This window comes from Streptomyces sp. NPDC004065 (genome assembly GCF_044903565.1).
Taxonomy (GTDB): domain Bacteria; phylum Actinomycetota; class Actinomycetes; order Streptomycetales; family Streptomycetaceae; genus Streptomyces.
Genome location: NZ_JBJDQT010000004.1, coordinates 19,482 through 76,623, shown reverse-complemented (window position 1 = coordinate 76,623; position 57,142 = coordinate 19,482). Strand labels below are relative to the sequence as shown.

The 57,142-nt window shown below is 74.3% G+C and carries 47 protein-coding genes and 1 pseudogene (1 of these 48 running past the window's edge); 30 read left to right on the top strand and 18 right to left on the bottom strand.

Annotated features, from left to right (window positions below; genetic code table 11):
- The 3 genes from ACI2LW_RS07725 to ACI2LW_RS07715 form a co-directional block, all read left to right on the top strand.
- Nucleotides 1-934 carry the 3' portion of an FAD-binding protein gene (locus tag ACI2LW_RS07725; RefSeq protein ID WP_404730257.1) on the top strand. It extends 308 nt beyond the left edge of the window, so the window shows 934 of its 1,242 coding nt (coding positions 309-1,242); its start codon lies beyond the left edge, outside the window; its stop codon occupies nt 932-934.
- 180 nt (nt 935-1,114) lie between these two features.
- Entirely contained in the window at nt 1,115-1,693 is a 579-nt protein-coding gene (locus ACI2LW_RS07720) for a TetR/AcrR family transcriptional regulator (RefSeq protein WP_404730256.1), read from the top strand.
- Nucleotides 1,694-1,850: 157 nt separating this feature from the next.
- Nucleotides 1,851-2,657: a recombinase family protein gene (locus ACI2LW_RS07715; RefSeq protein WP_404730255.1), complete on the top strand. Its 807-nt coding sequence runs from the start codon at nt 1,851-1,853 to the stop codon at nt 2,655-2,657.
- 84 nt (nt 2,658-2,741) lie between these two features.
- On the opposite strand, the gene ACI2LW_RS07710 is transcribed toward ACI2LW_RS07715, so the two are convergent.
- Entirely contained in the window at nt 2,742-3,257 is a 516-nt protein-coding gene (locus tag ACI2LW_RS07710; RefSeq protein ID WP_404730254.1) for a hypothetical protein, read from the bottom strand.
- 321 nt (nt 3,258-3,578) lie between these two features.
- Here ACI2LW_RS07710 and ACI2LW_RS07705 point away from each other — a divergent pair, with 321 nt between their 5' ends.
- The gene (locus ACI2LW_RS07705; RefSeq protein WP_404730253.1) at nt 3,579-4,823 is read left to right on the top strand and encodes an IS256 family transposase; all 1,245 of its coding nucleotides are present in this window, start codon (nt 3,579-3,581) and stop codon (nt 4,821-4,823) included.
- Nucleotides 4,824-4,985: 162 nt separating this feature from the next.
- Nucleotides 4,986-5,432, top strand: a complete 447-nt coding sequence (locus tag ACI2LW_RS07700; RefSeq protein ID WP_404730252.1) for a hypothetical protein — start codon at nt 4,986-4,988, stop codon at nt 5,430-5,432.
- 78 nt (nt 5,433-5,510) lie between these two features.
- On the opposite strand, the gene ACI2LW_RS07695 is transcribed toward ACI2LW_RS07700, so the two are convergent.
- The gene (locus ACI2LW_RS07695) at nt 5,511-5,783 is read right to left on the bottom strand and encodes a hypothetical protein (RefSeq protein WP_404730251.1); all 273 of its coding nucleotides are present in this window, start codon (nt 5,781-5,783) and stop codon (nt 5,511-5,513) included.
- Between the two features lie 455 nt (nt 5,784-6,238).
- Between ACI2LW_RS07695 and ACI2LW_RS07690 the strand changes: the two genes are divergently transcribed.
- A complete protein-coding gene (locus ACI2LW_RS07690) occupies nt 6,239-6,472 on the top strand; it encodes a GntR family transcriptional regulator (protein ID WP_404730250.1) in 234 nt (77 codons plus the stop codon).
- Between the two features lie 75 nt (nt 6,473-6,547).
- Here the strand turns inward: ACI2LW_RS07690 and ACI2LW_RS07685 are convergent, their stop codons facing one another.
- Both ACI2LW_RS07685 and ACI2LW_RS07680 read right to left on the bottom strand, forming a co-directional pair.
- Nucleotides 6,548-6,880 carry a VOC family protein gene (locus ACI2LW_RS07685; protein ID WP_404730249.1) on the bottom strand — a complete coding sequence of 111 codons (333 nt, stop codon included), beginning with the start codon at nt 6,878-6,880 and terminating at the stop codon, nt 6,548-6,550.
- Between the two features lie 317 nt (nt 6,881-7,197).
- Nucleotides 7,198-8,493 carry a hypothetical protein gene (locus ACI2LW_RS07680; protein ID WP_404730248.1) on the bottom strand — a complete coding sequence of 432 codons (1,296 nt, stop codon included), beginning with the start codon at nt 8,491-8,493 and terminating at the stop codon, nt 7,198-7,200.
- Nucleotides 8,494-8,612: 119 nt separating this feature from the next.
- On the opposite strand from ACI2LW_RS07680, the gene mmuM reads away from it, so the two are divergent.
- Nucleotides 8,613-9,545 (top strand): homocysteine S-methyltransferase, encoded by a 933-nt coding sequence (gene mmuM, locus ACI2LW_RS07675; protein ID WP_404730247.1) that lies wholly within the window; start codon nt 8,613-8,615, stop codon nt 9,543-9,545.
- A 528-nt stretch (nt 9,546-10,073) separates the two neighbouring features.
- Here mmuM and ACI2LW_RS07670 read toward each other — a convergent pair.
- A complete protein-coding gene (locus tag ACI2LW_RS07670) occupies nt 10,074-11,735 on the bottom strand; it encodes a carboxylesterase/lipase family protein (protein ID WP_404730246.1) in 1,662 nt (553 codons plus the stop codon).
- Between the two features lie 775 nt (nt 11,736-12,510).
- Here ACI2LW_RS07670 and ACI2LW_RS07665 point away from each other — a divergent pair.
- Entirely contained in the window at nt 12,511-13,524 is a 1,014-nt protein-coding gene (locus ACI2LW_RS07665) for a hydroxyacid dehydrogenase (protein ID WP_404730245.1), read from the top strand.
- Nucleotides 13,525-13,552: 28 nt separating this feature from the next.
- On the opposite strand, the gene ACI2LW_RS07660 is transcribed toward ACI2LW_RS07665, so the two are convergent.
- Nucleotides 13,553-14,404 carry an oxaloacetate decarboxylase gene (locus tag ACI2LW_RS07660; protein WP_404730244.1) on the bottom strand — a complete coding sequence of 284 codons (852 nt, stop codon included), beginning with the start codon at nt 14,402-14,404 and terminating at the stop codon, nt 13,553-13,555.
- A gap of 178 nt (nt 14,405-14,582) precedes the next feature.
- Nucleotides 14,583-15,237, bottom strand: a pseudogene (locus ACI2LW_RS07655) (ThuA domain-containing protein).
- A gap of 159 nt (nt 15,238-15,396) precedes the next feature.
- Here ACI2LW_RS07655 and ACI2LW_RS07650 point away from each other — a divergent pair.
- On the top strand, nt 15,397-16,026 hold the full coding sequence (locus ACI2LW_RS07650; protein WP_404730243.1) for a VOC family protein: 630 nt from the start codon (nt 15,397-15,399) through the stop codon (nt 16,024-16,026).
- Between the two features lie 123 nt (nt 16,027-16,149).
- Nucleotides 16,150-16,557, top strand: coding sequence for a VOC family protein (locus ACI2LW_RS07645; RefSeq protein WP_404730242.1), 408 nt, complete (start codon nt 16,150-16,152; stop codon nt 16,555-16,557).
- On the opposite strand, the gene ACI2LW_RS07640 is transcribed toward ACI2LW_RS07645, so the two are convergent.
- Both ACI2LW_RS07640 and ACI2LW_RS07635 read right to left on the bottom strand, forming a co-directional pair.
- Complete coding sequence (locus tag ACI2LW_RS07640) at nt 16,534-17,226, bottom strand: helix-turn-helix domain-containing protein (RefSeq protein ID WP_404730241.1); 693 nt, start codon at nt 17,224-17,226, stop codon at nt 16,534-16,536. The two genes, ACI2LW_RS07645 and ACI2LW_RS07640, sit on opposite strands and share 24 nt — an antisense overlap.
- A gap of 50 nt (nt 17,227-17,276) precedes the next feature.
- Nucleotides 17,277-18,437 carry a YihY/virulence factor BrkB family protein gene (locus ACI2LW_RS07635; protein WP_404730240.1) on the bottom strand — a complete coding sequence of 387 codons (1,161 nt, stop codon included), beginning with the start codon at nt 18,435-18,437 and terminating at the stop codon, nt 17,277-17,279.
- Nucleotides 18,438-18,690: 253 nt separating this feature from the next.
- Here ACI2LW_RS07635 and ACI2LW_RS07630 point away from each other — a divergent pair, with 253 nt between their 5' ends.
- The 14 genes from ACI2LW_RS07630 (at nt 18,691) to ACI2LW_RS07565 (ending at nt 34,226) form a co-directional block, all read left to right on the top strand.
- Nucleotides 18,691-20,325, top strand: coding sequence for an acyl-CoA dehydrogenase family protein (locus ACI2LW_RS07630; RefSeq protein WP_404730239.1), 1,635 nt, complete (start codon nt 18,691-18,693; stop codon nt 20,323-20,325).
- Between the two features lie 538 nt (nt 20,326-20,863).
- Nucleotides 20,864-22,153 carry a GAF domain-containing protein gene (locus tag ACI2LW_RS07625; protein ID WP_404730238.1) on the top strand — a complete coding sequence of 430 codons (1,290 nt, stop codon included), beginning with the start codon at nt 20,864-20,866 and terminating at the stop codon, nt 22,151-22,153.
- A gap of 477 nt (nt 22,154-22,630) precedes the next feature.
- Nucleotides 22,631-23,989 (top strand): hypothetical protein, encoded by a 1,359-nt coding sequence (locus ACI2LW_RS07620; RefSeq protein ID WP_404730237.1) that lies wholly within the window; start codon nt 22,631-22,633, stop codon nt 23,987-23,989.
- Nucleotides 23,990-24,198: 209 nt separating this feature from the next.
- On the top strand, nt 24,199-24,771 hold the full coding sequence (locus tag ACI2LW_RS07615; RefSeq protein WP_404730236.1) for a GNAT family N-acetyltransferase: 573 nt from the start codon (nt 24,199-24,201) through the stop codon (nt 24,769-24,771).
- 338 nt (nt 24,772-25,109) lie between these two features.
- Nucleotides 25,110-26,807: a nitrite/sulfite reductase gene (locus ACI2LW_RS07610; RefSeq protein WP_404730235.1), complete on the top strand. Its 1,698-nt coding sequence runs from the start codon at nt 25,110-25,112 to the stop codon at nt 26,805-26,807.
- A complete protein-coding gene (locus ACI2LW_RS07605; RefSeq protein WP_404730234.1) occupies nt 26,804-26,986 on the top strand; it encodes a hypothetical protein in 183 nt (60 codons plus the stop codon). Before ACI2LW_RS07610 ends, ACI2LW_RS07605 begins: the two co-directional genes overlap by 4 nt.
- The gene (locus ACI2LW_RS07600; protein WP_404730233.1) at nt 26,983-27,693 is read left to right on the top strand and encodes a phosphoadenylyl-sulfate reductase; all 711 of its coding nucleotides are present in this window, start codon (nt 26,983-26,985) and stop codon (nt 27,691-27,693) included. Before ACI2LW_RS07605 ends, ACI2LW_RS07600 begins: the two co-directional genes overlap by 4 nt.
- 41 nt (nt 27,694-27,734) lie before the next feature.
- Nucleotides 27,735-28,271, top strand: coding sequence for an adenylyl-sulfate kinase (cysC, locus tag ACI2LW_RS07595; RefSeq protein ID WP_404730232.1), 537 nt, complete (start codon nt 27,735-27,737; stop codon nt 28,269-28,271).
- A complete protein-coding gene (gene cysD / locus ACI2LW_RS07590; RefSeq protein WP_404730231.1) occupies nt 28,268-29,212 on the top strand; it encodes a sulfate adenylyltransferase subunit CysD in 945 nt (314 codons plus the stop codon). Before cysC ends, cysD begins: the two co-directional genes overlap by 4 nt.
- Before the next feature lie 2 nt (nt 29,213-29,214).
- Nucleotides 29,215-30,549, top strand: a complete 1,335-nt coding sequence (locus ACI2LW_RS07585; RefSeq protein WP_404730230.1) for a sulfate adenylyltransferase subunit 1 — start codon at nt 29,215-29,217, stop codon at nt 30,547-30,549.
- A 100-nt stretch (nt 30,550-30,649) separates the two neighbouring features.
- Nucleotides 30,650-31,762 carry an aliphatic sulfonate ABC transporter substrate-binding protein gene (locus ACI2LW_RS07580; protein ID WP_404730229.1) on the top strand — a complete coding sequence of 371 codons (1,113 nt, stop codon included), beginning with the start codon at nt 30,650-30,652 and terminating at the stop codon, nt 31,760-31,762.
- Nucleotides 31,763-31,798: 36 nt separating this feature from the next.
- Nucleotides 31,799-32,578 (top strand): ABC transporter ATP-binding protein, encoded by a 780-nt coding sequence (locus tag ACI2LW_RS07575; protein WP_404730228.1) that lies wholly within the window; start codon nt 31,799-31,801, stop codon nt 32,576-32,578.
- On the top strand, nt 32,565-33,479 hold the full coding sequence (locus ACI2LW_RS07570; protein ID WP_404730227.1) for an ABC transporter permease: 915 nt from the start codon (nt 32,565-32,567) through the stop codon (nt 33,477-33,479). The genes ACI2LW_RS07575 and ACI2LW_RS07570 overlap by 14 nt, the downstream gene beginning before the upstream one ends.
- A gap of 6 nt (nt 33,480-33,485) precedes the next feature.
- A complete protein-coding gene (locus ACI2LW_RS07565) occupies nt 33,486-34,226 on the top strand; it encodes a sirohydrochlorin chelatase (protein ID WP_404730226.1) in 741 nt (246 codons plus the stop codon).
- A 279-nt stretch (nt 34,227-34,505) separates the two neighbouring features.
- Here the strand turns inward: ACI2LW_RS07565 and ACI2LW_RS07560 are convergent, their stop codons facing one another.
- Both ACI2LW_RS07560 and ACI2LW_RS07555 read right to left on the bottom strand, forming a co-directional pair.
- On the bottom strand, nt 34,506-35,123 hold the full coding sequence (locus ACI2LW_RS07560; RefSeq protein WP_404730225.1) for a DsbA family protein: 618 nt from the start codon (nt 35,121-35,123) through the stop codon (nt 34,506-34,508).
- Nucleotides 35,124-35,258: 135 nt separating this feature from the next.
- Nucleotides 35,259-35,801, bottom strand: coding sequence for a DUF1697 domain-containing protein (locus tag ACI2LW_RS07555; RefSeq protein ID WP_404730224.1), 543 nt, complete (start codon nt 35,799-35,801; stop codon nt 35,259-35,261).
- A 240-nt stretch (nt 35,802-36,041) separates the two neighbouring features.
- Between ACI2LW_RS07555 and ACI2LW_RS07550 the strand changes: the two genes are divergently transcribed.
- Nucleotides 36,042-38,300 (top strand): MMPL family transporter, encoded by a 2,259-nt coding sequence (locus ACI2LW_RS07550; RefSeq protein ID WP_404730223.1) that lies wholly within the window; start codon nt 36,042-36,044, stop codon nt 38,298-38,300.
- A gap of 301 nt (nt 38,301-38,601) precedes the next feature.
- A complete protein-coding gene (locus ACI2LW_RS07545; RefSeq protein WP_404730222.1) occupies nt 38,602-39,465 on the top strand; it encodes a phosphotransferase enzyme family protein in 864 nt (287 codons plus the stop codon).
- Between the two features lie 1,007 nt (nt 39,466-40,472).
- On the opposite strand, the gene ACI2LW_RS07540 is transcribed toward ACI2LW_RS07545, so the two are convergent.
- Both ACI2LW_RS07540 and ACI2LW_RS07535 read right to left on the bottom strand, forming a co-directional pair.
- Nucleotides 40,473-41,195 carry a 3'-5' exonuclease gene (locus ACI2LW_RS07540; RefSeq protein ID WP_404730221.1) on the bottom strand — a complete coding sequence of 241 codons (723 nt, stop codon included), beginning with the start codon at nt 41,193-41,195 and terminating at the stop codon, nt 40,473-40,475.
- Nucleotides 41,196-41,268: 73 nt separating this feature from the next.
- Nucleotides 41,269-42,507: an SAV2148 family HEPN domain-containing protein gene (locus ACI2LW_RS07535; protein ID WP_404730220.1), complete on the bottom strand. Its 1,239-nt coding sequence runs from the start codon at nt 42,505-42,507 to the stop codon at nt 41,269-41,271.
- A 379-nt stretch (nt 42,508-42,886) separates the two neighbouring features.
- On the opposite strand from ACI2LW_RS07535, the gene glgX reads away from it, so the two are divergent.
- The 3 genes from glgX to ACI2LW_RS07520 all read left to right on the top strand — a co-directional run bounded on the left by glgX (nt 42,887) and on the right by ACI2LW_RS07520 (nt 49,163).
- The gene (gene glgX / locus ACI2LW_RS07530) at nt 42,887-45,040 is read left to right on the top strand and encodes a glycogen debranching protein GlgX (protein ID WP_404730219.1); all 2,154 of its coding nucleotides are present in this window, start codon (nt 42,887-42,889) and stop codon (nt 45,038-45,040) included.
- A gap of 333 nt (nt 45,041-45,373) precedes the next feature.
- Complete coding sequence (treY, locus tag ACI2LW_RS07525) at nt 45,374-47,761, top strand: malto-oligosyltrehalose synthase (protein ID WP_404730218.1); 2,388 nt, start codon at nt 45,374-45,376, stop codon at nt 47,759-47,761.
- A 151-nt stretch (nt 47,762-47,912) separates the two neighbouring features.
- Nucleotides 47,913-49,163: a M14 family zinc carboxypeptidase gene (locus ACI2LW_RS07520; RefSeq protein WP_404730217.1), complete on the top strand. Its 1,251-nt coding sequence runs from the start codon at nt 47,913-47,915 to the stop codon at nt 49,161-49,163.
- Between the two features lie 327 nt (nt 49,164-49,490).
- On the opposite strand, the gene ACI2LW_RS07515 is transcribed toward ACI2LW_RS07520, so the two are convergent.
- The 3 genes from ACI2LW_RS07515 to ACI2LW_RS07505 all read right to left on the bottom strand — a co-directional run bounded on the left by ACI2LW_RS07515 (nt 49,491) and on the right by ACI2LW_RS07505 (nt 52,006).
- Entirely contained in the window at nt 49,491-49,916 is a 426-nt protein-coding gene (locus ACI2LW_RS07515; protein WP_404730216.1) for an SSI family serine proteinase inhibitor, read from the bottom strand.
- Nucleotides 49,913-51,268 (bottom strand): M14 family zinc carboxypeptidase, encoded by a 1,356-nt coding sequence (locus tag ACI2LW_RS07510; RefSeq protein ID WP_404730405.1) that lies wholly within the window; start codon nt 51,266-51,268, stop codon nt 49,913-49,915. The genes ACI2LW_RS07515 and ACI2LW_RS07510 overlap by 4 nt, the downstream gene beginning before the upstream one ends.
- 183 nt (nt 51,269-51,451) lie before the next feature.
- Entirely contained in the window at nt 51,452-52,006 is a 555-nt protein-coding gene (locus ACI2LW_RS07505; protein WP_404730215.1) for an FHA domain-containing protein, read from the bottom strand.
- Between the two features lie 174 nt (nt 52,007-52,180).
- Between ACI2LW_RS07505 and treZ the strand changes: the two genes are divergently transcribed.
- Nucleotides 52,181-53,935, top strand: a complete 1,755-nt coding sequence (gene treZ / locus ACI2LW_RS07500) for a malto-oligosyltrehalose trehalohydrolase (protein WP_404730214.1) — start codon at nt 52,181-52,183, stop codon at nt 53,933-53,935.
- 587 nt (nt 53,936-54,522) lie between these two features.
- On the opposite strand, the gene ACI2LW_RS07495 is transcribed toward treZ, so the two are convergent.
- Together ACI2LW_RS07495 and ACI2LW_RS07490 are read right to left on the bottom strand one after the other, a co-directional pair.
- The gene (locus ACI2LW_RS07495; protein ID WP_404730213.1) at nt 54,523-55,533 is read right to left on the bottom strand and encodes an aminoglycoside phosphotransferase family protein; all 1,011 of its coding nucleotides are present in this window, start codon (nt 55,531-55,533) and stop codon (nt 54,523-54,525) included.
- A gap of 42 nt (nt 55,534-55,575) precedes the next feature.
- On the bottom strand, nt 55,576-56,703 hold the full coding sequence (locus tag ACI2LW_RS07490) for an aminopeptidase P family protein (protein ID WP_404730212.1): 1,128 nt from the start codon (nt 56,701-56,703) through the stop codon (nt 55,576-55,578).
- Nucleotides 56,704-57,142 lie beyond the last annotated feature (439 nt).

The window sequence follows — 57,142 nt, the reverse complement described above, 5'->3', positions numbered from 1 at the left end:
CTCGCTGCCGCACATCTCGGTGGCCGGGTCGGTGGCGACCGGCACCCACGGCTCCGGGGTGGCCAACGGGCCGCTCGGCTCGGCCGTGCGCGAGGTGGAGCTGGTCACGGCGGACGGCTCCGCGGTGACGCTGCGGCGGGGCGAGGAGCGCTTCGGCGGCGCCGTGACCTCCCTCGGCGCGCTCGGCGTCGTCACCGCGCTCACGCTGGACCTGGAGCCGGACTTCCTGGTGGAGCAGCACCTGTTTACCGAACTGCCGCTGGACGGACTGGACTTCGAGGCGGTGGCGGGCGCGGCGTACAGCGTCAGCCTGTTCACCGACTGGCGCGATCCGGGGTTCCGCCAGGTGTGGCTGAAACGGCGCACCGACCAGCCGCTGTCCCCCTTCCCCTGGGCGGTGCCCGCCAAGGTGGCGCTGCACCCGGTGCCGGGCATGCCGGCCGGGAACTGCACCCGGCAGTTCGGCGAGCCGGGGCCCTGGCACGAGCGGCTGCCCCACTTCCGGGCGGAGTTCACCCCGAGCAGTGGGGCGGAGCTGCAGTCGGAGTACCTGCTGCCGCGCGCGGACGCCCTCGCGGCGCTGCACGCCGTGGCCGCGATCGCCGGGACGGTCGCCCCGGTGCTCCAGACCTGCGAGGTGCGGACCGTCGCCGCCGACGAGCAGTGGCTCGGCCCGGGCTACGCACGGGACACGGTGGCCCTGCACTTCACCTGGGTCGAGGACGAGACGGCCGTACTGCCGGTGGTACGGCGGCTGGAGGCGGCGCTGGACCCCTTCGGCCCGCGCCCCCACTGGGGCAAGGTGTTCACCGTGCCGCCCGCGGTGCTGCGCGAGCGGTATCCGCGGCTGGCGGACTTCCGCGCGCTCGCGCGCGAGCTGGACCCGGCCGGGAAGTTCACCAACGACTTCGTGCGCGAGCTGCTGGACGGCTGAGGGCGGAGGGGGCGGGCGCGGGCGGCCGGGCCGTCTGTGGCCTGCCCGTCGCCGGAGAGGACGGAGCGACCGCGGCGGGAGGGCGAAGCGGCCGTCGGCGGGGAGGGCGGAGCGGCCGTCGGCGGGGAGGGCGGAGCGGCTAGGCTGCCTCCCGCAGTCCCCAGGTCAGGAGGTGTGCCCGTGGCCCGGGCCGGTCTCAGTGTCGACCGTCTGGTCGCAGCCGCCGCCGAACTCGCCGACGAGGTGGGGTTCGAGAACGTCAGCCTCTCGGCGCTGGCTCGGCGCTTCGGGGTGAAGGACGCGAGCCTGTACTCGCACGTCAGGAACCTCCAGGAGCTGCGCACCCGGCTCGCCCTGCTGGCCGGCGGCGAGATGACCGACCTGATCGCCGACGCCGTGGCCGGGCGGGCCGGCAAGGACGCCCTGGCCGCGTTCGCCGGCGCCTACCGGGAGTACGCCCACCGGCATCCGGGCCGGTACGCGGCCACCCAGAGCCGGGTGGACCCCGCCCTGGCGGCCGGCTCCCCCGTGCTGCGGCGCACCGCCGAGCTCACCTACGGGATGCTGCGCGGCTACGGCCTCGAGGAGCCGGACCTCACCGACGCCGTACGCCTGCTGCGCAGCACCTTCCACGGCTACTGCGTCCTGGAGGCGGGAGGCGGCTTCAACGCGCCGCGGGACGTGCGGCGGTCCTGGGACAAGGCCGTCGAGGCCCTGCACACGGCCCTCATCCACTGGCCCCGCGAGACGCCTGCCTGAGCCCCGGCCCGCGCGGGGGCCGGGCGTTCCGGAGGCCGGACCCGCGCGGCGGGCCGGGTCTCACCCCGCCCGTTCCGCCGCGCTCCGCTCCACGCAGAACTCGTTGCCCTCGGGGTCTCCGAACACTCCTTAGACCACGTTCTGAGGAGTGGCCCCAGTGGCAACAAACGCCCAGGTCAGCGCCGGTCAGTCGCCGACTCCCTTCATGGGAGGCATGAACGCCCCCGACACCTTCCGCCCCGCGCTCCGGGGTCTGTCCGCCGTCCGCCTCAGCGTCCTCACCGACGAAACGACGTCGCCGGAACGTCAGCGCGCTGCAAACGAAGAAGCCGCCGCGTCCCTGGGTATCGACCTGGGCGACCGTGAAGCCGTAGACCTGGGCGTGTCTGCCAGCAAGACCACACCATTTGAGCGCCCGGAATTGGGGGCGTGGCTGACTCAGCGGGTGGACGAATTCGACGCGCTTGTGTTCTGGCGCTTCGACCGTGCTATTAGGTCAATGGCCGACATGAACGCCCTTGTTGAATGGGCGCGCACCAATCGCAAAATGATCGTGTTCGCTGAGGGTCCCGGCGGGCGGCTTGTGCTGGACTTCCGCAACAGCGTTGACCTGATCACGCAACTGATCTTGCAAATTTTCGCGTTCGCCGCAGAGTTCGAAGCCCAGTCCATCCGTGAACGTGTTACCGGTGCTCAGGCGGCAATGCGCCTCATGCCGCTTCGTTGGCGCGGAAGCCGTCCGCCGTACGGATACATGCCCGCTGAGCTTGAAGGCGGCGGGTGGACGCTGACGCCCGACACGGAAACCGTGGAAGGGTGCGGACCAGCGCCGGTAACCGTCATTGAACAGATCGTGAAGGAACTGCACGACGGCAAGACAGTTTCCGCCATTGCCGAGAAGCTGAACGCCGAAGGTGTGCCGTCGCCCCGCGATTACTGGGCGCACCACCACGAAGCCCCGTAGGTACCTGGGATTGATCCCGGGGCGTCTACGGGGCTTTTGTGTATTCGGGCGGCTTCCCGAAAGCCTGAGGCTGAGGCTACGTCGTTAGCGAATCTGTTTTGTCAGGACGTCACGCGCCCCAGCCACAAAAGCTGATCGTGCCGCATCCAAGCGAGTGAAGTGCCTACCGAAGTCTCTGTCTTCTGAGTTGACTACTCCATCAGGCCGGACCATGTCACGGCGCGAGTTAATGGTGTCCACGAAGCATTCGGCTAGCTCCTTTGCCTTGACGTCCATATCTGGCGGTCCCACGATTGCGACCACCGTTCGCGCTTCTAGGGCAGCGGAGAGAATTTCAAGGGCGACAGTGTCATTCAAATACTCATCCCCTGATGATAGGTGCACCCGAATAATCTCCATCCCCCGTCGGCAGGCGTCGAGTAGCGCGGCGTACGCCGTCTGCCTTTCTTGCCGTAGCCAATGCCTGTGTTCCGCGCCCTCCTGGTCCCGCACCTGTTTGCGTGTAGCGCGTGCGGCGACCATGGCGCCTCCGAGGGAGCCAAACAGCGTCCCTGCGATCCCCAGTGCTGCCGCGATTACGGCGGCGTTGCCTTCGTCCATGCACGCATAGTGCAACAGGGTCGAGAGTCGTGGAGGCTGAACGTACAACCTGAGCGGAACTGGGCACCGTTGTTGTCTTCCTGCGCTCTAGACGGACGGGAGCCACACACATCAGAATCAGCGCATGAATGCAGTCGTTGCGGCACTACTCGGTACCCTTCTGGATCGCGTCCCATGAAGTGGTGTAGCCGGGCAGGCTCCCGGAACGCGCGGGTGTCTGCCCGGGGCGTGCATCCGCTGGCCTTGCATGCTCCCTGAACAAGGGCAGGCCATCGCGCAAGTCTCCTTGGTGAACGGGCAGTTCGACCGGAGGAGCACGCGATGGCCTTGTCCCAGTCTGAACTGATGCGGCTGCTTGAGTCACTACGTCGGGCCGACGGAGTTGAAGCAATCAGGGTGGCGTGCGAGCGCATCCTGCAGGAGCTGATCGAGGCCGAAGCCACCGATGTGATCGGTGCCGCGCCGCGCGAGCACGCCGAGACGCGCACGACCTGGCGCAACGGACACCGGGAGAGGCTGCTGACCACGCAGGCCGGCGACCTGGACCTGAAGATCCCGAAGGTGCGCAGCGGGTCATTTTTCCCGTCTCTGCTGGAACGCCGGCGGCGGATCGACCGGGCGTTGTTCGCCGTGGTGATGGAGGCATACGTGCACGGTGTCTCGACCCGCTCGGTCGATGACCTGGTCAAAGCACTCGGTGCGGATAGCGGGATCTCCAAGTCCGAGGTCTCCCGCATCTGCGGTGAGCTGGACGAGAAACTGACCGCGTTCAAGGAACGGCCGCTGGACCACACCGTCTTCCCCTACGTCTTCCTGGACGCCACCTACTGCAAGGCCCGGGTCAACCACCGGATCGCATCGCAGGCCGTGGTCATCGCCACCGGGATCTCCGCCACCGGGCACCGCGAGATCCTCGGGCTGATGGTCGGCGACAGCGAATCGAAGCCGTTTTGGACGAAGTTCCTGCGCTCACTGCGGGCCCGCGGCCTGGAGAACGTCCAGCTGGTCATCTCCGACAGCCACAGCGGTCTGGTGACCGCGATCCGCACCGTTTTCCTCGGCGCGGCCTGGCAAAGGTGCCGGGTTCACTTCGTCCGGGACGTGTTTTCGGTGATCGAGCGGGGCTCCGGGGAGATGGTCGCCGCCACCATCCGCACCATTTTCGCGCAGACCACCGGCGAGCAGGTGCGCACCCAGCTGAACGTGGTCGCCGACATGCTCGGACGACAGTTCCCGCAGGTCAAGACGATGCTGCTGGATGCGGCGACGGACATCACCGCGTTCGCCGACTTCCCGCCGGCGCACTGGAAGAAGATCTGGTCGACCAACCCACTGGAACGGCTGAACAGGGAGATCAAACGACGGGCCGACGTCGTCCAGGTCTTCCCCAACCCCGCCGCCCTGGACCGGCTCGCCGCCGCGGTCCTGGCCGAGCTCCACGACGAGTGGCAGGTCTTCGACCGCCGCTACCTCTCCGAAGCCTCCATGGCCGAGCTCTTCACCACCAAGCCAACCGAACCCGAACCGCAGATCACCCCACAAGCGGAACCGAAACAGCTGCCGTGACTACACCACCCCGCGGGACATGACCCCCTTCTGGGATCACTGGCAACAATCGGCGCTGCCGTCGTGGCGGGCTGGGCGCAGCGTGAAGGGGCGCGAATAGCTGCGAGGTCCCAGTACGTGAAAGATCGACATGAGCCCCGACGTGCCGAGTACAAGGCTTTCATGAGGGTAGCGACCGACCTGAATGAGCGGATTCTTACGGCCGAAGGGTATCGGGATAGCACGCTGGATGAAGAGATAGCGCTGCGGAAACATGTTCACGAACGGTGGATTGATCTAAGCCTTGCCGGTCCGGATTCTGTGATCAAGGCCGGTGCGCAACTCCGGGATTGCGTCTTTCAAGTGCTCGCGCAAATGGCGTATTCGCGTCGTCTTGTTGAGCGGCTGCACAGTGTGAATCACGAAGACGAAGAGGCTGAAGAGCGAGCCCTAGGCGTGTACGAAGAATCACTGCACGCTCTTGATGCGCTCGCGGAATTGCTCATTGAAGAGGTGGGTAAGTTCGCTGAGGCTGCTAGCGCGGCCCTTGACGACGACGGCACGGCTCCCCGAAGCCTGCCGCGAGGAAAGCGCACTGCGCGACGCCGTGAGGACCGTGGGGTGCGCTGACTACACGAGAAGCCCCCTACAGACACCCGGCATGTCCTGGGCGCTGTAGGGGGCTTCTGTGCGTAATGGCGGAGCCGTTTAGTTGTCCGCTGCCGCGAGTCGTTCGCCGCGTAGCTCAGCGACGTTCAGCGCGTCACGCAGGCACTCGGCCGTGCGTCGCAACATGAACCACGATTCGTCGGCGGTCAGTTGCGGGCCGTCGAGCATGGCGCGTACGAGCCCCAGGACGACGGCGCCCGACTCAATCAGTTGGTTCTCGATTGCGTCGCTGAGTTCGGCCACCAGTCCGCCCGGCTGGCAGTAGCCGGTTTTCCCGTCGGTCCCCGGAGGCATACGGCGAAGGTCGCTCATGCCGCACGCCCCTGGGGGCCGTACGGGTAGTCAATGCCGAACGTTGCGAGCGTTGCCGCTGTGCGCCGTTCCCGCTGAAGCGCCCGTTCGCGTTCCCGTTCATGCGCGATCAGGAAGGGACGCACAAAAGGGAGTCGGTCAGCGTCGATCACGTCGAGCGGACGGGGCGACCTGGGGGCAGGCAGCGGACGGCGTACCGGTGCGGGTGCAGTCGGAACGGGGGCAGGTGTCGCGCGGCGCCTTCCACGGGACGGCAGGAAGAGCGCGAGAAGCGCAAGGATAAGGTTTCGCATAGCCGAAGCTCCGTTCTTCGGTCAGCCCCTGGGATGAGCCCTTGCCCGGCTCACCTGGGGGCCTTTCTGTGTCCGGCGGGTGCCGGATCACCCACGTTACGCGACCTTGCTATAGCTCGCTATCCCTAGCCGTATTTCGCCGCAGCGCGGAGCATTGATCATGTGGAACTGGACCCGACCCGCGCGAAGTGGACTCAGATTGCCGCCGAGATCGAGCGGCGCATTGACGCGGGCGTGTACCCAGTGGGCACGAAGCTTCCCGGCATCCTGGCCTTGTGCGCTGAGTTCGGCGTCGCCCAGGTGACCGCGCGGAAGGCGCTTGCCGACCTACGCGAGCGCGGGCTCATCCGCACCGAGAACGGCATCGGGTCGTTCGTCGCGGACGGCGACAACTAGCGGTTGCCGTACGGGAGTTGACGGGTTGGGTGAAGCCGCCACACGGGCGCTGAGCTGGGGGTATGCTCAGAACTGCTAGTTGTGAGTGTTCGGGTCGGCGAGGACGGCCCAGCCCGTCCCGTCCGCCCTGCGCCGGTCGTCGACCAGGGTCGCGCCGAGCGCGAGCAGCCGCTCCACCTCCGCGTCGCGGGTGCGGTCCTGCGGCTGGAGGTCGAGGTGCACGCGGTTCTTCACCGTCTTGCCCTCGGGAACGGTCACGAAGAGCAGACCGGCGCCCTCGATGAGCGCCTCCTCGTCACCCGGCTTGTCGTCTTCGTGCAGGGGCGTCCCCAGGACCTGGGACCAGAACCCGGCCAGCGTGTAGGCGTCGGCGCAGTCGATCGTCACATGGCGGATCAGAGAGGTCATGCCGCGATCATGTCATGCACAGGACGCGCAACCCCGCCTACGGCGTCCGGCCGCCCGGGAGCCCAGCCCCTGAAGCCCGGCGCGGGGCCGGACCGGAGGCGGGCCGGACCGGAGGCGGGCCGGACCGGAGGCGGGCCGGACCGGAGCGGGCCGGGATGGCCGGACCGGGCGACCGGGGATGGGCAGGCCGGGTCGGCCGGGACGCAGCGGGCCGACTCCGGATGCGGTTCGCCGGACGGCCGTTGGCGGCGGCCGACCGCCGCTGACGGCGGGGCCGGCGTGCCGTCCGCGGGTCGGCGGACGGCACGCCGGCCGGGTCAGCGCGGTGGCCGGCCGGGCAGGAAGGGGCGGGAGGAGACCGTGACGGCGAGGGAGACCGCCGCCAGCGCGGTGATCGCCGTGCCGGGGCCCAGCCACTGGGCGGTGCCCCCGGCGATCGCGGCTCCGATGCCCTGCCAGGTCATCCGGCCGGCCGACTCCACGCCCTGCACCTGGCCGCGCACCTCCTCGGGCGTCACCTCGAGCAGCCGTTCCTGCAGGGGGAGGGTGGCCGCGAACCCGGCGCTCGCGGCGCACACCGCGGCCGCCGCCACCGGCAGCGGCGGGTGGACGGCGAACACGAGGTACGGCGCGGCGAGCAGCAGCCGCAGGCCGAACGCCCAGCGGCGGCGGCGCCGGGCGGTGAGCAGGCGCCCGACGGCCAGGTCCCCCAGGAGCATGCCGGCCGACCCGGCGGCCAGCAGCGTGCCCGCGCCGTCATGGGCGTAGGGGATGAACAGCGCCTCGCAGCCGACGATCAGGCCGTTGGGGACCCACAGGTTCAGCAGCAGCACGCGCGAGCCGGAGCGGGACAGCAGCGCGGTGTTGACGGTCCAGGTCCGGCGCAGTCCGGGACGGCGGGCGAGTCGGACCGAGTGCTCGCGCACGGTCGCCGCGACCACCACCAGGGCGCACCCGGTCAGGGTGGCCGCCACCATGAACACCTCCCGCGGGCCCGCCAGGCGCAGCAGCACGGCGCCGGCGGCGAAGCCCAGGACGGCCATGCCGCCCGAGGTGATGTTCATCAGTGACCGCGCGAGCGCGTACGCGGAGGCCGGCACCACCTCGGCGAGCAGCCCCATCCGCGTGCCCGTCCCCAGTGCCTGGAAGAAACCCAGGACCAGCAGCAGTGCGAACCGGGCGGCCAACGGCAGCCCCGGCAGCGCCTGCGCGGCCACACCGGCGAGCGAGACGCACTGGAGGGCGACGAGGGTGCGGCGGGGGCGGCCGCCGTCCGCGACCGACATGAGGGTGAGCGCGCCGAGCACCGTCGCGAAGGTGGCGCCGTACATGCTCACGGCCGTCAGGAACGGCGACCCGGTCCGCTGCTCGACCAGCGTCCCCAGGGCGAATCCGGAGAGCGTGCTCGCGGTTGCCGTGAGGGTGAAGCCGGCGTACAGGCCGGCGAACTCGCGGTTGCGGAGGAGGGCGCGGTAGCCGGCGGGCGGGGGCGCGGGCACGGGTACGGGCGGGGTGGGAGGGTGCGACGGGCTCGGGGCGCCGGGCAGGGCGGGAGCGGTGCGGGGTGGGGTGGCGGGCGCGGGCGGGCCCTCGGGTGTGGAGTGTGCGGGCATGAAAAAAGCCTCCGGACGCTCCCGCCCGGGGCGCCGAAGGCCTGCGCGGGAAGTATAGCCGGTGGCCCCGGGGGCCCGCGGCCGGTCGCGTCGGCGCCCGCTTCGGCTACGTTCGAGTCATGGCCAGCGACTCCTCCCCCGGTCTCGCCGACGCCCTCGCCGCCGGGCCCGTCGTGCTCGACGGGGGCCTGTCCAACCAGCTCGAGTCCGCCGGGCACGACCTGAGTGACGAGCTGTGGTCGGCGCGGCTGCTGGCGGAGTGCCCTCAGGCGGTCGCCGAGGCCCATCTCGCCTACTTCGAGGCCGGCGCGAGTGTCGTGATCACCGCCAGCTACCAGGCGACCTTCGAGGGCTTCGCGCGGCGCGGTACGGGACCGGAGCAAGCCGCCGCGCTCATCGCCTCCAGCGTGGAACTGGCGCGGGAGGCGGCGCGGCGGGCGCGGGCCAGGGGCGTGACGCGCCCGCTGTGGACCGCGGCGTCGGCGGGCCCGTACGGCGCGATGCTCGCCGACGGCTCGGAGTACCGGGGCCGCTACGGACTCACGGTCGGCGAACTGGAGCGCTTCCACCGGCCCCGGCTCGAGGTGCTGGCCGCCGCCCGCCCGGACGTGCTGGCGCTGGAGACGGTCCCGGACGCCGACGAGGCGGAGGCGCTGCTGCGGGCGGTGCGCGGGCTGGGGGTGCCGGCCTGGCTGTCGTACACGGTCGCCGGCGGACGCACCCGCGCGGGGCAGCCGCTGGAGGAGGCGTTCGCCCTGGCCGCCGGCGCGGACGAGGTGATCGCGGTCGGCGTCAACTGCTGTGCGCCCGAGGACGCGGACGCCGCCGTGGCGACCGCGGCCCGGGTGACCGGGAAGCCGGTCGTGGTCTATCCCAACAGCGGCGAGACCTGGGACGCGGCGGCCCGCGCCTGGATTGGCGGCACCACCTTCACGCCCGGCCGGGTCCAACGCTGGCAGGCGCTGGGCGCCCGCCTGATCGGGGGCTGCTGCCGAGTGGGCCCCGAGTCGATCGCGTCGGTCGCCCGCACACTGACACCCGACCGCGCTTGACGCCGCCGGGCGGCCGTTCCGCGCCGTCCCCCGCCCGGACATCCGCCCCGGCTCGGCCCCGGACTTCACGCCGGCGCCCGCGGCTCCGGGGGCGAGCGTCTGCGGCTCCGGGGGCGAGCATCTGCTGCTCCGGGGGTGAGCGTCTGCGGCTCCGGGGGCGAGCATCTGCTGCTCCGCGGTGGTCCGGCGTCCGCGGCTCCGGGGGCTGGCGCCCGTGGCTCCGGGTGGTCCGGCGTCCGGGTGTCCGGGCGCCGGGGGCCGCGCCACCGGCCGGCGCGGCACCACGGACTGGCGCGGCACCGCCGGGACCGCGCCACCGGCCGGGACCGCACCACCGACCGGGCCCGGCCGCCGGGGCCCCCAGGGCCTGGCCGGGGTGAGGCGCACGGTAGCCCCGTTGCCCGCCCCGGCCCGCCCGGTCCGGCCCCGGAGACCACGCCGCATCCGTTCAGCCGGGCGGGACCCGGCTCCCGGCTCCCGGCCCGCGCCCCGATCGGAGCGCCGCAGTCGCGGCGGGGGCGCGTGGCGTCAGGCGCCGCGGATGCCGCCGGTGCGGCGGAGACGGCGTACCACCGCGCGCAGGTCGGCCGCCCGCACGGCCACGCCGTCCGCCGGGGTGCCGGGAGCGGCCTCCGGGGTGCCGGGAGCGGCCTCCGGCACGGGCGCGGGGGCCGGGGCGGGCGCGGGGGCCGGGGCGGCCGTCCACAGGGCGAGTTCGGCGTCCCTCGGCCCGAGGGCGGTGTACGGCGCACCGTCGCCGAGGACCCGTACCGGATGCGTGGCGTCCCAGGGCTCCCAGCCGGGGTCGCCCTCGGTGACGAAGCGCACCCAGGCCCGGTGCATGGTGTCGGCCAGCTCCTGCGGGGCGCCCTCCCCGGCCAGCCGCCGGGAGTCCGGGACGTCACCGGTGTCGAAGACGAAGCCCAGCTCCAGGGCGTGGCAGGCGCCCAGGCCGGGCAGCAGCGAGGGCCAGGCGAACTCGTACACGTACGACGATCCGGGGCGGGCGTCGGCCAGCCGGTGCAGGGGGCGGCGCAGCAGATGGTCGGTGACCAGCTGGCCGACGATCTCGGCGGTGCCGGCCCGCGGATCGAGGGCGCGGTAGCCGCGAACCACCTCGTGCCCGCAGTGGCAGCGGGCCATGGCCCCGGCCAGCGCGACCGCGCCGAGCCGGTCGACCCGCTCCAGCAGGCCGCCGGGCACCAGCCACAGCCGGTACTCCTCGCGGGTCCAGCCCATCAGCAGCCGGGCGTCCCGCGCGGCGTCGCCGTCCACCAGCGCCTGGAGCGGGTCGCGCGGGACGAGGTCGCCGTCGACGACGATGCCGAAGGCGGGCCCGCCGAGGACCGGGCTGCTGAGCCGGCCGACCTCGGCCTGGGTGCGCAGCAGCAGGTCCCGGTCGACGGCGGCGAAGGCCTCCGCGGTGGCGGGCACCTTCAGCCGGGCCGCCATCCGGCGCACCATCCGCCGCACCTTGTCCCGCTCGGAGGCCTCCGGGGGTCCGCTCTGCAGCACGGCCTGCCGGAACAGGCCCTGGGCCTGGGGAGCGGCGATCAGGGCGCCGGTGCTGATCGCCCCGGCCGACTGGCCGCACAGGGTGATCCGGTCCGGGTCGCCGCCGAACGCGCCGATGGACTCGCGCACCCACCGCAGGGCGGCGAGCTGGTCGCGCAGGCCGGCGTTGGCGGGGGCGTCGGGGAACAGGCCGTAGCCCTCCACGCCGAGGCGGTAGTTGACCGAGACGAACACGACGCCGTCCCGGGCGAAGGCGCGCCCGTCGTACACGGGCACGGCCGAGGAGCCGCGGGTGAGCGCACCGCCGTGCAGCCACACCAGGACCGGCAGCCGGGCGCCGGGGCCCGGCTCGGGCGTCCAGACGTTGAGGTTGAGGCACTCGTCACCGGGGACCACCGGGTCGGACAGGTACTTCGCGAACGCCTCCGAGTACGGCGGTTTCGGCGCGGTGGGCCCGAAGGAGCCCGCGTCGCGCACCCCGTCCCAGGGCTCGGGCGGGACCGGCGGACGGAACCGGTGGGGGCCGAAGGGCGGTGCGGCGTACGGGATGCCCCGGAACACCGCCACACCGTGCTCGTACCTGCCGCGTACCGCCCCGTACGGCGTCGCGGCCACGGGCCCCGCCGGCCCGGCAGGCTCCGCCGCTGGCCGGCCTGGGCGCTCCGCGCGACTCATGTGCCCCATCGTGCCCACCAGCCCTTCACACACTCACCCGCCCCAGTACCAACAAAGCGCCCCGTCGTCCCGCGGTATTCCGTGCGGATACCGCGCGGTATCCGCACGGAATACCGGCAGCACACGGGCCGACGGCACACGGGACGCCTGGCGCACGGGCCGACGGCACACGGGCCGGCGGACACCCGTTCGGGGCGCGCCGGACGCCCTTGCCCGGGCGCGCCCGGCCCGTGCACCGCGCGTCCCGGATGCGCCGGCCTGTGCGCCAGGCATCCCGAACGCGCCGGCCCCGCACCCGTCCCGGGCGCCTTCCGCACCCGGCCGTCCGGGCGGGGCGCCCTGCCGGAAGCCGGCCCGGACGGAACGCCCTGCCGAGGGCGCCCCGCCGAGAGCGCCCCTGCCGACGACCCGGGCGGGCGCCACCGCCGACGACCGACACCGAGCCCAGGCGTGACCGCCGACGACCGACACCGAAGCCGGGCGTCACCGCCCGCGCCCGCCCGGACGGCCGCGGTCCCGTCGCCGAGGCACCCACGTCCCCTCACCGGACACCACGGCCCGTCCGTCACCGGACACCCATGGCCCGCCCCGTCGCCCGACGCCCACGTCCCGTCGCCCGACACCCATGCCCCGTCGCCGGACGCCCCCTCGCTCCTGCCCCCTTGCTCCTGGCCCCTGTCCCCTCGCCCCTGGCCCCGGCCCCTGCCCCAACCCCTCGGCGGAACCTACGGTGGAAGCCGCTCGCGTAGAGGCTTCCCACAACCCCGGGAGGGTCATGCCCAGCGCCCAGCCGCCCACGGCGGTGTTCGCCATGGACCCGGTGCACCTGCCGCTGCTCTTCCCGCCGCCCCTGATGGCGCGGCTGCGCCGGACGGCGGCGATCGACCCGGACCTCGTCGTGCGGGACTTCGGCGATCCGGCCGCCGCCGGTCCGTCGGCGGCCGCCGAGGTGCTGGTCACCGGATGGGGCTGCCCCCGGCTGGACGCCGCCGCGCTGGAGGTGCTGCCCCGGCTGCGGGCCGTGCTGCACGCCGCCGGCTCGGTCCGCGCGCTCGTCGGCGAGGCCGTGTGGGAGCGCGGCATCGCGGTGTCCAGCGCGGCGGCCGCGAACGCCGTCCCGGTCGCCGAGTACACGCTCGCGATGATCCTGCTGGCGGGCAAGGACGCCTTCGCCCACCGCGAGCGCTACCGCGCCACCCACGCCCTGCCCCCGGCCGCCGGGACCGCGGCGGCCGGCAACGCGGGCCGCCGGGTGGGGGTCGTCGGCGCCTCGCGGGTGGGCCGCCGGCTGCTGGAGCTGCTGCGGCCGTACGACTTCGAGGTGCTGCTGAGCGACCCGTACGTGGACGCCGCCGAGGCCGCCGCGCTCGGCGCCCGGGCGCTGGACCTGGAGGACCTGCTGCGCCGCAGCGACGTCGTCACCCTGCACGCGCCGGACCTGCCGGGGACCCGGCACCTGCTGGACCGGGCCCGGCTCGCCCTGATCCGGGACGGCGGGGTGCTGATCAACACCGCCCGGGGCGCGCTGGTGGACCACGACGCGCTCACCGCCGAGCTGGTCTCCGGCCGGCTGCACGCGGTCCTCGACGTGACGGAACCCGAGCCGCTGCCCGCCGGCTCGCCGCTGTTCACGCTGCCCAACGTCGTGCTGACCCCGCACATCGCGGGCTCCCTGGGCAATGAGCTCGAACGGCTGGGCCGCACGGCCGTCGGGGAACTGGAGCGGCTGGCCGCCGGACTGCCCCTGGCCCACCGGGTGCGGCGCGCGGACCTGTCCAGGATCGCCTGACCGCGGAAAAGCGCTCGGTACGGGCCTGCTACGCCCGTACCGTCCGGCGGCCCGCCATGTTCCGTTCCAGCAGCCGCGTCGCCGTCCGTACACCGACCCCGTGCACGGGGTCGGTGTCGGGGAGCCTGCCGTCGGTGCGCCCGAGCTCGGTGAGCGCGGAATCGATCGCCTCGTGCGCGGCGAACAGGCAGGGGGTGCTGTAGATGGCGACGTCCACGCCGAGGTCCGACAACTCGCCCAGCGACAGCCGCGGCGACCGGCCTCCGGCGATCTGGTTGAACAGCAGCGGCTTGTCGCCGGCGACCTCGCGCACCCGGCGGATCCACTCCACGCTGCGGATGCCGTCGACCAGGACCACGTCGGCGTCGGTGGCGGCCAGGCTCGCCGCCCGGTGCAGGATGTCGGCCTCCTCGGTGGCGTCCGTGCGGGCCACCACCACCAGATCCTGCCGGGTGGCCAGCACCTTCTCCAGCTTGACCAGGTACTCGTCGAGCGGCAGCACCTGCTTGCCGTCCGCGTGCCCGCAGCGGCGCGGCCGCTTCTGGTCCTCCAGGATCACACCGGAGGCGCCGATGCGCTCCAGTCCCTCCACCACATGGCAGGCGACCTCGGCGTCGACGTAGCCGTCGTCGATGTCGACCAGCAGATGGTGCCCGGGGAAAGCGCCCCGCAGCCGCTGTACGAACGCCACCATGTCCGGCCAGGCGATGAAGCCGATGTCCGGCAGTCCGTAGTACGACGCGGCGAAGCCGAAGCCGGAGACGAACATCCCGTCGTAGTGCCCGGCCGCGATCGACGCCGAGTACATGTCGTACACCCCGATCAGCGGGGTGGTGCCCGGTCCGGCGATCCGTTCGCGCAGCCTGTTGCCGTAACTCAAGGGTCGCTCCTCGGTGGGGGGTCGGACGCACGGCGGCACGGGGACCGCCGTGGCACGAGGGACCGCCGCGACACGACGGCCCTTTGCCGAGACGAAAGGATCTCCGGGTCCGGCGAGAACGCCCCCATGGGAATCCCTTTGCTCACCCCGATGGCGCAAGGGCTTCACCGGAGAAACGTCACTGGTCCGTCCGTCCCACCGCCCACGCGACGCCGCCCCGCAGATGCGCGCGGAAGCCGGGGTCGTCGTAGGCGTGCGAGGCGTGCCCGCGCGCGGTGTAGAAGACCCGGCCGCGGCCCTGCTCGCGGCACCACACCAGGGGATGGTCGGCGCCCATGCCGCCGCCCCGGTACGAGGACTCGTCGGCCCGGGCCAGCACCCTGGCCCGGCCGCGCGGCACGGTGTCGAAGTCGTACCACTCGTCGGTGAGGTGCCGGACCGCGGGCAGGTGCCGGGGTGGCGGGGTGGGCCCGGTCCCCGACCAGCACCCGGCCGGGCTGGTACTCCGGGTGCCGGGTGAAGCGCGCGCCCAGCAGTTCCCCGTAGTACGGCCCGTCGTACTCGGTGCAGGCCGCCGCGTGCACCCCGGCGAAACCGCCGCCCGCCTCCACGTAGGCGGCGAGCCGCGCCCGCCCGGCCGGGGTGAGCACCTCGCCGGAGGTGGAGAGGAAGACGACGGCGGCGTACCGGTCCAGGGGGCCCTCCAGCGCCGCGGGGTCCTCGCTGTGCTCGGCCTCGAAGCCGGCGAAGGAGCGTACGGCGGCGACCGCGGCCGGGATCGAGTCCTGGCGGTAGCCGGTGGTGCGGGTGAACAGGAGCAGGCGGGCCGTCATGCCGGCCGACCCTACGGCGCGCCGGCCTCGCGCGCCGGAGACCGGTGCCGTGCGGTTCGGTGCGGTGCGGTGCGGTGCGGTGCCGTGCCGTGCCGGGCCACAGCCACAGCCACAGCCCACGACCACGGCCACGGCCGCCGCCGCGTAGCCTGGAGCGGGATGAACGCCATTCCCGCGCGCCTGGACCACCTCGTCCTCGCGACCCCCGATCTGGCGGCCACCGTCGCCGACTTCGCCCGGCGCACCGGTGTGACACCGGCGCCCGGGGGCGCCCATGTCGGGCTCGGCACCCGCAACCACCTGGTCTCCCTCGGCGGCGCCCGCTATCTGGAGATCATCGGCCCCGACCCGGAGCAGCCGGCGCCCGAGGGCTCCCGGCCCTTCGCGCTGGAGCGGCTGACCGGGCCCCGGACGGTCACCTGGGCCGTGGCCGTGCGCGACCTGGACCGGGCGGTGGCCACGGCGCGCGCCCGCGGGCACGACCCGGGCGGGATACGGGAGATGAGCCGCCGGCGGCCCGACGGCACCGTGCTGCGGTGGCGGCTGACCGACGGTGCGGGGCATCCGTCCGGCCTGGTGCCGTTCCTCATCGACTGGGGCTCCTCACCGCACCCGGCCGCGTCCGGGCTGCCGGTCACCCCGCTGCTGGCGCTGTCCGCGAGCGCGCCCGACCCGGACGAACTGCGGCCGCTGCTCGCGGCGGTGGACGCGGACCTGGCGCTGACCGAGGGACCGGCCGGCCTCACCTTCACCGTGGACACCCCGCGCGGACCGGTGACCTTCGCATGACCGGTGCCCTTCGCTGACCTGCCCGGGCCGGGCGGGCACGGCACGGTTCCCTCCGCACCGTCCCGCCGTCCCGCCGTCCGATTTCTTCAAGACGTGCCTCCGGGGCGTGCCTACGGTGACGGCATGACTCCACGATTCGACGCCATCGGACTGGTCGTCTCCGACATGACGGCCTCCGTCGCCTTCTACCGCCGGCTCGGGCTGCCCTTCCCCGAGGGCTGCGAGCGGGAGCCGCACGCCGAGGCCGAACTGCCCGGCGGGGCGCGGCTGCTGCTGGACACCGAGGAGACCGTCCGCTCCTTCCACCCGGCCTGGCGGCCGCCGGCCGGCGGGGGCCGGGCCTCGCTCGCCCTGCGCTGCGACGGCCCCGCGGAGGTGGACGCGGTGTACGAGGACCTGGTGGGCGCGGGGTACCACGGAGAGCTCAAGCCCTGGGACGCCTTCTGGGGCCAGCGGTACGCCGTGGTGCACGACCCGGACGGCAACGCGGTCGACCTGTTCGCGCCGCTACCCGGGGCCGCCGCCCAGTAGCGTCCCGAGCGGCATGCCCGTCAGGGCGCGTACGTCCCGCGCCAGGTGGGCCTGGTCGGCGAAGCCCGCCCGGGCCGCCGTCTCGGCGAACGGCAGGCCCTCGCGGGCCAGGGCGAGGGCGCGTTGCAGCCGCAGGACGCGGGCCAGTGTCTTGGGGCCGTAGCCGAAGGCGGTCAGGGAGCGGCGGTGCAGCCGGCGGGCGCCGATGCCGAGCGCGTCGGCGGTCGCCCCGACCGGGCGGCCGGCCTCCAGCGCCGCGACGAGGCGCAGCAGGAGCGGGTCGGGCGGCCCGGCCTCGGCGGCCCGCTCCAGGGCGATCTCCTCGAGCGCCGCGGCCGGGTCCGGGGCCGCCTCCAGGCGTGCGCACAGCCGCCGGACCACGGCCGCGGGCCACAGGTCGCCGAGGTCGACGCGCCGGTCGCGCAGTTCGTGGGCGGGCACGCCCAGGCAGGCCGGCGCGGTGCCGGGGAAGAACCGCAGCCCGGTCCACGGCACGGGCGGGCCCGAGGGGTCGTACGCGCGCGTGTCCGGGCCGGCGACCAGCAGCCGCCCGCCGCTCCACATCAGATCCATGCACCCGTCCGGCAGCACGGGCCGGACCCCGGTGGCATCCGGGGTCTTCCGCCACAGCACCGCGCCGGACAGCCGGGAGCGCCGTTCCACGTACACCCGCCCAGGCTACGCGGGGACGGCGAGGGGGCCCGCCGGGCGTCGGCCGGTCACTTGCCGGTCGAGGAGCCGTTCTGGTCGTTCTTGTGCGGGCCGCGCGCGTTGCCGCTCTTCACATGGGCGCGCAGGCGGGCCGTCACGTCCTCCGGGGGCAGGAAGCGGGACCAGCGCTCGGGGAACTCCGAGGGCATGTCCGGGTCGTCGGGGTCGCTCTCGCGGGCCGCGGCGGCACGGGCGACGTACTCGGCGATCTGCGCCTCGCGCACCCGCTCGTTCGCGGCGCGGGCCGCGGCCGTCGCGGCGGCCGGCCACACCCGGTCGATCGCGGCGTTGACCGCGGCCCCGACGAGCACCGCGAACGCGGACACACCGATCCACAGCAGCACCGCGACGGGCGCGGCCAGCGAGCCGTAGATGGTCGGGCCCTCGACGGTGCTGGTGAGGTAGATGCGCAGCAGGAAGCTGCACACCACCCACATGGCCAGGGCGACCAGGGCGCCGGGCACGTCCTCGATCCACGGCGAGCGCACGGGCACGGACACGTGGTACAGCGTGGTCAGGAACGCCACCGACAGCACGATCACCACCGGCCAGTACAGGATCTGCACGACCGTCGTCGACCAGGGCACGATCCGCACCACCGCGTCCGGGCCCGCCACCATCAGCGGCAGCGCCACCGAGCCGATCAGCAGGGCCACCACGAACAGCCCGAAGGCCAGCAGCCGGGTCCTGACGATGCCGCGCACGCCGTCGAGGCCGTACATCACGGTGATCGTGTCGATGAAGACGTTCACCGCGCGCGAGCCCGACCACAGGGCGAAGACGAAGCCGATCGAGATGACGTCGGGCCGGCCGCCCTTCATCACGTCCCGCAGGATCGGCTGGGTGATCTCCCGGACGCCCTCGTCGGACAGGACGGTGCGGGAGGCGTCGAGGATGTTGCGCTCCAGGCTGGCTATGGTGTGCGCGCCGGTCCAGGTGTCGACGTAGAAGAGCAGTCCGATCAGGCTGAGCAGCAGCGGGGGCACCGACAGCAGGGAGAAGAACGCGGCCTCGGCCGCCAGGCCCAGGATGCGGTACTCCACGCACGAGTTGACGGTGTCCTTCAGCAGCAGCCAGGCCGTGCGGCGTTTGGACACGTTCCGGTAGAGGGCTCGGGCCCGGTGGAGGCGGCCGGACGGCCTGTCGGGGGTCTCACTGGCTGACTGCACGACCCAAAGGTATCCCTGCCCGGGCCCCTCCTTCTCCCCGGCCGGGTGCGGCGACCAGGCAGGACGCCGCCGCCCGGCCGCGCCCGGCCCCGCACGGCCGCGGCGGGCACGCGCACGGCCGTGCGGCGGGGCCGGTTCCCGGGGCGGCCGGTGCCGTGCGGGGCAACCGGTGCCGTACGGCGGGACCGGCCCCCGGGGCGGCCGGTGCCGCGTGCCTGGTGAGCGGAGCGGCACCGCGGGTAGGTTCCGTTCCATGGCAGAGCGCACGCACACCGTGACCAATCAGGCGCCGCCCCTGGTCGGCCACGACGTCTTCACCGCCGACCGCGCCCTGGTCGAGGCCGTCGAGCGGCACGTGGGCGCGGAGCTGCTGGAGGAGGTGCGCGGCGAGCTGGCGGCACTGGGCCGGTCGGCCGGCTCCGCCCAGCTCCAGGAGTGGGGTGCGCTCGCCAACGACAACCCGCCGCGGCTGCACACCCACGACCGCTACGGCCACCGCCTGGACGAGGTGGAGTTCCACCCGGCCTGGCACCGGCTGCTCGGCAAGGGCGTCTCGGCCGGTCTGACCGCGGCGTGGTCGCGTCCGGCGGGGCACGTGCGGCGGGCGGCGGCCTTCCTGGTGTGGACGCAGGTCGAGGCCGGCAACGGCTGCCCGCTGTCGATGACCCACGCGGCGGTGCCGGCCCTGCGCGCCGAACCGGAGCTGGCCGCCGAGTGGGAGCCGCGGCTGACGTCGATGATCTACGACCGCGAACTGCGGCCCGCGCATCTCAAGGCCGGGGCGCTGTTCGGGATGGGCATGACCGAGAAGCAGGGCGGCAGCGACGTGCGCGCCAACACCACCGCCGCGCGGCCGCTGGCCGAGGCGGGGACGTACGAGCTGACCGGGCACAAGTGGTTCTGCTCGGCGCCGATGTCGGACGGCTTCCTGGTGCTGGCGCGGGCGCCCGGCGGGCTCACCTGCTTCCTGGTGCCGCGCGTGCTGCCGGACGGCACGCGGAACGTGTTCCTGATCCAGCGGCTGAAGGACAAGCTCGGCAATCGGTCGAACGCCTCGGCCGAGGTCGAGTTCGACGGGACCTGGGCCCGCCGGGTCGGCGAGGAGGGGCGCGGGGTGCGCACCATCATCGAGATGGTGGCGGCGACCCGGCTGGACTGCGCGCTGGGCTCGGCCGGTCTGATGCGGCAGGCGGTGACGCAGGCCGTGCACCACTGCGCGCACCGCGAGGCCTTCGGCGGGCTGCTCGTCGACAAGCCGCTGATGCGCAACGTCCTGGCGGACCTGGCGCTGGAGTCGGAGGCGGCGACCACGCTCGCGCTGCGGCTCGCGGCGGCCTGCGACGACGGCGGCGAGCAGGAGCGCGCGCTGCTGCGGATCGCGCTGCCGGCCGCCAAGTACTGGGTGACCAAGCGGTGCGCGCCGGTGGTGGTGGAGGCCGCCGAGTGCCTGGGCGGCAACGGGTACGTGGAGGAGTTCCCGCTGCCCCGGCTGGTGCGCGAGTCGCCGCTGAACTCCATCTGGGAGGGCGCGGGCAACGTCCAGGCGCTGGACGTGCTGCGGGCACTGCGGCGGGAGCCGGGCGCCCTGGACGCGTATCTGCGGGAGGTGGGGCGGGCGCGGGGCGCCGACCACCGGCTGGACGGGGCGATCAAGAACCTGCTCACCGAACTCGCCGACCTGGAGGGCGTGGAGGCCCGCGCCCGGCGGCTGGTGGAGCGGCTGGCGCTGGTGCTCCAGGGGGCGCTGCTGGTGCAGTACGCGCCGCCCGAGGTGGCCGACGCCTTCTGCGCCTCCCGGCTGGGCGGGGACTGGGGCGCGGCCTTCGGCACCCTGCCCCGCACCCTGGACCTGCGCGCGGTGGTGGAACGGGCCCGGGTGCACGTCTGACGGGTGCGGGTGCGTGTCTCGTCCGCCCGCCGCCGCTCGCGCACGGACAGCGGTCGCGGTGCGCGGCCGTGGCGGAGGCCGGGTATCCGGGTGCCCCGGGTATCCGGGTGCCCCGGGTATCCGGGTGCCCCGGGTATCCGGGTGTCCCGGGTATCCGGGTGCCCCGGTGTCCCAGGTGCGCCGGCGACCGGAACCGGACTCCCGCGGCCCGCGCGGGACCGGGGCGGGCGACCGGTTTTCCGGTGGATTCAGGCCGCGGCGCGGGGGTGGTGCTGCGCCGACACGGCACCACCCCCGCTTCCTGGCCCTTCGCGGCCACATACGTCGCACGCAGCGACATTGACCAATCCTCAAGCAGTCGGCGGTGGTTCACCAGGGTTGCAGAGGGTTGCAACCTCACCTTCCGCGGTGACCGGACTCGGCCCCTCCGGCGGCGCGGGGCGGCACTATGAACCGGACAGCCGCGACGGCGCCGGGGAGTGGCCGGTGGACCTCGGGGAGACCGGTTGTCCGCGACCCCTGCCGGTGGGAGGAACCAGTGGCGAAGGCGCCGACGGACGTCACGCGGCTCGCCGCCGTCGACACGGCGCGCGCGGCACGGGTGCTCAGCGAGGTGCGTTCGGCGACGCTCGCCGGGCAGCGCGCCCGCCTGGCGCCGCGCCCGGTGATCGGGCGGTCCTGGGAGCGGGTACGGCGCAGCGGTGTGGACCCCGATCGCGGCTTCCGCCCCGCACCGCTGCCCCTGGAGGAGGTCGAACGGCGCCGGGAGGCCTCACCGCTGCGGCACGCGCTGCCGGTGCTGCGCGAGGGACTGCTGTCGGTCGCCGATGTCGCGCAGCACATCATGGTGGTCGCCGACGACGAAGGCCGGGTGCTGTGGCGCGAGGGCAGCGTGCCGGTGCTGCGCAGGGCGGACGAGCTCGGGTTCGAAGTGGGCGCGGACTGGCGGGAGGACGTCGTGGGCACCAACGGCGTCGGCACCCCGGCCGTGGTGCGCCGGCCCGTCCAGGTCTTCGCCTCCGAGCACTTCGTGCGCTCCCACACCTCGTGGACCTGCACCGGCGCCCCGATCACCGACCCGCGCGACGGCAGGCTGCTCGGTGTGGTGGACGTCAGCGGGCCGCTGGAGACCATGCACCCGGCCACCGTCGCCTGGGTGGGCTCGGTGGCCAAACTGGCCGAGGCCAGGCTGCGGGAGCTGCACCTGTCCTCGCTGGAGCGGCTGCGGGCGGTCGCCGCGCCGGTGCTGGCCCGGATCGGCGGCCGGGCCGCGGTGGTGGACCGGGACGGCTGGACGGCGGCCGTGTCCGGCATGCCGTACACACCCCGGATCCCGCTGCCCAAGTCGCCCTCGGCGGGCCGCCGGTGGCTGCCCGCGGTCGGCCTGTGCACGCTGGAACCGCTGGCGGGCGGCTGGCTGCTGCGCGCCGGCGAGGAACCGGCCCCGCACGGGCGGGCGCGGATCGTGCTGGACCTGTCCGGGCCGCGCCGCTGGACGGTCACCGTGTCCGGCGCCGCCGGCTCGTGGACCCACGAACTCAGCCCGAGACACGCCGAGTTGCTCTATCTGCTGGCGGTGCACCGGTCCGGCCGCAGCGCCGCGGGACTGGCCGAGGACCTGTTCGGGGACCCGGACCGCCGGGTGACGGTCCGCGCCGAGATGTCCCGGATACGGCGCTATATGGGAGCCTTCCTGGACCACCGGCCGTACCGCTTCCGCGAGGACGCCGACGTCGAGGTGGCCCTCCCGGACGACCCGCGCGACCTGCTGCCGCACTCCACCGCACCCGCGGTCACGGGCGCCCGCCCACCGGCGGGCACACCGTGACGGCGTGACGCGGCGCGGCACCGTCAGGCGGGCCACTTCGCCATGACGCCGGAGCCGTGCCCGGCCGACCCACGTCGCGGCATCGTCCGGCGCCGGGCGCGACACCGGCCCGCGCGACCCGCGCGAAGTGACCCCGTACACCCGCCGACCGTGACGCACCCCGGCCCGGACCGGCCGCCGCAACCGCTGCCCGACGACCACCGAACCCGGTGCCGAGCCGGCCGGTGCAACCACCGCCCGCCCGGCCGCCGGCCCGGGTCAGGGCCGGTGGCGCGCGTACTCCCGGGGTGGCATCTTCCGCGTATTTGCCGGGTCTTCGTCCTGCGGCGCGCCGGACTGCCGTAGCATCGGTCCGGGTCACCCCATCTGCTCCTCGGTCAACGCGAGGACCACCCGGCGCAGTTGGGCCGTCCCGGCCGGCCCGGTTCGCGGCCGGGACGCGCGGAGGCGAACCGAACCCTGAAAAAGGGGGCTGTTATGGGACACCGCGGCCGGCACCGGCGGCGCAGACGAGGCAGGGCGGTACGAGCCGTCCTGGCCGGAACGGCCCTCGCCCTGACCGCCACCGCCACCCTCATCAGCACCTCGCAGGCCACCGTCGCCGCCAACCCCGGCGCGCTCAGGCCGCTGTCCTCGCCCGCCGAGCTCGCCCGGCTGCGGCTGACCGAACAGCCCGTCCCCCAGCGGTCCCTGGACCGGCTCGCCACGGCGATGGGCCACCCGGTCGGGGTCTCCGCGGTGCTGCACGGCGCCGACCGCGCCCTGCGCGACACGGGCGGCTGTTCCGCCGGCGAGAAGGAGGCGCTGCCCGTCGAGCCCGCGGCCACCCGCGCCTACTGCTGGGACGCCGCCGACGCGGCCACGCGGCGCTGGCAGCCGGCCTCCGTGACCACCTCCGGGGACGCCGCGCCGGACGGCCGCTGGGGCGGGCACCGCGTCATCCTCTCGGGCTGGACCGAGTCCAGCGGCGGCGGGGGCGGGGCGGCCCGGGTGGCCTTCGTGAACGCCGACGACCCGCACCACCTCACCTACAGCTGGGCCCTGCTCGTCGTCCCGGTGGACGGCGGACGCGACTACCGCGCCCTGCGCTCGCACGTGTCGGGCATGACCTGGTACCGCGACAAGCTGCTGGTCACCACCACCGGCGGCGAGCGCGACGCGCTGTACGTGTACGACCTGGACCGCATCCAGCGCGCCACCGTGCACAGCGACGCGATCGGCAGGGTGCCCGGCGGCTGGTCGGCGTACGGCATGCGCTGGGCCCTTCCCGCGGTGGCCTCCTACCGCGCGGCCGACGGAGGCTGCGACCGGACGGGCGGCACGGACGGCTGGGCCGGCCCGGACGACACGGCCGCCTCCTGCCCCACGGGACTGTCCCTGGACCGCACCTCCGCGCCGGCCGCCCTGGTCGCGAGCCAGGCGGGGCCCCGGGGCAGCGGACGGCACACGCGGCTGTGGCGGTACTACTTCAGCTCCGACCCCGCCCGCGCCGGACTGCTCGCCGCCGACTCCTCCGGGACCGTGCTCGCCGGCGAGGCCTGGGAGAGCAAGGCCGACGGGGTCCGGGGCGTGCTCTCCCACGCCACCGGACCGGACTCCCCCGCGGACTGGTACCTGGCGCGCTCCGCCGGCGAGGACGCCGCCCACGGCACCCTCTGGCGGCAGAACGCGCACGGAGCGCGGGCGGCCGACTGCGGCTCCGGGGACACCCACCGCTGCTGGGGCGACGGCACCGGCTCGCTCGCCTACTGGCCGCAGACCGGCGAGCTGTGGTCCCTGTCCGGACGGACCCTGTTCGCGCTGCCGTTGTCCTCGGTGGACCGGTCGCTGCGCTGACCGGCGCCGCCCGACCGGTCACCGCGAGGACTGGGGGCACCGCCCGACCGGTCACCGCCAGGCCCGGCACCACCGGTCCGCGACCGCCCGCCACCACGGCCCCGTGCCCCGCACCGCGCCCCGCCTCGCCCCGCGACCGCCCACCGCCCACCGCCCACCGCCCGGACGCGCGTCGACAGGGAGCCGGTCCGGATGATTCCCTGGCCGGCATGACGCACATCGCCGTGACCACCTGGTCCCTGGAGCAGACCGCCCCGACCGACCTCCTGCCGGCCGCCACCCCCGAGGGCGACGTCCGGATCGTCCGCTCCGAGATGCCCTCGCCCGAGTTCAGCCGGTTCCTGTACGCGTCGGTGGGCGGCGACATCCGCTGGACCGACCGGCTCGGCTGGTCGTACGCGCGCTGGCGGGAGTACCTGGACCGTCCGGGCGTCGAGACGTGGGTGGCGTACGAGCGGGGCACACCGGCGGGGTACGTCGAACTGGACCCGCAGGACGACGGCGTGGTGGAGATCGCCTACTTCGGGCTGATCCCCGCCTTCCGCGGCCGGCGGATCGGCGGGCACCTGCTGGCCCACGGCACCGCCCGCGCCTGGGACCTCGCCGACCGCTGGCCGGGCCTGGCCACCACCAAGCGGGTGTGGCTGCACACCTGCAGCAAGGACGGCGAGCACGCGATGGACAACTACCTGCGGCGCGGCTTCAAGCTGTTCGACACCAAGGTCGAGGAGGAACCGGAGGTTGCCACTCCGGGACCCTGGCCGGGGGCGTACCCGGCCTGACCTGGACCGACGCGGCCGGCGCCGCGCCATGTGAGCCACGACACCCTTGTTCCGCATTCCGGGACAAGGGTGTCCGCATGATGGACGAAGCTGGACTGTGCCGAGATCGCCGTGCCACGCTGCCGTCATGTCTGGAACTGGAATCGCCTTGGTGAGCCGACGGCACGTCGACCACGGCCGCATGTCCAGCGCCATCTGTCCGGCGAGCTGATCCGCCAGCGACGCCGCGTTCCCCCCTGCTTATCCCCTCGCCTGCCGCGCAATGACGCGCAAGCCTGCCCTTGTGCCGGCGCGCAGGTCAGAGCCGCTTTCCGCCTGTCCCGAAGGACGTGTCAACCATGGCCGCCACGCCGCCGAACCCTGCCGCCGCGACTTCCCGCCGCAAGGTGAGCCGTCACCGCGGCGAGGGGCAGTGGGCCGCGGGGCACTTCACCCCGCTCAACGGCAACGAGCAGTTCAAGAAGGACGACGACGGTCTCAATGTGCGGACACGCATTGAGACGATCTACTCCAAGCGCGGCTTCGACTCGATCGACCCCAACGACCTGCGCGGCCGGATGCGCTGGTGGGGCCTGTACACCCAGCGCAAGCCCGGGATCGACGGCGGCAGGACCGGGATCCTGGAGCCGGAGGAGCTGGACGACCGCTACTTCATGCTGCGGGTCCGCATCGACGGCGGCCGGCTCACCACCGCGCAGCTGCGCGTCATCGGGGAGATCTCCCAGGAGTTCGCGCGCGGCACCGCCGACATCACCGACCGGCAGAACGTCCAGTACCACTGGATCCGCATCGAGGACGTGCCCGAGATCTGGAACCGTCTGGAGGCGGTCGGCCTGTCCACGGTGACCGCCTGCGGCGACACCCCGCGCGTGATGATCGGTTCGCCGGTCGCCGGCATCGCCGAGGACGAGATCATCGACGGCACCCCCGCGCTGGAGGAGATCCAGCGCCGGGTGCTGGGCAACAAGGCGTACTCGAACCTGCCGAGGAAGTTCAAGACGGCCATCTCCGGCTCCCCGCTGCTGGACGTGGTCCACGAGATCAACGACGTCGCCTTCGTCGGCGTACGCCACCCCGAGCACGGGCCCGGCTTCGACCTGTGGGTCGGCGGCGGTCTGTCCACCAACCCCAAGCTGGGGGTGCGGCTGGGCGCCTGGGTGCCCATCGAGGACGTCCCGGACGTCTACGAGGGCGTGCTGTCGATCTTCCGCGACTACGGCTACCGCCGGCTGCGCAACCGGGCGCGGCTGAAGTTCCTGGTCGCCGACTGGGGCGCGGAGAAGTTCCGGCAGGTGCTCGAGGACGAGTACGTGGGGCGCAAGCTGATCGACGGGCCCGCCCCCGAGCAGCCGGTGCAGCGGTGGCGCGACCACATCGGTGTGCACCGCCAGAAGGACGGCCGCTACTACGTCGGCTTCGCCCCGCGGGTGGGCCGCGTCGACGGCGCCACGCTCACGAAGATCGCCGAGCTGGCCGAGGCGCACGGCTCCGCCCGGGTGCGGACCACCGTCGAGCAGAAGATGATCATCCTCGATGTCGCGGAGGGCCGGGTCGACTCGCTCGTCGAGGGGCTGGAGGCGCTGGACCTCACCGCCCGGCCGTCCTCCTTCCGGCGCGGCACCATGGCCTGCACCGGCATCGAGTTCTGCAAGCTCGCCATCGTGGAGACCAAGCAGCGCGGTTCGACGCTGATCGACGAACTGGAGCGCCGCCTGCCGGAGTTCGACGAGCCGATCACCATCAACCTCAACGGCTGCCCCAACGCCTGCGCCCGCATCCAGGTCGCGGACATCGGTCTCAAGGGCCAGCTCGTGCTGAACGAGCACGGCGAGCAGGTCGAGGGCTACCAGGTGCACCTGGGCGGCGCGCTCGGCCTGGAGCCGGGGTTCGGCCGCAAGGTGCGCGGCCTGAAGGTCACCGCGGAGGAGCTGCCGGACTACGTGGAGCGGGTGCTGCGGCGCTACCTGGCCGGGCGCGAGGACGGCGAGCGGTTCGCCGCCTGGGCCGCACGCGCCCCGCAGGAGGCCCTGTCGTGAGCGAGCGGGCGGCTCCCTTCTACTGCCCCTACTGCGGCGAGGAGGACCTGCGGCCGGGCGAAGAGGGCCACGGGGCGTGGGAGTGCGGGGCGTGCAACCGGGCCTTCCGGCTGAAGTTCCTCGGGCTGCTGGCCCGGGGCTTCGGCCGAGCCGACGACGGAGGGGACGGACAGGCATGACGACGGCTCAGCAAGAGCGCACGGACGAGGAGTGGAAGGCGCTGGCCGAGCGGGCCGGCCGGGAACTGGAGGACGCCACCGCGCTGGAGATCCTCCAGTGGGCGGCCGCGACCTTCGGCAGGCGGTTCTGCGTGACCTCCTCCATGGAGGACGCGGTGGTCGCCCACCTCGCCTCCCGCGCCCTGCCCGGAGTGGACGTGGTGTTCCTCGACACCGGCTACCACTTCCCGGAGACCATCGGCACCCGCGACGCCGTGGAGGCGGTGATGGACGTCAACGTCATCACCCTCACCCCGCGGCAGACCGTCGCCGAGCAGGACGCCGAGTACGGCCCGAGGCTGCACGACCGCGACCCCGACCTGTGCTGCCGGCTGCGCAAGGTGCGGCCGCTGGAGGAGGGCCTGACGGGCTACCGGGCCTGGGCGACCGGCCTGCGCCGCGACGAGTCCCCCACCCGGGCGAACACCCCCGTGGTCGGCTGGGACGAGCGGCGGCGCAAGGTCAAGATCTCCCCGATCGCCCGCTGGACCCAGGACGACGTGGACGCCTACGTCGCCGAACACGGCGTACTGACCAACCCGTTGCTGATGGACGGCTACGGCTCCATCGGCTGCGCGCCCTGCACCCGCCGGCTGCTCGAGGGCGAGGACGCGCGCGCCGGCCGCTGGGCGGGCAGCGCCAAGACCGAGTGCGGGCTGCACGGATGACGAACCCTCAGGCCGCGACCATCCCAGACCAGGAGAACCACGTGACGACCGGAGCCACCGTCTGGCTCACGGGTCTGCCGAGCGCCGGCAAGACCACCATCGCGCACGAGCTCGCGGGCCGGCTGCGCGAGGAGGGCCACCGCGTCGAGGTGCTCGACGGCGACGAGATCCGCGAGTTCCTCTCCGCGGGCCTCGGCTTCAGCCGCGAGGACCGGCACACCAATGTGCAGCGCATCGGCTTCGTCGCCGAACTGCTCGCCCGCAACGGCGTGCTGGCGCTGGTCCCGGTGATCGCGCCGTACGCCGACAGCCGGGACGCGGTGCGCAAGCGGCACGAGAAGAACGGGACGGCGTACGTGGAGGTGCACGTGGCCACTCCTCTCGAGGTGTGCTCCGTGCGCGATGTGAAGGGCCTGTACGCCAAGCAGGCCGCGGGCGAGCTGACCGGGCTCACCGGCGTCGACGACCCGTACGAGGAGCCGGTCTCGCCGGATCTGCGGATCGAGTCGCAGCACCAGAGCGTGCAGGAGTCCGCGGCGTCGGTGTACGCCCTGCTCAGCGAAAGGGGACTGGCATGACGACCGTCGCCGAGGTCACGTCGGGCGGCGAGGGCACCCGCAGCCCGTACGCGCTCTCCCACCTGGACGCGCTGGAGTCCGAGGCGGTGCACATCTTCCGCGAGGTGGCGGGGGAGTTCGAGAACCCGGTGATCCTGTTCTCCGGCGGCAAGGACTCCATCGTCATGCTGCACCTGGCGCTGAAGGCGTTCGCGCCCGCCGCGGTGCCCTTCGCGCTGCTGCACGTCGACACCGGGCACAACTTCCCCGAGGTGCTGGAGTACCGGGACCGCACGGTCGCCCGGCACGGACTGCGGCTGCACGTGGCCTCGGTCCAGGACTACATCGACCGCGGGGTGCTCAAGGAGCGCCCGGACGGCACCCGCAACCCGCTGCAGACGCTGCCGCTCACCGAGAAGATCCAGAGCGAGCGGTTCGACGCGGTCTTCGGCGGCGGGCGCCGCGACGAGGAGAAGGCGCGGGCCAAGGAGCGGGTGTTCTCGCTGCGCGACGAGTTCTCCCAGTGGGACCCGCGCCGCCAGCGGCCCGAGCTGTGGAACCTCTACAACGGCCGGCACGCCCCCGGCGAGCACGTCCGCGTCTTCCCGCTGTCCAACTGGACCGAGCTGGACGTGTGGCAGTACATCGCCCGCGAGGGCATCGAACTGCCGCAGATCTACTACGCCCACGAGCGCGAGGTGTTCTCCCGCAACGGCATGTGGCTGACCGCCGGCGAGTGGGGCGGCCCGAAGGACGGCGAGAGGGTCGTCAAGCGGCTGGTGCGCTACCGCACCGTGGGTGACATGTCCTGCACCGGAGCGGTCGACTCCGACGCCGACACCATCGAGAAGGTGATCGCCGAGATCGCCGCCTCCCGGCTGACGGAGCGCGGCGCCACCCGCGCCGACGACAAGCTGTCCGAGGCCGCCATGGAGGACCGCAAGCGCGAGGGGTACTTCTAGAGATGAGCACGACCACCACCGAGCAGCCGGCGGCCACCACCCTGCTGCGGTTCGCCACCGCCGGCTCCGTCGACGACGGCAAGTCCACCCTGGTGGGCCGGCTGCTGCACGACTCCAAGTCGGTCCTCGCCGACCAGCTGGAGGCCGTGGAGCGGGCCTCCGCGAGCCGCGGGCAGGACGCGCCGGACCTCGCGCTGCTCACCGACGGGCTGCGCGCCGAGCGCGAGCAGGGCATCACCATCGACGTGGCCTACCGCTACTTCGCCACCCCGCGCCGCCGGTTCATCCTGGCCGACACCCCGGGCCATGTGCAGTACACGCGGAACATGGTCACCGGCGCCTCCACCGCCGAACTGACGGTGATCCTCGTCGACGCCCGCAACGGCGTGGTCGAGCAGACCCGCCGGCACGCCGCGATCGCCGCGCTGCTGCGCGTCCCGCACGTGGTCCTCGCGGTGAACAAGATGGACCTGGCCGGCTACGAGGAGTCCGTGTTCGCCGCGATCGCCGAGGAGTTCACGGCGTACGCGACCGAGCTGGGCGTGCCCGAGGTCACCGCGATCCCGATCTCCGCGCTGGTCGGCGACAACGTGGTGGAGCCGTCCGCGCACATGGACTGGTACGGCGGCCCGACCGTGCTGGAGCACCTGGAGACCGTGCCGGTCAGCCACGACCTGGCGCACTGCCACGCGCGGCTGCCCGTGCAGTACGTGATCCGGCCGCAGACCGCCGAGCACCCCGACTACCGCGGCTACGCGGGCCAGATCGCGGCCGGCACCTTCCGGGTCGGCGAGGAGGTCACGGTGCTGCCCTCGGGCCGTACGACGCGGATCTCCGGGATCGACCTGCTCGGCGAGCCGGTTCAGGCGGCCTGGACGACGCAGTCGGTGACGGTGCTGCTGGAGGACGACATCGACGTCTCGCGCGGCGATCTGATCGTGCCCGCCAAGGACGCGCCCGCCACCACCCAGGACGTGGAGGCGACCGTCTGCCACGTCGCCGACCAGCCGCTCACCGTCGGCCACCGGGTGCTGCTCAAGCACGGCACCCGCACGGTCAAGGCGATCGTGAAGGACATCCCCTCCCGGCTCACCCTGGACGACCTGTCCCTGCACCCGCACCCGGGCCGGCTCGCCGCCAACGACATCGGCCGGGTGAAGATCCGCACCGCCGAGCCGCTGCCGGTGGACTCCTACGCCGACTCGCGCCGCACCGGATCGTTCATCCTGATCGATCCCGGCGACGGCACCACGCTGACCGCGGGCATGGTGGGCGAGTCCTTCGCCTCCCCCGAGCCCGTGAGCGACCCCGCCGACGACGACGGCTGGGACTTCTGAGCATGAGGGCCCGGCGTCCGGGCCGCGACGAAGACCCGCCGACCTCCCGGCCACGGCCTGACGGACCGTGACCGCCGGGCCTCCGAGAGGAACACCTCCCGTGCCTGCCAACCGAGCGCCCCTGCTGAGCCGCCGCCTCGCCGTGGCCGCCGTGCTGCCCCTGCTGGCCCTCGCCGCCTGCGGCTACGGCTCCAAGGCCGACGACTTGGGCGCCGGACAGCAGACCGCCGCCGGCGCCCGGAAGACCGACGGGCTCGACTCCGTCAGGATCGGCTACTTCGGCAATCTGACCCACGCGACCGCGCTGGTGGGCGTGGAGCAGGGCTTCTTCCAGAAGGCGCTCGGCGGAACCCGGGCCGAGTACCAGGTGTTCAACGCCGGCCCGTCCGAGATCGAGGCCCTCAACTCCGGCTCCCTGGACATCGGCTGGATCGGCCCCTCCCCCGCGATCAACGGCTACACCAGGTCGGGCGGCAAGAACCTGCGCATCGTCGGCGGTTCCGCCTCCGGCGGGGTGAAGCTCGTCGTCGACCCGAAGAAGATCAGGACCCCGGCGGACGTCAAGGGCAAGAGGATCGCGACCCCGCAGCTGGGCAACACCCAGGACGTGGCGTTCCTGCACTGGATCGCCGAGCGCGGCTGGAAGGTCGACGCGCTGAGCGGCCGGGGCGACGTGAAGGTGGTCCGCACCGACAACAAGGTCACCCCGGACGCCTACCGGTCCGGTTCCGTCGACGGCGCGTGGGTGCCGGAGCCGACCGCGTCCAAGCTGGTCGCCGAGGGCGCCAAGGTGCTGCTGGACGAGTCCTCGCTGTGGCCGGACCGGAAGTTCGTGATCACGAACATCATCGTGTCGCAGCGGTTCCTCACGGAGCACCCGGCGGCCGTCGAGGCCGTGCTGAAGGCCTCGGTCGACACCAACAAGTGGATCAACGCCCACCCGGACGCGGCGAAGCAGGCCGCCAACCGGCAGCTGCGGGCCGACTCCGGCAAGGCGCTGCCGGCCGAGGTCCTCGACCCGGCGTGGAAGTCCCTCCGGATCACCGACGACCCGCTGGCCGCCACTCTGGCCACCGAGGCGCGGCACGCCGCCGAGGCCGGCCTGCTCAAGGACCCGGAGCCGGCCGGCATCTACGACCTCACCCTGCTCAACAAGGTCCTCCGGGCCGAGGGCCGGCCGGCCGTCGGCGCCGCCGGACTCGGCGCCCAGTAGTTCCCGTACCCGAAGAGTCCCCAGGAGGTGACGACCATGGCCACGACACTCGCCAGGGCCGCCGAGGCCGTAGCGCACGCGGCGCGCCTCGAGGGCGTCTCGAAGTCCTTCGCGGCACCGGGCGGGCGGCAGCTCGTCCTCGACGACATCAGCCTCGACGTCGCCCCGGGCGAGTTCGTCACTCTCCTCGGGGCCTCGGGCTGCGGCAAGTCCACCCTGCTGAACCTGGTGGCGGGCCTGGACCGGCCCACCGCCGGGTCCATCACGACGGACGGCCGCCCGGCGCTGATGTTCCAGGAGCACGCCCTGTTCCCGTGGCTGACCGCGGGCAAGAACATAGAACTGGCCCTCAAGCTGCGGGGGGTGGCGAAGTCCGACCGCCGCGGCCGGGCCGAGGAGCTGCTGGAACTGGTCCGGCTCAGGGGCGCGTACGGCAAGCGCGTGCACGAGCTGTCGGGCGGCATGCGCCAGCGCGTGGCGCTGGCCCGCGCGCTCGCGCAGGAGAGCAACCTGCTGCTGATGGACGAGCCGTTCGCGGCGCTGGACGCCATCACCCGGGACGTCCTGCACGACGAGCTGACCCGGATCTGGCAGGAGACGGGCGTGTCCGTGCTGTTCGTGACGCACAACGTGCGCGAGGCGGTGCGGCTCGCCCAGCGCGTGGTCCTGCTGTCCTCCCGCCCCGGGCGGGTGGCCCGCCAGTGGACGGTGGACATCCCGCAGCCGCGCCGCATCGAGGACGCCCCCGTCGCGGAGCTGTCCCTGGAGATCACCGAAGTCCTGCGTGGGGAGATCCGCCGCCATGGCCAGCACTGAGACGAAGACGGCCGCGAAGACGCCGGCGGACACGGCGCGGGGCGCCGGCCTGGACGGTGTGGAGGCCGGGCTCGACGCGCTGGAGACCCCGCTCGCCGGCCGTGCGTCCGCCCGGCAGACCTTCGTCCGCAAGATCCTGCCGCCGGTCGTGGCGGTCGCGGTGGCCTTGGTGGTCTGGCAGGCGCTGATCTCGCTGAAGATCGTCGACGACCCGACCAAGCTGCCCTCGCCGGCCGACGTGGGCGCCGAGTTCAAGGACGCCTGGCTGCGCGGCGAGCTGCTCGGCTACATGTGGACGTCCGTCTCGCGCGGCCTGCTCGGCTTCCTGTTCGCGCTGGCCATCGGCACCCCGCTGGGGCTGCTGGTGGCCCGGGTGAAGTTCGTGCGCGCCGCGATCGGCCCGGTGCTGTCGGGCCTTCAGTCGCTGCCGTCGGTGGCCTGGGTGCCGCCGGCGGTGATCTGGCTGGGCCTGGACAACTCGATGATGTACGCGGTCATCCTGCTCGGCGCGGTCCCGTCCATCGCCAACGGCCTGGTCTCGGGCATCGACCAGGTGCCGCCGCTGTTCCTGCGGGCCGGCCGCACCATGGGCGCGACCGGCGCGCGGGGCGCCTGGCACATCGTGCTGCCGGCCTCGCTGCCGGGCTATCTCGCGGGACTGAAGCAGGGCTGGGCGTTCTCCTGGCGCTCGCTGATGGCGGCGGAGATCATCGCCTCCTCGCCCGACCTGGGCATCGGCCTGGGCGCCCTGCTGGAGAACGGCCGCAACGCCAGCTCCATGGCCATGGTGTTCGAGGCCATCATCCTGATCCTGTTCGTCGGCATCGCCATCGACCTGCTGATCTTCAGTCCGCTGGAGCGGCGGGTGCTGCGCGGCCGCGGCCTCCTCGTGAAGAGCTGAACCGCCATGTCCCACCGGTCCGTCCTGCTCGTCGTCGCCCACGGCAGCCGCGATCCGCGGCATGCCGCCACCGTGCACGCCCTGGTGCGGCGGGTGCGGGCGATGCGCCCGGGGCTGCGGGTGGAGACCGGGTTCCTGGACTTCAACGTGCCCTCGGTGCCGGCCGTGCTGGAGTCGCTGGCCGCCGAGGGGGTGCGGGACGTGGTGGCGCTGCCCCTGCTGCTGACCCGGGCCTTCCACGCGAAGGCCGACATCCCGTCGGTGCTGCGGCAGGCGCCGCCGCGGCTGCGGATCCGGCAGGCCGGCGTCCTCGGCCCCTCGCCGCTGCTGGTCCAGGCGCTGGAGCGGCGGCTGTACGAGGCGGGGCTCACCCCCGCCGACAAGCCCTCGACCGGGGTCGTGCTGGCCTCGGCGGGGTCCAGTGACCCGGAGGCGATCGCAGTGATCGCAGATATCGCGCGGGAGTGGCGGCTCACCGGTTGGTGCGCCGTGCGGCCTGCGTTCGCCTCCGCGGCCCTTCCCCGCACCGAGGACGCGGTGCGGGAGCTGCGGGAACTGGGCTGCGAGCGGATCGCGGTGGCGCCCTATGTACTGGCGCCGGGCTTCCTGCCGGACCGCATCGCGCGGGGCGCGGCCGGGGCCGACGTACGCGCCGACGTCCTCGGCCCGGCACCCGAGGTGGCGCGGGTCCTGCTGGAACGGTACGACGCCGCCCGCCACCCCTCGCTCGCGGCGATCGGCGCCTGACACCGGGACGCCGGGACGCCGGGCGCCGGGAGCCCTGCGCCGGGCCCGTGGGACGAGACGTCCGCGGCCGGCACTCCCCCGTGGTGCCGGTCCGCGGACGGTCCTGCCATCGCGCGCCGGAGGCCGCCGTGCAATGGTCCGTACTTGATTCAGCGTTCGGCGGTGCGGATGTGTCACAGGGGATCGGGGCGGCCGGTCGGACTGGGCGGCTGTCCGGACGGCGCCCGTTCGCACGGGGCGGCCGGCCGGACGGGGCAGCGGATCGGGCGGGGTGGCCGGTCAGTCGAAGCGGAGCGACCCCGTGCGGGTGCGCTTGAGTTCGAAGAAGCCGGGGTGGGCGGCCAGGGCCCGGAAGCCGTCGAAGAGCTGTGCGGCCTCGGCGCCGCGCGGCACGGCCCCCAGTACGGGGCCGAACCAGACCGTGCCGTCCACGTGCAGGGTGGGCGTGCCCACGTAGCGGCCGGTGCCGGGTTCGGTCCCGGCCTCGTGGCTGCGGCGCACGGCCTCGTCGTACGCCGGGTCGTGCGCGGCGCCGGCCAGGGAGGCGGGCAGTCCGGTCTCCGCCAGGGCCTCGGCGACGACCGTGTCGTAGTCGTCCCGCCGGCGCTCGTGGATGCGCGTGCCGAGCGCCGTGTACAGGTCGCGCAGCACCTTCTCGCCGTGCCGCTCGGCCGCCGCGACGGCCACCCGCACCGGGCCGATCGACTTGTCGACCAGTTCCCGGTACCAGTCGGGGAGTTCGTTGCCGGCGTTGTGCAGGTACAGGCTCATGACCCGGAGGCGCAGGTCGAGCGGGCGCTCGCGCTCGACCTCGAGCAGCCAGCGGGAGGTGATCCAGGCGAACGGGCAGGCGGGGTCGAACCACAGGTCGACACGGGTGGGCGAGTCGTGCGTCATGGCGCCGACGGTAGTACCCGACCGGGCCGGCGTCCCGGCCCAATCACGCGGTCTCCGCATGGCCCAATCGGCGTGAACCCGCCGCGTACGCCTCGGCCGGCAGGCGCGGTGACCGGCCGAACAGCCCGGTGTCTTCTAGGCGGTGAGTTCGGCCAGCTTGGTCACCGTGTTCCAGTTGCGCGTGGTGGCGATCACGCCCTTGTTCAGCCGGGGACGGGACAGGGACGCGGCGAGCCTGGAGCGGCCGAGCCCGTCGGGCGCGTACAGGTACAGGGCGCGGTCGCCGAGCCGGAACTCCTCGGGCAGATACACCTCCTGGTCGACCTCCGCGAAACGGGCCGCGTCGACGGGTGCGGAGAAGTAGGTGACGTGCAGCTGCCGGCCCTCCAGTCCGGCGGCCGGGAACGGGCACGCCTCCACCACGGCCCGCAGATAGCCGTGGTCGCGGACGATCACGTCCACGTCGAGGCCGAACCGCCCGCCGATCGCCTCGGTGAGCCCGGCGGCCAGGGACTCCTCGTCGCCGTGCGCGCAGGTGAAGACGGCCTGCCCGCTCTGCAGATACGTGCGCACGCCGGTGTGCCCGAGCTCCTCCATCACGGCCCGCAGCCCGGCCATCGGAAGCTTTCTGCCGCCGCCCACGTTGACACCGCGCAGCAGCGCCGCATACGTCGTCATCCGCCCACCCTAGTGCTGCGACCGCTGATCACCCGCCCCTGGGGGTTCTCCCCCGCCCGGCCGGATAGGTGTAGGGGGCCACTGTCCTCCCCAGTGCGGAGGCGCCGGGGTCCGCGGGGATGAGCCGCGCGCGCCGCAGCTCACCTGCCGGTACGAGGAGTTGGCCTTGTCCCGCGCCTACCTTCGAATCGGAAGGTGGCGGCAGGGGTCGCCACCCTGTACGAGGGGGGAAGGCCCGTCATGGAGAACGATCGACCGCGGGTGCGGGGGCTGGCCGCACGGGCCGGCGGCTGGAGCGCCCGGCACCGGTGGGCGGCCGTCGGCATCTGGGTGCTGTTCGTCGTCCTGGCCATGGGACTCGGCTCGGCGGCGGGCCGGGTGGACGTCAACGAGAGCGACCAGCTCAAGGGCGAGACGCACACCGCGGCCAGGATCATCGAGGACGCCGGCATCGAGCGGCCCGCGAGCGAGACGGTCCTGATCCAGGCGAAGGACGGCACCACCACCGCGACGGACGCCGGTTTCCGGGCGGCCGTCGGGGACGTGGTCCGCGCCGTGCGGGAAACCGGCCGCGTCACGGCCGTGACCTCGCCGTACGACACGAAGACGATCTCCAAGGACGGCCGCAGCGCGCTCGTGCAGTTCGAGATGCGCGGCGACGCGGACACCGCCGGGGACCGGGTGGAGCCGGTGCTGAAGGTGGTCGAGGGCGTCCAGCAGAAGCACGGTTCGCTGCGGATCGAGGAGATCGGCGGCGCCAGCATGCAGAAGCAGTACGCCGACGCGTTCGGGGACGACTTCCAGCAGGCCGAGTACTCGGCCGTGCCGGTGGCCCTCGGCATCCTGCTGATCGCGTTCGGCGCGCTGGTGGCCGCGCTGCTGCCGGTGGCGCTGGCGATCACCGCGATCATGGCCACGATGGGCCTGATGGGCATCGTCAGCCATGTGCAGCCGATGAGCGACACCGCCAACTCCGTGATGCTGCTGGTCGGTATGGCGGTCGGCGTCGACTACTGCCTGTTCTACCTGCGCCGGGAGCGTGAGGAGCGGGCCGCGGGACGGGACGCCTCCACCGCCCTGCGCATCGCCGCCGCGACCAGCGGACGCGCGATCATCGTCTCCGGTGTCACGGTGTGCGTGGCGATGGCGGGCATGCTGTTCACCGGGCTCGCCGAGTTCGAGGCGATGGGCCTGGCCTCCCTGATGGTGGTGGCGGTCGCCATGGTCGGCTCGGTCACCGTGCTGCCCGCGCTGCTGTCCCTGCTGGGCGAGCGGGTGGAGAAGGGGCGTATCCCCTTCCTGCGGCGCCGGGCCGGCCGCGGCAACGGCAACGGTGACGGCGGGAGCAGGTTCTGGACGGCCGTGCTGCGCCGGGTGCTGGCCCGGCCGGTGGTCTCCGTGGCCGTGGCCGCCGGTGCGCTGCTCGCCGTCGCGGCGCCGGCGCTCGGCATGAAGACCTCGCAGCTCACCCTGGACCAGGAGTTCGGTGACTCGCTGCCGATCGTGCAGACGTACAACCGGGTCAACGAGGCCTTCCCCGGCGGCTCCGAGCCGGCCCAGGTGGTCGTCGAGGCCAAGGACATCGAGGCGCCCGAGGTGCGGGCGGCGCTGGCCCGGTTCAAGGAGGAGGCCGTCTCCTCGGGCGCCTCGCGCGGCCCGGTGGACGTCAAGCTGTACCGGGCGCAGAACGTCGCGTTCGTCTCCGTGCCCCTGGTCGGCGGCTCCGACTTCGACAAGGCGGGCAAGAGCCTGGAGAAGCTGCGCGACGAGGTGCGGCCCGCGACGCTGGGCAAGGTCGAGGGGCTGCGGGCGCCGGTCACCGGGCAGGTCGCCGGCTCGCGCGACTTCAACGACCAGCTCGTCGGCTCCGTCGTGCCGGTGTTCGCCTTCGTCGTGGTGTTCGCCTTCCTGCTGATGCTGCTGTCCTTCCGCTCGCTGACCGTCGCGATCACCTCGATCGTGCTCAACCTGCTGTCGGTGGGCGCCGCCTACGGCATCCTCGTGGCCGTCTTCCAGCACGGCTGGGGTGCCTCCCTGGTGGGTGCGCAGGGCGTCGGCGCGATCGTCACCTGGCTGCCGCTGTTCCTGTTCGTGATCCTGTTCGGCCTCTCGATGGACTACCACGTGTTCGTGGTCTCCCGGATCCGCGAGGCGCGGCTGCGGGGCCGCTCCACCAAGGAGGCGATCCAGCACGGCGTGGTCACCACGGCGGGCGTCGTCACCAGCGCCGCGGTGATCATGGTGGCGGTGTTCGCGATCTTCGGCACGCTGTCGATGCAGTCGATGAAGCAGATGGGTGTGGGCCTGGCGGCGGCGGTGCTGATCGACGCCACGGTCATCCGGGGCGTGCTGCTGCCCGCGGTGATGGCGCTGCTGGGCGAGCGCAACTGGTACCTGCCCCGGTGGCTGCACCGCCTGCCGGACCTCACCCACGACGAGGTCGCGGAGGCGGTGGCCGCACCGCCCGGGCCCAGGGAGCACGAGCGCCTGAAGGTCTGACCCCTCTGCTCCGTACAGGGCGTCCGTATACGGCAATACGGCACCCGTCGGCACCCTCGGCACCCGTCGGCTCCGGGCGAGCCGGCGGGTGCCGCCGTCGCTCCGGGCGCCCGGGTCGCTCCGGGTCCCGGCCGCGGGGGCCCTGGCGCGGGGACGGCCCGGGGCCGCCGTGGCCTGCGGGGATGGGAGACTGGGCCCCGTGCCCGCGCACCGGCGCGGTCGCACACGACGGACACGGACGCGGACACGGGCGCGGACACCTGTCCGGACGCGGACACCGATGCGGAGGCGGGAGCGGGCGATGGACGAGGCGCGGGCGCGGGACGTACTGGCCGCGGCGCGAGTGCTGCCGGACGCGGCGCGCGGCGCACGGCTGCTCGCCCTGGGCGAGAACGCCGTCTTCGCCTCCGGTGACCTCGTGGTCAAGGTGGGCCGCGACGCCGAACTGCTGGAACGGGCACGGCGCGAGCTGCGGATCGCGGCCTGGCTGGCCGAGGCCGGCGTCCCGGCGGTGCGGGCCGCCGAGCCCGAGGCACTGCTGGTGTACGGCCATCCGGTGACCGTCTGGCACCGGCTGCCCGATCCGGTACGGCCCGCCGAGCCGCGGGACCTGGCCGTACTGCTGCGCGCGGTGCACGCCCTGCCCGCGCCCGCGTTCGAACTGCCGCCCAGGGACCTGCTGAGCGGGGTGGAACGCTGGCTGCGGCTCGCGGGCGACGCGATCGACCCGGCGGACGCGGCGTATCTGCGCGCGCGCCGTGACGGCTTCGCGGCGGCCGCCGCCGCGCTCACCCCGCACCTGCCGCCCGGCCCCATCCACGGGGACGCGCTGCCGCGCAACGTGCACATCGGCCCGGACGGTCCGGTGCTGGTCGACCTCGAGACCTTCTCCGCCGACCTGCGCGAGCACGACCTCGTCGTCATGGCCCTGTCCCGGGACCGCTACGGCCTGCCCGCACCGGCCTACGACTCCTTCACCGCGGCCTACGGCTGGGACGTGCGGGAGTGGGAGGGCTGCCCGGTGCTGCGCGGCGCGCGCGAGACCGCGAGCTGCGCCTGGGTCGCCCAGCACGCCCCGCACAACCCCAAGGCGCTGGCCGAGTTCGAACGCCGGGTGAAGTCCCTGCGGGACGGCGACGACACGGTGCGCTGGTACCCCTTCTGACTCCCCGTCAGGGATGCGCCCACGGATACCGCCGGCCGCACCCCGGGTGCCGAACGCACCGGCGGGCGCACGTCCGGCCCGCCAGCGGATGCCGCCCCGAGGCCCCCGGCAGATCCCCACCCGGCGCATCGACAGATCCCGTCCCGGGCCCCCAGGCGCACGCCCGCCCCGAGGTCTCCGGCAGGCCCCCGCCCCCGCCGTCCGGCAGAACCCCGCCCGCGCCCCGGCGGGCACGCGCCCGGGCACACCGGCAGGCGCGCGCCCGGGCCCCCAGGCGCACGCCCGCCCCGAGGCCCCTGGCGGAACCCCTCCCGCGCCCCCGGCGGGCGCGTGTCCGGGCTCCTCGGGAGATCCCCGCCCGGCACGTCGGCGGATGACCCCCCGGGTGCACCGGTGGGCGCCGACACCTGGCCTCCGGCAGATCCCCGTCCAGGCGCACCAACGGGTGCCCACCCGGGGTTCCCCGGCGGAACCCCGCCCGCGCCCTCCGACGGGCACCCGTTCGAGCTCCTCCGGCGGGTGCCCGTCCGGGCTCCTCGGCAGGTCCCCGCCCGGCGCATCGGCGGATGCCCAACCGGGCCTTCCAGCAGATCCCCACCCGGCCCATCGGCGGATCCCGTCCGGGCCCCCAGGCGCACGCCCGCCTCGAAACCCCCGGCAGGCCCCCGCCCCCGCCCCCGCCGTCCGGCAGAACCCCGCCCACGCCCCGGCGGGCACGCGCCCGGGCACACCGGCGGACGCGCGCCCGGCCCCTCAGGCCGACGCCCGCCCGAGGCCCCCGGCGGGCCCCCGCAGGGCGCCGGTCCCGGCCCCGCGCAAGGCCGTGCGGTCCCGGCCCCGTGCCGGGGCGGCGGCGCGCAGGCCACGGCGGCCCGGCCGTCACATGGCCCGCGGCGTCCGGCCCGGCCGGCACCCGGCCCACGGCGTCCGGCCCGGTGGCGTACGCCGCACGATGCGCGGCCCGCGAGCCCCGGCCCGCGGCCGGCCGCCGTGCGGCCCCGCCGCGGTCAGACCGGTTCGTCCGCCGGTGCCCGCAGTGGCCACGAGCCGTCGACCACCGCGTCCGGGTCGCCCTTGCGGCGCAGGAAGGCCTGGAAGTCCGCCGCCCAGGCGGCGTACCACTCGATCTGGCGGCGGTGCAGCTCCGCCGGGCCGAGCGCCGCCACCTTGGCGTGGCGGCCGGCTATCGCGCAGGCCAGCCGGGCCGCGGCGAGGGCGTCGGCCGCGGCGTCGTGGGCGGAGTCGAGGACCACGCCGTACTCCCCGCAGACCGCCTTCAGGGTGCGCTTGCCGGGCCGGTAGCGGTCGGCCCAGCGGTCGATGGTGTACGGGTCGATGACCGGTCCGGGCTCCGCGCCGTCGAGGCGCTCCCGCAGCGACGGCAGTGCGTACCGCCGCAGTTCGGCGGAGAGCAGGCTCAGGTCGAAGGCGGCGTTGTACGCGACCACCGGTACGCCCGTGCGCCAGTAGCCGGTCAGCACGTCCGCGATGGCGTCCGCCACCTGGTCGGCCGGCCTGCCCTCGGCCGCCGCCCGCTCGCCGCTGATGCCGTGCACCGCCACCGCGTCGGCCGGTATCGGGACCCCGGGGTCGGCCAGCCACTCCCGGCGCCCGCCCGGCAGCCCTCCCCGGAGCTCGACGACGGCCCCTGTGACGATGCGCGCCTCGCGCGGGTCCGTGCCGGTGGTCTCCAGGTCGAAACCGATCAGCAGCTCCCGGTGCCAGCCCATGGCGGCCCCCCTCCTCGGTGGTGCTCTCCCCCAGTCGTCCTCACGATCGCATGCGCCACTGACAATCGGGACTTCAGGACACCGGACGCGAATCCGCCCACATCAGCTCGAACTCCTCGCGGTAGACGGAGAACAGCCCGCTCTCCTCGACGTGGTCGGACTTGACCACCTTGCTGCCGTTGCGCAGCACGAACACCGGCGCCTCCATGCCGCGGCTGCGCCGCAGGTACGACTGCACGACCGCGATGCCGTCGGATCCGTCGCCGTCCACCAGGTAGGCGGTCAGGCGCGGGGTCTCGTCGTAGACCTGGATCTCGAAGGCGCCCGGGTCCCGCAGCCGGGAGCGCACCCGGCGCATGTGCAGGATGTTCATCTCCACCGAGCGGCTCAGCTCACCGCGTTTGAGGCCGAGTTCGCGCTCGCGCCGCTTCACCGCGCTGGAGGCCGGGTTGAGGAACAGCAGCCGCACCCGGCAGCCGGACCCGGCCAGCCGCACCAGCCGGCGGCCGGAGAAGTTCTGCACCAGCAGGTTGAGGCCGATGCCGATGGCGTCCAGGCGGCGGGCGCCGCCGAAGATGTCCTCGGCCGGGAACTGGCGCAGCAGCCGCACCCGGTCGGGGTGCACGGCGACCACGTCCGCGTACCGGTCGCCGACGAGGTCCTCGACCGCGTCGACGGGCAGCCGCCGCGCGGAGGGCACGTCGCCGCCGGTGCCGAGGATCTCCAGCAGGCGCGCCGAGGCCCGCTCGGCCTGGCCGAGCACCGTCTCCGACAGGGCCCGGTTGCGGGAGACCACGTTGCGGGTGACCTCCAGCTCGTCCAGGGCGAGTTCGACGTCGCGCCGCTCGTCGATGTACGGCTCGAAGCAGGGCCAGTGCTGCACCATCAGCTCGCGCAGCTGCGGCAGGGTGAGGAAGCTGATCACGTTGTCGTCCGCCGGGTCGAGCAAGTAGCCCTTGCGGCGGCTGACTTCGCGCACCGCGACCGCCCGCTGCACCCACTCCTGGCCCGCCGGCCCGGCGGCGGCGACCACCCAGTCGTCGCCGTGGACCGGCTCGTAGACGGGCCGCAGGACGGCGGCCACCACGGCGCGCAGCCGCTGCTCGACGAGGTTCAGCCATATGTAGGCGCGGCCGGCCCGCTGGGCGCGCGTGCGCACCTCGCGCCAGGCGTCGGCGTCCCAGTCCAGCTCCGGGCCGATGGCACCCGCGCCCATCGGCCGGGCCAGGGACACCGCGCCGGGCGGGACGTCAGCGGAGCTCCCCTCGTGACCCTCGTCACCAGGGGGCAGCTCCAGGCCTCCCGAGCCCACCCGCGCACCGCCTTCCGCTCCCCCGGGCACTCCCCGTCCCAACGATCAAGGAAGGGTACTCCGGGAGCGCCGCGCGGTGCAGCCGGATGGACAGCTCGTTTCCCAACTTCCGCCTAGTCGTTGGCGGTTCCGCTTCCGCGGGGGAAGGCGGAGTGAGCGGATTCATAGCGTTGACCGCCCCGGCGCCAGGGAAGGACCCAAGAGGCTCACCCGTTCGATATACGATGTAAAGGTCATAGGGGCACAAAAGGGCGACATGCCGTGAATGAGCTGGTCGCCGGGTAAGAGGGACGTGAGTCAGAGGCGGCTCCCTCACTTTCGGGGGGACTCGCGGCCGAGGCGTCACCCGTGACGCCCCACACCTGAAAGAGTCGTGTCCATGCAGGTCTGGCCTGGAGAGGCGTACCCACTCGGTGCCACGTACGACGGCGCCGGCACCAACTTCGCGGTCTTCACGGAGGCCGCGGACCGAGTAGAGCTGTGTCTGCTGCACGACGACGGCTCGGAGACGGCGGTGGAACTGCGGGAGTCCGACGCGTTCGTCCGGCACGCGTACGTGCCCGGTGTCATGCCCGGGCAGCGGTACGGCTTCCGGGTGCACGGTCCGTACGCCCCGGAGCGGGGCCTGCTGTGCAATTCCGCCAAGCTGCTGCTCGACCCCTACGCGAAGGCGGTCAGCGGCTCGATCCGCTGGGGCGAGGAGGTGTACGGCTACCACTTCGACGACCCCGACCGGCGCAACGACCTGGACTCGGCGCCGCACACCATGACGTCGGTCGTGGTCAACCCGTACTTCGACTGGGGCGACGACCGCCCGCCGCGCCGCGGCTACCACGAGACGGTGATCTACGAGGCGCACGTCAAGGGCCTCACCATGCGCCACCCCGGGCTGCCCGAGGAGCTGCGCGGCACCTACGCCGCGCTCGCCCACCCGGCGATCCTGGAGCACCTGACGGAGCTGGGCGTCACGGCGCTGGAGCTGATGCCGGTGCACCAGTTCGTCCATGACCACCGGCTGGTCGACATGGGCCTGAGCAACTACTGGGGCTACAACACGATCGGCTTCTTCGCCCCGCACAACGCCTACGCCTCCTGGGGCGACCGCGGCCAGCAGGTCCTGGAGTTCAAGTCGGCCGTCCGGGCGCTGCACGAGGCCGGGATCGAGGTCATCCTCGACGTGGTCTACAACCACACCGCCGAGGGCAACCACCTGGGCCCGACGCTGTCCTTCAAGGGCATCGACAACCCCCGCTACTACCGGCTCACCGACGACCCGCGCTACTACATGGACACCACGGGCACCGGGAACTCGCTGCTCATGCGGTCCCCGCACGTGCTCCAGCTGATCATGGACTCGCTGCGGTACTGGGTCACCGACATGCACGTCGACGGCTTCCGCTTCGACCTGGCGGCGACGCTGGCCCGGCAGTTCCACGAGGTGGACCGGCTGTCGTCGTTCTTCGACCTGGTGCAGCAGGACCCGGTGGTCTCCCAGGTGAAGCTGATCGCCGAGCCGTGGGACCTCGGCGAGGGCGGCTACCAGGTGGGGAACTTCCCGCCGCTGTGGACCGAGTGGAACGGCAAGTACCGGGACACGGTGCGCGATCTGTGGCGGGGCGAGCCGCGGGCGCTGGCGGAGTTCGCCTCCCGGCTGACCGGCTCCTCCGACCTCTACCAGGACGACGGCCGCCGCCCGCTCGCCTCGATCAACTTCGTGACCTGCCACGACGGCTTCACCCTGCACGACCTGGTGTCGTACAACGACAAGCACAACGAGGCCAACGGCGAGGACAACCGGGACGGCGAGAGTCACAACCGGTCCTGGAACTGCGGGGTGGAGGGCGAGACCGACGACCCGGAGGTGCTGCGGCTGCGCGCGCGGCAGATGCGCAACTTCGTCGCGACGCTGATGCTGTCCCAGGGCGTGCCCATGCTCAGCCACGGCGACGAGTTCGCCCGCACGCAGAAGGGCAACAACAACGCCTACTGCCAGGACAACGAGCTGTCCTGGGTGCGCTGGCCGGAGGACGGCGGGGACGACGAGTACGGCGGGGACGGCGGGGAGGGCGGGGACGGCGGCGGGCTGCTGGGGTTCGTACGGACGATGGCCCGGCTGCGCAGGGACCACCCGGTGTTCCGGCGGCGCCGCTTCTTCCACGGGCGGCCGGTGGAGGGCACCCACGACGACCTGTCGGACATCGCCTGGTTCACCCCGGAGGGCAAGGAGATGACCCAGCGGGACTGGGACTCGGCGCAGGCCTCCGCGCTGACGGTGTTCCTGAACGGCAACGCCATCTCGGAGCCGGGCCCGCGCGGGGAGCGGATCACCGACGACTCGTTCCTGCTGATGTTCAACGCCGCGCCGAAGCCGCTGGAGTTCGTGGTGCCGGTGGACCACGGACGCCAGTGGGAGGTGGTGATCGACACCGCCCGCGCGGACGGCGTCCGGACGGACGGTGGCGCGAAGGTGGACGCCGGCGACCGCCTGACCCTCCAGGACCGCAGCCTGGCCGTCCTGCGCCGCCCGGCCTGACCGCGCCGCCCCCGCCCGGCCGCCGGAGGCACCCGCGCGGCGCGCGAGCCGTACGGGTGCCTCCGGACACGCCGGCCCGCCCCGCACGCAATCTCCCGACCACCCCGCACGCACCCTCCGGCCACCGCGCACCCTCCCGGCCATTGCGCACGCACCCTCCGGCCACCCCGCACGCACCCTCCCGGCCACCCGGTACGGACGGACCGGGACCGTCCGTGCGGGTGAGGCCCGGGCGGGGCCGTCCGGGTGACCGGGGAGCGGGGGCGCGACGGGGGTGCGGGTACGGCGGGCGGGCGTGACACGAAAAGCGGCCCGCTGGGTACGTAGCTCTGCATGACATCCGAGCGCCCCGAACCCGCCGCGCCCACGGCCACCTACCGGCTCCAGCTGCAGCCCGAGTTCCCCTTCGCGGCCGCGGCGGACGCCGTGCCGTACCTGGCCTCGCTCGGCGTCTCCCATCTGCACCTGTCCCCCGTCCTCGAGGCCGTCCCCGGCTCCGCGCACGGCTACGACGTCACGGACCCCGCGCGGGTGCGCGAGGAGCTCGGCGGCGAGGACGGGCTGCGCGCCCTGGCCCGCACCGCCCGGGAGCACGGACTCGGCCTGGTCGTGGACATCGTCCCCAACCACATGGCCATGGCGCCCCGGCACAACCGCGCCCTGTGGGAGGTGCTGCGCGAGGGGCCGCGGTCGCCGTACGCGCGCTGGTTCGACATCGACTGGGACGCCCAGGACGGCAAGGTGCTGCTGCCGGTGCTCGGCGGGCCGCTCGGCAAGGAGAGCGCGCGGCTGAAGGCGGACGGCGACGTCCTGCGCTACTACGACCACGCCTTCCCGCTGCGCGAGGGCACCGCGCACCTGCCGCTGCCCGAGCTGCTGGACGCCCAGTGGTACCGCCCGGTGTGGTGGCGGCTGGCCCGCACCGAGCTGAACTACCGCCGCTTCTTCAGCATCTCCGAACTGATCGGGGTGCGGGTGGAGGACCCGGAGGTGTTCGACGCCACCCACGCCAAGATCCTCCAGCTGGTGCGCGAGGGGGTCGTCGACGGGCTGCGCGTCGACCACCCCGACGGCCTCGCCGACCCCGACGCCTACCTCCGGCGGCTGCACGAGGCGACCGGGGGCCGCTGGACGGTCGTCGAGAAGATCCTCTCGGACGGCGAGCACCTGCCGCCCGCCTGGCCGGTCGCCGGCACCACCGGCTACGACGCGCTGCGCCACGTCGACGGCCTGTTCACCGACCCGGCCGGGGCCGAGGAGCTGCTCGCCCTGTACCGCCGCCACGCCGCCCCGCCGAGCGACCGCGGCGGGGACTGGGCGGCGACGGCGCGGCGCGCCGCGTACGAGGTGATCACTCACGAACTGGCCGCCGAGACGGAGCGGCTGACCCGGGTGGCGAGCCGGGTGTGCGCCGGCTCGCCGGACCTCGCGCTGCGCGACCGCGCCCCCTGGGCGCTGCGCACCGCGCTGCGGGAGCTGCTGGTCCGCCTGGAGGTCTACCGGCCCTACGCCTCCGTGGACGCGGCCTCGGTCCTCACCGAGGCCGCCGCCGAGGAGGCCCGGCGCGCCTTCGCGGTGCCGGAGGAGGGCGAGGCCGTCGACGTCGTGCGCGACCTGCTGACCGGGCGGGCCGGTGACGGCCCCGGCGTGGTGGAACTGCGGACCCGTTTCGCGCAGGCCGCCTCCGCGCTGCGGGCGAAGTCCGTGGAGGACACCGCCTACTACCGGTACGTGCCGCTGCTGTCGGCCAACGAGGTCGGCGGCGACCCCGGCCATCCGGCCGTCTCCCCGGAGGACTTCCACGCGTACTGTGCGCGGGTGCAGCGCGACTGGCCGCTGACCGGCACCGTGGTGTCCACCCATGACACCAAGCGCAGCGCCGACGTACGGGCGGCGCTGGCCGTGCTCACCGAGTGCCCGCGGCGGTGGGCGGAGGTGCCGGCCGGGGCGGCGGACGCCGGCGGCGAGGCGCCCGACGCGCAGCTCGCCTGGGCGGCCTGGCAGACGGTGTTCGGGCTGGGCCCGGCGGACGGGGAGGAGCCCGGGCCGGAGTACACCGAGCGGGTGCGCCAGGCCCTGCTGAAGCATGTGCGGGAGGCGGGCCTGCACACCAGCTGGACCGAGCAGGACCCGTCGTACGAGGAGGCGGTGGCGCGTTTCGTCGCCGAGGGGCCGTGCGGGGCGCCGGGGAGGCGGGTGTGGGCGCTGAGGCGCTCGCTGGAGCCGTACATCCGGGCGAACGTCCTCGGCACGGCCCTGGTGCAGCTGACCATGCCGGGCGTGCCCGACCTCTTCCAGGGCACCGAGGCCGAGTACCGGGCGCTGGTGGACCCGGACAACCGGCGGCCCGTGTCCTTCCCGCCGGACGACCCCGGCGACAAGGCCGCTGTGACGGCGGCGGCGCTGCGGCTGCGCGCCCGCCGCCCGGAGGTCTTCGGCGGGGCGGCCTCGTACGAGCCGCTGGCCGCCGAGGGGCCGGCCGCGGGCCACTGCCTGGCCTTCGCGCGCTCCGGGCGGTGCGTCACGGCGGTGACCCGGCTGCCGCTGCGGCTGGCCGGGGCGGGCGGCTGGCGCGACACCCGGCTGCCGCTGCCGGCCGGCCGGTGGGCCGACGTGCTGGCGCCGGGGCGGGAGTTCGAGGGGCACGCGCGCGTGGCGGAGCTCTTCGAGCGGCTGCCGGTGGCGCTGCTGGAGCGGGTGGCGGCTCCCGAGGAGCGGTGAGGGCGCTCGCCGGGGCGCCGCCGGGTCTGCAGGCGCCGCCGGGCCTCCGGGCGCCCCCGGACCGCTCCCGGCGCCCGGCGGGCCGCGTACTTGACAGGCCACACCCGCCGTGGGGTACTGCGGAGTGCGAAGCCGGGCGGACAAGTCGGGGGTGAGTCTCCTGCCGGAGCTGCGCTACCCCAGCCTTCCCGAACTGGTGGCCTCCGCCCGGGCGTTGGCCGATCGCCGGCCGGCCGTGTGCGCGCTGCGGCAGATCGGTGTCTCCCGCTCGGGCCGACCCCTGCACCTGCTGTCCCTGGGGCGGGCGCCCCGTGCCGTCCTGGTGGTCGCCGGCGCCCACGCCAACGAGCCGGCCGGCGGCGCCACCCTGCTGGCCCTCGCCGAGCGCGTGCTGGCGGACCGGCGGCTGCGGACCGGCACCTCCTGGCACTTCCTGCTGTGCGCGGACCCCGACGGGGCGAGCCTGCACGTCTCGCCGGCGCCGCGCAGCCTGCTCGACTACCACCTCGGCTTCTTCCGCCCCGCCGGGGCCGAGCAGCCGGAGTGGGCGCCGTCCGTGCTGCCCGCGGACCGGCTGCCGCCCGAGACGCACGCGCTGACCGGCGTCATCGACGAGCTGCGGCCGTACCTCCAGGTGACGTTGCACGGGACCGATCTGGGGGGCAGCTGGGTGCAGCTGACCCGGGACGTCCCCGGGCTCGCCGAGCCGTTCGGCAAGTCGGCGGCCGAGCTGCACATCCCGGTGGAGACGGGCGCCTCGGACGCGGCGGGCTGGCCCGTCTCCGGGCCCGGCGTGCGGGTGATGCCGGGCCCGGGCGCGGGCGCGGCCTACCCGAGCATGCCGGACGACGCCCGGCACAGCACCTGGTACCGCGTGCACCGGTACGGCGGCCTGACCGCGGTCGTGGAGGTGCCGATGTGGGCGAGCGACCTCGTGGACGACCCCGCGCCGCATCCCGCGCCCGCGGCGGCGCTGCGGCGGCTGGCCCACCGGCTGCTGCGGGACGCGCGGGAGGTGGAGGTGGTGCTCGCGGACGCGCTGCCCCGGCTGCAGGGCGCCGGCGGACCGCTGCTGCGGGCCGCCGAATGGGGGCTGAGCCTGGTGCCGGGGCTGGCGGCGGACTGGAGCCTGATGCCGCCGGCCGACACCACGATGGCGTACGTCGGCAGCGTGGACGCCTTCGGCCGCCGGCTGCCGCTGCGGGCGGCGGCGATGCTGCTGCGGGTGCTGAAGGAGAGCGACGACCGGGCCGCGCCCGCCCTGGAACGGCTCGTGGCGGACTGGTGCGACTCCTTCGCCCGCCGCTTCCGCGCCCGCTGGGTCCCCCTGGAGCACCAGGTCGAACACCAGGCCCGCACCGTCCTGGCCACCGCACACCACGCCCGCGAACACGAGGCATGAGGACGCCGCGTCACCTGCCCGGCGTGAACGTCGGCGGGAGCGCCTCACCCGCCCGGCGCGGGCCTCTCACCCGCCGGCGGGGACATCTCACCCCTCGGGCGCCGGCGTCTGAGCCCCACGGGCGCGAACGTCTCAGCCCCGCGGCGCCGGCGTCCGACCCCCGCGGGCGCGGACCTCCCGCCCCTGGGGCGCGGACGCCTCAGCCCCGCGCACGCGGATATCCCGCGCTCCATCGCTTCCAGGACGATGCGGGGAACGCCTCGCCCCGCGCACGCGGGCATCCCACCCCGCGGGCGCGGACGCCTCACCCCCGCGGACGCGGACGTCTCACCCGTCCAGCGCGAACACCTCGCCCGTGCGGGCCCGCATGACACAGCCGTTGGCGAAGGTCTCCTGGTAGTCGATCGCGCGGCCCTGCCACTGTCCGCGCGCCTGGACCGTCACGGGGGCGTAGACCATCGCGCAGACGACGTCCTTGTGGGGGATGCCGCGGATGTCGCCGCGCACCGAGCGCAGCTGGGCACAGGCCTGGGCCGCGTGGGAGTGTCCCTCGGGCGGGTCGCACAGCAGCAGGGTGCCGCGGGTGTCACCGGAACGGGTGTCCCCGTGGGTGACCGAGACATAGAGCCAGTCGCCGTCGACGTGCTGCGGCCGGGCCGCCAGGGCGGGGGCCGGGCCGGCGAGGAGGAGGGCCGCCGCGGCCGCCAGGCCGCCCAGCAGCCGGGCCGGGGTCGCCTTGGTGAAGTGGGTCATTCCCGGTGTATCGGCACGGCGGCCGGGGAACCCCAGTCCGGCTCACCCGAACGGGAGCACGCCCGCGCCCGCCCGGCCGACTCGGCGGCGGCCAGCACCACCCGGGTCTGGTACTCGGCCTGCCGGGCGACCGGTATCCAGCGCGCGCCCAGGCCGGTGCGGTAGTCGTCGCACCAGCGGTCGATGAGCCGGTCCAGCTCCGGCAGTACGTCCGCCGGGTCGTGCCCCGAGGAGCGCACGAGCCGGTGCAGCAGCCCGGCGGTGCGCAGGGCGAGCCGCCGCCCGGCGATGCGCAGCGCGGCCAGATGGGCGCTGGTCAGCGGCGGGAGCGGACGCGCGGCGCCGTCCCGGGCCACGGTGTCGGGGTCCCAGGCGTCGACGAGCGAGGGGCAGACCAGCGCGTAGTCGTCCACCGGGGCGAGCAGGCGCGCCGCGTCCGGCGCTCCGGCCAGGTGGGGGCGGGCCCGGGCCAGCAGACCGTCCAGGAGCCGGGTGTCGGCGCGCAGTCCGTGGCTGACGGTGCGCAGCACCCCGTCCCGGTCCGCGGGCGGCGAGCCGTCCGCCACGGCGGGCACGCCCCACATGGGCGCCTCCACCACGGCGGTCACGGTGCCGTACGGGTGCGGGTGGAACCATGTCGACTCCACCGCCGCCTCCGTGATGGCGGCGGCCAGGCCCGCGCGGCGCGGCGGCGGGATGCGGTAGACCGCGGGCCCGAGGCGGGGCCAGTACAGCGCGTCGTAGGCGCCGAGCTCGCGCGGGATGCCGAGGCGGGCCGCGGTGTGCGCGAGGCGCCTGGCGAGGCCCGGCAGCTCGTCGGTGACCTCGACGAAGCCGCCGCCGACGTCGACGCCGTGCAGCGAGACCTGCAGGAAGGGCCGCAGCTCGTCCTGGACGGCGAGCAGGGCGCGGGTCTCCGGCAGGGCGGCGGAGGCGGCGCCGTCGGGCAGCCACTCGGGCTGTTCCAGGAAGCCGGGGCGGAAGAAGTGCCGGAAGTAGTGGCCGAGGGTGTACGGGCCGGTGAGCCAGTCCTCGTTGCGGCGGGAGCCGTCGGGGTCCAGGCACAGCAGCAGGTTCCAGGTGACGTCGGTGTCCTCGCCGGCGCCGCCCGCGGTGAGCACCCGTTCGGCCAGCCGCAGGACGGTGGCTCCGCCCACGGGCTCGTTGGCGTGCGGTCCGGCGACCACCAGGGCCTGGCGGGGGCCGTGACCGACGGAAAGCAGCCACAGGGGCGTGCCGGCCCGGGAGGTGCCGACCCGGCGCAGCCGGGCGTCCCGGGGGTGGCGGGCGACGAGTGCGGCGGCCCGTGCGCCCAGCTCGTCGACGAGCGGGTAGCGGTGGAGTGGCGACAGGGCACACCTCCACGATGCGGTGCCGTCGGTTCACCGGATGTACATGACGTACATACAGTCAGTCACGACTTGTCCGGTACGTCAACACCGCCGTCCGAAAAGAGACTTGCCTCGTCCCGCCGAGTAATGCCCAGGCCAGGGCCTGGGCGGGGTGGCGCGGGGGCGGCGCCGGAGGGGCGGGGCTCAGTGCGCGGAGAGGCGGAACGCCACCTGCCCGAAGCCGACCTGGTCGCCCTCGCGGACCACGGCCGCGCCGATCACCCGCCGTCCGTTGACGGTGGTGCCGTTGGTGGAGCCGAGGTCGCGCAGCACCCACATGCCGCCCTGGTGGCGCAGCTCGGCGTGCACCCGGGAGACGGTCTCGTGGGTCAGTCTCAGCCCGCTGGCCGGATCCCGCCCTATGCGCAGCGGGTGACCGTGGCCCGGGTGCGGCAGCAGCAGCTTGGGCAGCCGCTCGGCCTGCCAGGCCCTGCGCAGCCGTACGGTGAAGCCGGAGGCCGCCTCGACGGCGCCGAACACCAGCCGCGACAGCCGGCTCTCGGTGGGCGGCAGGTCGCCGGTGAGGGCGGCCAGTTCCTCGGAGCGGCGGGCGGCCAGGGCCAGTTCCATCCGGTGCAGGAACGTGTCGTGCGACAGCCGGCCCATGGCGACGCCGTCACGGAGCACCTTCAGCGCCCTGTCGCGCTCCGCGTCGGACAGCCGCGCGGGGTAGGTGGGGAACCGGGAGGACGACGTCACGCTGCTGATTGTCGGTCAGGGGGACGCGGGTGTCCAGAAACCCGGAAAACGGCCCGCGGGGCGCGCTCGTCCGGCGACACCGGCCGTAAAAGGGAGTATTCGAAAGCGGATTGATCGCGATTGGCGCATCCTGGACTGGCTACATCACGGTGAGCAGACGAAGGGGAACCGTCCGTGCAGTTCGAGGTGTGGGCACCGCAGGCCGGCCGTGTGACGCTCCAGTGCGACGGCGCCACGCGCGCGCTGGAGCGCGATCCGGAGCGGGCGGGCTGGTGGACCGGGGAGTGCGAGGCGCGGGACGGCTCGCGCTACGGGTTCGCGCTGGACGGGGGTCCCGTGCTGCCCGACCCGCGTTCGCGGCGGCAGCCGGACGGGCCGGACGGCCTGAGCGCGGTCGTCGACCACGCGCGCCATGTGTGGCGCACCGCCGACTGGGGCGGGCGCCCGCTGCCCGGCGCCGTGCTCTACGAGCTGCACGTGGGCACCTACACCCGTGAGGGCACCTTCGACGCCGCCGCCGCGCGCCTGGAGCATCTGGTGGAACTCGGCGTGACACATGTGGAGTTGATGCCCGTGTGCCCCTTCCCCGGCAGGCACGGCTGGGGGTACGAGGGGGTGTCGCTGTGGGCCGTGCACGAGCCGTACGGCGGCCCGGAGGGGCTGAAGCGGTTCGTCGACCGGGCGCACGAGCTGGGTCTGGGCGTGGTCCTGGACGTGGTGCACAACCACCTGGGCCCGTCCGGCAACTACCTGCCGCTGTTCGGCCCGTACTTCACCGACACCCACCACACCCCGTGGGGCGCCGCGGTCAACCTGGACGCGCCCGGCTCCGACGAGGTGCGCGACTTCCTGGTCGGCAGCGCGCTGGCGTGGCTGCGGGACTACCGCGTCGACGGGCTGCGCCTGGACGCCGTGCACGCCCTGGTGGACACCCGCGCCTGCCACTTCCTGGAGGAGCTGTCCACGGCCGTGGACGCGCTCTCCGCGGACCTCGGCCGCCCGCTGTTCCTGATCGCCGAGTCCGACCTGAACGACCCGCGGCTGGTCACCCCGCGCGCGGAGGGCGGCCTCGGTCTGCACGCGCAGTGGAACGACGACTTCCACCACGCGCTGCACGTGGCCGTGACCGGCGAGACCCAGGGCTACTACGCCGACTTCGGGCGGGCCCCGCTCGCGGCGGTCGCCAAGACCCTCACCGGCGGCTACTTCCACGACGGGACGTACTCCTCCTTCCGGGGCCGCCGGCACGGCCGGCCGCTGGACCGCAACCGGGTGGCCGGGCACCGGCTGCTCGGCTACGCCCAGACCCACGACCAGGTGGGCAACCGCGCCCAGGGCGACCGGCTGTCGATGCTGCTGGCGGACTCCCCCGGGCTGCTGGCCTGCGCGGCCACGCTGGTGCTGACCGCGCCGTTCACGCCGATGCTGTTCATGGGCGAGGAGTGGGCGGCGGGCACGCCGTGGCAGTTCTTCACCGACCACACCGACCCCGAGCTGGCGGAGGCGGTGCGGCGGGGCCGGCGGCGGGAGTTCGCCGAGCACGGCTGGGCGGAGGAGGACGTGCCCGACCCGCAGGACCCGGCGACCCGGGACCGCTCCTGCCTGGACTGGTCCGAGCCGGAGCGCGAGCCGCACGCGCGGATGCTGGCCTGGTACCGGCGGCTGATCGCCCTCCGGCACGAGCAGCCGGACCTCACCGACCCCGACCTCGCCGACACCAAGGTGGCCTACGACGAGGAAGCCCGCTGGCTCGCCTTCCGCCGCGGCGACGTGCGGGTCGCGCTCAACCTGGGCAAGGAGACGGCCGCGATTCCGCTGGGCACCCGCCCGGCCGAGATCCTCGCCGCCTGGACGCCGGCCGACACCCCGGGCCCGGACGGCCTGCTGCACCTGCCGGGCCAGTCCTGCGTGGTGCTGTCCCAGACCTGAGCCGGGCCGGGGCCCCGCCCTGGGCACCCCGCCGGCGATCCGCCCGGTGACGCCGCCCGCCCACGGAGCCCGCCGGGCGACGGAAAACGCCGAGGACACGGCGCCCCGGGGGCGTCCGCGCACCAGACCCGCCCACAGAACCCCGCCGGGCGACGGAGACGCCGAGGGCACGGCACCCCGGGGGCGTCGGGCGTACGGCACCACGGGAGCGTCGCGCGTACGGCGGCCCCGGGGGCGGCCGTCGTCGTCCTGCGGCCACGCGCCGCTGCGGCGCACCGGGGCGGAGGCCGGCCTGCCGGCCCGCCCGGGCGGGGCGGCAGGGCCGGTGCGGGTCCGCTGGGTGCTCCGTCGTCGTGGCCGCGCGCCGTGACGCGCGAGCGCGGCACCCGCCGGGGAGGCGGCTCCCCGCCTCGCGCCGCCCTTCCTCCAGAGGCATCGCTCGCACCCGCCCGCGCGCACTACACCTCACCGCCACCGGGCCCGGCTCCCCCGGCCTGGCAAGCACCGGGGACACCCGGCCGCCCGCCGGGCGCCCGTGTCCCCCGGCCGCCCGGGGTCACCGGCACCGCGAGCCGAGACCGCGCGAGCTACAACTCCCCCGCCTCGTCCTCCTTGTCGTCGTCGCGGAACTCCGTCACCCGCTCCAGCAGGATCGCCTCCCAGGCGTGCCGCAGCTGCGTCCTGAGGACGGGCAGCGGGGTGTCGCCGCGGCCGTCGAGGCGGTCGGCCAGGCGGATCACGGCGTCGCAGCGGGCCAGCCACAGGCCGCGCAGGCAGAGCCGGGCGCCGTAGCCGGCCAGGGTGGCGGCGCGCACGCCCGCGCCCGAGCCCACGGCGAGGGCGAGTCCGGCGATGTCCTCGGCCGGGTCGCCGACCACCGCGTCGGTCCAGCCGAGGACGCCGCGCACCCGGCCGTCCCTGCCGACCACCAGGTGCTCGCCGCTCAGGCCGTGGTGGACGAGCACCGCGGTGCCGGGCTGCGCGGCGAGCTGGGCCGCGGCGGCGGGCGCGAGCTGGGCCATCCGGGCGGGGTCGAACTCGTCGGCCGCGCCGAGGCGTTCGGCGGCGTGCACGGCCATCCGGCGCAGGGCCTGCAGCGAGCGCGGCGCGACGCGCGGAACGCCGAGTGTCCCGGCCTGCCGCACGGGCACCTCGCGCAGTCCGGCGAGCAGGCCGGCCAGGTCGTCCTCGCCGACGGCGGACACGTCGTGCGCGCCGGCCGTGCCGCCGGGAATCCTGGTGTCCAGCGTGTACGTCAGTCCGGGCGCCCACTCGCCGTGCGCGACGCCGGCCGGCACGGCGACCGGCAGATGGGGGCGGACCAGGTCGCGCAGGCGCAGCTCGCGGCGCAGGCGCACGGCCGCCTCGCGGTCGGGGGCCAGGCGCAGCACATGGCGGGCGCCCACCCACCAGGTGGAGTGCTCGCCTCCCTCGGCGACGGGCCGGACGTCGGGCCCTTCGGCCGTGCCACCCGTGCCGGCCGTGCCACCGGTGCCGGCCGTGCCGCCCGTGCCGCTCCGGCCGCCCGTGCCGTCCTTGAGCAGGGTGCGGACCAGTCTGCGGACGGTGTCCGCGGTGGGTGTCGGTGCCTGGGTCATGTCGCGCCGTGTCGTTCGGTTGCGGGTGGGTCTGCCGATGGGTCAGTCCACTATCACCATCTCGCGGGTGGTGTCGTTGAGCCGGCGGCCCCCGTCCTCGGTCACCGTGACGATGTCCTCGATGCGCACCCCGAAGCGGCCGGGCAGATAGATGCCGGGCTCCACGGAGAAGCACATGCCGGGCACCAGGGGCTGTTCCTCGCCCTCGATCATGTACGGCGGCTCGTGCGTGGTGACGCCGATGCCGTGACCGGTGCGGTGGATGAAGTACTCGCCGTATCCGGCCTCGGCGATCACCGCGCGGGCGGCCCGGTCGACGTCCTGGCAGGCGGCGCCCGGGCGCACGGCCCGGAACCCCGCCTCCTGGGCCTCGCGCACGATGTCGTGCACCCGGCGCTCCTCCTCGGTGGGCTCGCCCACGTGGACGGTGCGGGTGGTGTCGGAGCCGTACCCGGCCTTCAGGCCCCCGAAGTCGAGGACGACCATGTCGCCGCGTTCGATGAGCCGGTCGCCCATCTCGTGGTGCGGGTTGGCGCCGTTGGGGCCGGAGCCGACGATGGTGAAGTCGACCTGGTCGTGTCCGAAGCGCCGCAGCGCGGCGGCGAGGTCGGCTCCGACCTCCCGCTCGCGGCGGCCCGCGAAGGCCACGTGGCGGATCTCCTCGAACGCCTGGTCGGCGGCGGCCGCGGCGGCTGCCAGGAGGTCCAGTTCGGCCGGGTCCTTCACGGCCCGCAGCATCGGCAGGGCCTCGGTGAGGGAGGCGTAGGAGGTGCCGGGCAGGGTCTGCTGCAGGCCCAGCAGATGCATGGCCCAGGTGTTGTCGCTGATGCCGAACCGGCCGTTGTCGTCGAGGAGGGCGGCGGTGAGGGCGTAGGGGTCCTTGCCGTCGGTCCAGTCGCGCAGGGTCAGGGCGGGCGCGCCGGGAGCGCGGGCGGCGTCGGGGGCCTCGAGGGCGGGCACGACGAGGACCGGGTCCCGGTCCGGGGCGAGGACGAGCAGGGTGAGCCGTTCGGTGACGGCGGTGGGCGCGTACCCGGTGAGCCACACCAGGTCCGGGCCGGGTGCCACCAGCAGCCCGGCCAGCCCGGCGTCGGCGGCGGCCCGGGCGGCGCGTGTCATCCGGGCCCGGTAGTCGTCGGCGGTGAAGGGCGCGGTCGCGGTGCCGGTCATCCGGGCCTCCGTGGGCGGCTGGGCGTGCGGTGCGGACTACGGGCAGCATCCTGCCCGGCCGTGCGGGGCCGCGCGAGCCGATCGGCCGGTCCCGCCCGGCACGGGTCCATCCTGGCGGATGGGATACGCCGGTGACCACCGGGTTCCGGGACCGCGCGGGCGACACCGGCCGCCGCCGGGGCACGGAGACCAGCCGCCGCCGGGGCACAGAGGCCCGCCGCCACCGGGGCACAGAGGCCCGCCGCCACCGGGGCACGGAGACCGGCCGCCACCGGGGCACAGAGGCCCGCCGCCACCGGGGCACAAAGGCCCGCCGCCACCGGGGCACGGAGACCCGCCGCCACCGGGGCACAGAGGCCCGCCGCCACCGGGGCACGAAGACCCGCCGCCACCGGGGCACGAAGACCCGCCGCCACCGGGGCACAGAGACCGGCCGCCA

Bases quoted from the DNA above. Each gene is read 5' to 3' on its own strand.
- ACI2LW_RS07615 (WP_404730236.1), top strand. From the start codon at position 24,199: ATGACGCACATCGCCGTGACCACCTGGTCCCTGGAGCAGACCGCCCCG.
- ACI2LW_RS07695 (WP_404730251.1), bottom strand. From the start codon at position 5,783: ATGAGCGACCTTCGCCGTATGCCTCCGGGGACCGACGGGAAAACCGGC.
- ACI2LW_RS07705 (WP_404730253.1), top strand. From the start codon at position 3,579: ATGGCCTTGTCCCAGTCTGAACTGATGCGGCTGCTTGAGTCACTACGT.
- ACI2LW_RS07670 (WP_404730246.1), bottom strand. From the start codon at position 11,735: ATGAGTCGCGCGGAGCGCCCAGGCCGGCCAGCGGCGGAGCCTGCCGGG.
- ACI2LW_RS07665 (WP_404730245.1), top strand. From the start codon at position 12,511: ATGCCCAGCGCCCAGCCGCCCACGGCGGTGTTCGCCATGGACCCGGTG.
- ACI2LW_RS07600 (WP_404730233.1), top strand. From the start codon at position 26,983: ATGACGACGGCTCAGCAAGAGCGCACGGACGAGGAGTGGAAGGCGCTG.
- ACI2LW_RS07545 (WP_404730222.1), top strand. From the start codon at position 38,602: ATGGACGAGGCGCGGGCGCGGGACGTACTGGCCGCGGCGCGAGTGCTG.
- ACI2LW_RS07650 (WP_404730243.1), top strand. From the start codon at position 15,397: ATGAACGCCATTCCCGCGCGCCTGGACCACCTCGTCCTCGCGACCCCC.
- ACI2LW_RS07565 (WP_404730226.1), top strand. From the start codon at position 33,486: ATGTCCCACCGGTCCGTCCTGCTCGTCGTCGCCCACGGCAGCCGCGAT.
- cysD (WP_404730231.1), top strand. From the start codon at position 28,268: ATGACGACCGTCGCCGAGGTCACGTCGGGCGGCGAGGGCACCCGCAGC.
- ACI2LW_RS07680 (WP_404730248.1), bottom strand. From the start codon at position 8,493: ATGCCCGCACACTCCACACCCGAGGGCCCGCCCGCGCCCGCCACCCCA.
- ACI2LW_RS07700 (WP_404730252.1), top strand. From the start codon at position 4,986: ATGAGGGTAGCGACCGACCTGAATGAGCGGATTCTTACGGCCGAAGGG.
- ACI2LW_RS07540 (WP_404730221.1), bottom strand. From the start codon at position 41,195: ATGGGCTGGCACCGGGAGCTGCTGATCGGTTTCGACCTGGAGACCACC.
- ACI2LW_RS07685 (WP_404730249.1), bottom strand. From the start codon at position 6,880: ATGACCTCTCTGATCCGCCATGTGACGATCGACTGCGCCGACGCCTAC.
- ACI2LW_RS07515 (WP_404730216.1), bottom strand. From the start codon at position 49,916: ATGACCCACTTCACCAAGGCGACCCCGGCCCGGCTGCTGGGCGGCCTG.
- ACI2LW_RS07585 (WP_404730230.1), top strand. From the start codon at position 29,215: ATGAGCACGACCACCACCGAGCAGCCGGCGGCCACCACCCTGCTGCGG.
- ACI2LW_RS07610 (WP_404730235.1), top strand. From the start codon at position 25,110: ATGGCCGCCACGCCGCCGAACCCTGCCGCCGCGACTTCCCGCCGCAAG.
- ACI2LW_RS07620 (WP_404730237.1), top strand. From the start codon at position 22,631: ATGGGACACCGCGGCCGGCACCGGCGGCGCAGACGAGGCAGGGCGGTA.
- mmuM (WP_404730247.1), top strand. From the start codon at position 8,613: ATGGCCAGCGACTCCTCCCCCGGTCTCGCCGACGCCCTCGCCGCCGGG.
- ACI2LW_RS07575 (WP_404730228.1), top strand. From the start codon at position 31,799: ATGGCCACGACACTCGCCAGGGCCGCCGAGGCCGTAGCGCACGCGGCG.
- ACI2LW_RS07710 (WP_404730254.1), bottom strand. From the start codon at position 3,257: ATGGACGAAGGCAACGCCGCCGTAATCGCGGCAGCACTGGGGATCGCA.
- ACI2LW_RS07560 (WP_404730225.1), bottom strand. From the start codon at position 35,123: ATGACGCACGACTCGCCCACCCGTGTCGACCTGTGGTTCGACCCCGCC.
- ACI2LW_RS07550 (WP_404730223.1), top strand. From the start codon at position 36,042: ATGGAGAACGATCGACCGCGGGTGCGGGGGCTGGCCGCACGGGCCGGC.
- ACI2LW_RS07630 (WP_404730239.1), top strand. From the start codon at position 18,691: ATGGCAGAGCGCACGCACACCGTGACCAATCAGGCGCCGCCCCTGGTC.
- treY (WP_404730218.1), top strand. From the start codon at position 45,374: ATGACATCCGAGCGCCCCGAACCCGCCGCGCCCACGGCCACCTACCGG.
- ACI2LW_RS07495 (WP_404730213.1), bottom strand. From the start codon at position 55,533: ATGACCCAGGCACCGACACCCACCGCGGACACCGTCCGCAGACTGGTC.
- glgX (WP_404730219.1), top strand. From the start codon at position 42,887: ATGCAGGTCTGGCCTGGAGAGGCGTACCCACTCGGTGCCACGTACGAC.
- ACI2LW_RS07570 (WP_404730227.1), top strand. From the start codon at position 32,565: ATGGCCAGCACTGAGACGAAGACGGCCGCGAAGACGCCGGCGGACACG.
- ACI2LW_RS07490 (WP_404730212.1), bottom strand. From the start codon at position 56,703: ATGACCGGCACCGCGACCGCGCCCTTCACCGCCGACGACTACCGGGCC.
- ACI2LW_RS07645 (WP_404730242.1), top strand. From the start codon at position 16,150: ATGACTCCACGATTCGACGCCATCGGACTGGTCGTCTCCGACATGACG.
- ACI2LW_RS07555 (WP_404730224.1), bottom strand. From the start codon at position 35,801: ATGACGACGTATGCGGCGCTGCTGCGCGGTGTCAACGTGGGCGGCGGC.